The 56,021-nt window shown below is 69.4% G+C and carries 55 protein-coding genes, 2 tRNA genes and 1 riboswitch (2 of these 58 cut by a window edge); of the genes, 26 read left to right on the top strand and 31 right to left on the bottom strand.

Annotated features, from left to right (window positions below):
- Positions 1-679: the 5' portion of a carbohydrate ABC transporter permease gene (locus tag OO69_RS19965; RefSeq protein WP_033282081.1), read on the bottom strand. It extends 305 nt beyond the left edge of the window; 679 of the gene's 984 nt are visible here — the first part of the coding sequence; the start codon lies at positions 677-679; its stop codon lies beyond the left edge, outside the window.
- Positions 680-784: 105 nt separating this feature from the next.
- On the bottom strand, positions 785-2,071 hold the full coding sequence (locus tag OO69_RS19960) for an extracellular solute-binding protein (RefSeq protein ID WP_033282080.1): 1,287 nt from the start codon (positions 2,069-2,071) through the stop codon (positions 785-787).
- Between the two features lie 309 nt (positions 2,072-2,380).
- On the opposite strand from OO69_RS19960, the gene OO69_RS19955 reads away from it, so the two are divergent.
- The 10 genes from OO69_RS19955 to OO69_RS19910 all read left to right on the top strand — a co-directional run bounded on the left by OO69_RS19955 (position 2,381) and on the right by OO69_RS19910 (position 14,939).
- Positions 2,381-3,145: a GntR family transcriptional regulator gene (locus OO69_RS19955; RefSeq protein WP_033282079.1), complete on the top strand. Its 765-nt coding sequence runs from the start codon at positions 2,381-2,383 to the stop codon at positions 3,143-3,145.
- A 101-nt stretch (positions 3,146-3,246) separates the two neighbouring features.
- Positions 3,247-5,388, top strand: a complete 2,142-nt coding sequence (locus OO69_RS19950) for a carbon starvation CstA family protein (RefSeq protein WP_033282078.1) — start codon at positions 3,247-3,249, stop codon at positions 5,386-5,388.
- Entirely contained in the window at positions 5,360-5,572 is a 213-nt protein-coding gene (locus tag OO69_RS19945; RefSeq protein WP_033282077.1) for a YbdD/YjiX family protein, read from the top strand. Before OO69_RS19950 ends, OO69_RS19945 begins: the two co-directional genes overlap by 29 nt.
- 148 nt (positions 5,573-5,720) lie before the next feature.
- Complete coding sequence (locus OO69_RS19940) at positions 5,721-5,996, top strand: DUF3311 domain-containing protein (RefSeq protein WP_033282076.1); 276 nt, start codon at positions 5,721-5,723, stop codon at positions 5,994-5,996.
- On the top strand, positions 5,993-7,603 hold the full coding sequence (gene mctP, locus OO69_RS19935; RefSeq protein WP_033282075.1) for a monocarboxylate uptake permease MctP: 1,611 nt from the start codon (positions 5,993-5,995) through the stop codon (positions 7,601-7,603). The genes OO69_RS19940 and mctP overlap by 4 nt, the downstream gene beginning before the upstream one ends.
- 121 nt (positions 7,604-7,724) lie before the next feature.
- Positions 7,725-8,231, top strand: coding sequence for a GNAT family N-acetyltransferase (locus OO69_RS19930; protein ID WP_033282074.1), 507 nt, complete (start codon positions 7,725-7,727; stop codon positions 8,229-8,231).
- Positions 8,232-8,276: 45 nt separating this feature from the next.
- Positions 8,277-8,408, top strand: a riboswitch (cobalamin riboswitch).
- A gap of 124 nt (positions 8,409-8,532) precedes the next feature.
- The gene (locus tag OO69_RS19925) at positions 8,533-10,962 is read left to right on the top strand and encodes a ribonucleoside-diphosphate reductase subunit alpha (RefSeq protein ID WP_033282073.1); all 2,430 of its coding nucleotides are present in this window, start codon (positions 8,533-8,535) and stop codon (positions 10,960-10,962) included.
- Positions 10,962-11,975: a ribonucleotide-diphosphate reductase subunit beta gene (locus OO69_RS19920; protein WP_033282072.1), complete on the top strand. Its 1,014-nt coding sequence runs from the start codon at positions 10,962-10,964 to the stop codon at positions 11,973-11,975. The genes OO69_RS19925 and OO69_RS19920 overlap by 1 nt, the downstream gene beginning before the upstream one ends.
- Positions 11,976-12,271: 296 nt before the next feature.
- On the top strand, positions 12,272-14,356 hold the full coding sequence (locus OO69_RS19915) for a putative Ig domain-containing protein (RefSeq protein ID WP_033282071.1): 2,085 nt from the start codon (positions 12,272-12,274) through the stop codon (positions 14,354-14,356).
- Positions 14,357-14,483: 127 nt separating this feature from the next.
- Complete coding sequence (locus OO69_RS19910; RefSeq protein ID WP_033282070.1) at positions 14,484-14,939, top strand: hypothetical protein; 456 nt, start codon at positions 14,484-14,486, stop codon at positions 14,937-14,939.
- Here OO69_RS19910 and OO69_RS52525 read toward each other — a convergent pair.
- Positions 14,917-15,081 (bottom strand): hypothetical protein, encoded by a 165-nt coding sequence (locus OO69_RS52525; protein WP_199810990.1) that lies wholly within the window; start codon positions 15,079-15,081, stop codon positions 14,917-14,919. The genes OO69_RS19910 and OO69_RS52525 overlap by 23 nt on opposite strands.
- A gap of 87 nt (positions 15,082-15,168) precedes the next feature.
- On the opposite strand from OO69_RS52525, the gene OO69_RS19905 reads away from it, so the two are divergent.
- Positions 15,169-16,131 carry a GlxA family transcriptional regulator gene (locus OO69_RS19905; RefSeq protein WP_033282069.1) on the top strand — a complete coding sequence of 321 codons (963 nt, stop codon included), beginning with the start codon at positions 15,169-15,171 and terminating at the stop codon, positions 16,129-16,131.
- Between the two features lie 16 nt (positions 16,132-16,147).
- Here the strand turns inward: OO69_RS19905 and OO69_RS19900 are convergent, their stop codons facing one another.
- The 10 genes from OO69_RS19900 to OO69_RS19855 all read right to left on the bottom strand — a co-directional run bounded on the left by OO69_RS19900 (position 16,148) and on the right by OO69_RS19855 (position 26,217).
- The gene (locus OO69_RS19900; RefSeq protein WP_033282068.1) at positions 16,148-17,518 is read right to left on the bottom strand and encodes a cytochrome P450; all 1,371 of its coding nucleotides are present in this window, start codon (positions 17,516-17,518) and stop codon (positions 16,148-16,150) included.
- The gene (gene cyc1 / locus OO69_RS19895) at positions 17,515-18,612 is read right to left on the bottom strand and encodes an epi-isozizaene synthase (RefSeq protein WP_199810989.1); all 1,098 of its coding nucleotides are present in this window, start codon (positions 18,610-18,612) and stop codon (positions 17,515-17,517) included. Before cyc1 ends, OO69_RS19900 begins: the two co-directional genes overlap by 4 nt.
- A gap of 297 nt (positions 18,613-18,909) precedes the next feature.
- Positions 18,910-19,560: a peptide deformylase gene (gene def / locus OO69_RS19890; RefSeq protein WP_033282066.1), complete on the bottom strand. Its 651-nt coding sequence runs from the start codon at positions 19,558-19,560 to the stop codon at positions 18,910-18,912.
- Between the two features lie 162 nt (positions 19,561-19,722).
- Positions 19,723-20,703, bottom strand: coding sequence for a tetratricopeptide repeat protein (locus OO69_RS19885; RefSeq protein ID WP_033282065.1), 981 nt, complete (start codon positions 20,701-20,703; stop codon positions 19,723-19,725).
- A 104-nt stretch (positions 20,704-20,807) separates the two neighbouring features.
- Positions 20,808-22,058 carry an HD-GYP domain-containing protein gene (locus OO69_RS19880; protein WP_033282064.1) on the bottom strand — a complete coding sequence of 417 codons (1,251 nt, stop codon included), beginning with the start codon at positions 22,056-22,058 and terminating at the stop codon, positions 20,808-20,810.
- A 4-nt stretch (positions 22,059-22,062) separates the two neighbouring features.
- On the bottom strand, positions 22,063-23,370 hold the full coding sequence (locus OO69_RS19875; protein WP_033282063.1) for an HD-GYP domain-containing protein: 1,308 nt from the start codon (positions 23,368-23,370) through the stop codon (positions 22,063-22,065).
- Positions 23,371-23,506: 136 nt separating this feature from the next.
- Positions 23,507-23,809 carry a mycothiol system anti-sigma-R factor gene (gene rsrA / locus OO69_RS19870; protein ID WP_033282062.1) on the bottom strand — a complete coding sequence of 101 codons (303 nt, stop codon included), beginning with the start codon at positions 23,807-23,809 and terminating at the stop codon, positions 23,507-23,509.
- Positions 23,806-24,498 (bottom strand): RNA polymerase sigma factor SigR, encoded by a 693-nt coding sequence (sigR, locus tag OO69_RS19865; protein WP_033282150.1) that lies wholly within the window; start codon positions 24,496-24,498, stop codon positions 23,806-23,808. The genes rsrA and sigR overlap by 4 nt, the downstream gene beginning before the upstream one ends.
- Positions 24,499-24,734: 236 nt before the next feature.
- The gene (locus OO69_RS19860; protein ID WP_420707894.1) at positions 24,735-25,367 is read right to left on the bottom strand and encodes an alpha/beta family hydrolase; all 633 of its coding nucleotides are present in this window, start codon (positions 25,365-25,367) and stop codon (positions 24,735-24,737) included.
- A 10-nt stretch (positions 25,368-25,377) separates the two neighbouring features.
- Positions 25,378-26,217 carry an SOS response-associated peptidase gene (locus OO69_RS19855; protein WP_033282061.1) on the bottom strand — a complete coding sequence of 280 codons (840 nt, stop codon included), beginning with the start codon at positions 26,215-26,217 and terminating at the stop codon, positions 25,378-25,380.
- A gap of 50 nt (positions 26,218-26,267) precedes the next feature.
- On the opposite strand from OO69_RS19855, the gene OO69_RS19850 reads away from it, so the two are divergent.
- From OO69_RS19850 to OO69_RS19835, 4 genes are all read left to right on the top strand, one after another.
- A complete protein-coding gene (locus tag OO69_RS19850; RefSeq protein WP_033282060.1) occupies positions 26,268-26,990 on the top strand; it encodes a M50 family metallopeptidase in 723 nt (240 codons plus the stop codon).
- Between the two features lie 97 nt (positions 26,991-27,087).
- Entirely contained in the window at positions 27,088-28,416 is a 1,329-nt protein-coding gene (aroA, locus tag OO69_RS19845) for a 3-phosphoshikimate 1-carboxyvinyltransferase (RefSeq protein ID WP_033282059.1), read from the top strand.
- A 12-nt stretch (positions 28,417-28,428) separates the two neighbouring features.
- Complete coding sequence (gene rsgA, locus OO69_RS19840; protein WP_033282058.1) at positions 28,429-29,439, top strand: ribosome small subunit-dependent GTPase A; 1,011 nt, start codon at positions 28,429-28,431, stop codon at positions 29,437-29,439.
- 87 nt (positions 29,440-29,526) lie between these two features.
- A complete protein-coding gene (locus OO69_RS19835) occupies positions 29,527-29,850 on the top strand; it encodes a DMT family transporter (RefSeq protein WP_033282057.1) in 324 nt (107 codons plus the stop codon).
- Positions 29,851-29,859: 9 nt separating this feature from the next.
- On the opposite strand, the gene OO69_RS19830 is transcribed toward OO69_RS19835, so the two are convergent.
- Positions 29,860-30,480, bottom strand: a complete 621-nt coding sequence (locus tag OO69_RS19830; RefSeq protein WP_033282056.1) for a TetR/AcrR family transcriptional regulator — start codon at positions 30,478-30,480, stop codon at positions 29,860-29,862.
- Between the two features lie 215 nt (positions 30,481-30,695).
- On the opposite strand from OO69_RS19830, the gene hisN reads away from it, so the two are divergent.
- The 6 genes from hisN to OO69_RS19800 all read left to right on the top strand — a co-directional run bounded on the left by hisN (position 30,696) and on the right by OO69_RS19800 (position 35,585).
- Positions 30,696-31,496, top strand: coding sequence for a histidinol-phosphatase (gene hisN / locus OO69_RS19825; protein ID WP_033282055.1), 801 nt, complete (start codon positions 30,696-30,698; stop codon positions 31,494-31,496).
- A gap of 192 nt (positions 31,497-31,688) precedes the next feature.
- Entirely contained in the window at positions 31,689-32,129 is a 441-nt protein-coding gene (locus tag OO69_RS19820; protein ID WP_051801124.1) for a cyclic nucleotide-binding/CBS domain-containing protein, read from the top strand.
- Between the two features lie 118 nt (positions 32,130-32,247).
- Positions 32,248-32,664, top strand: a complete 417-nt coding sequence (locus tag OO69_RS19815; protein ID WP_033282053.1) for a Fur family transcriptional regulator — start codon at positions 32,248-32,250, stop codon at positions 32,662-32,664.
- Between the two features lie 151 nt (positions 32,665-32,815).
- Positions 32,816-33,583, top strand: coding sequence for an ABC transporter ATP-binding protein (locus tag OO69_RS19810; RefSeq protein WP_033282052.1), 768 nt, complete (start codon positions 32,816-32,818; stop codon positions 33,581-33,583).
- Positions 33,580-34,443 carry an ABC transporter permease gene (locus tag OO69_RS19805; RefSeq protein WP_033282051.1) on the top strand — a complete coding sequence of 288 codons (864 nt, stop codon included), beginning with the start codon at positions 33,580-33,582 and terminating at the stop codon, positions 34,441-34,443. The genes OO69_RS19810 and OO69_RS19805 overlap by 4 nt, the downstream gene beginning before the upstream one ends.
- A complete protein-coding gene (locus tag OO69_RS19800) occupies positions 34,440-35,585 on the top strand; it encodes an ABC transporter substrate-binding protein (RefSeq protein WP_033282050.1) in 1,146 nt (381 codons plus the stop codon). The genes OO69_RS19805 and OO69_RS19800 overlap by 4 nt, the downstream gene beginning before the upstream one ends.
- Before the next feature lie 49 nt (positions 35,586-35,634).
- Here OO69_RS19800 and OO69_RS19795 read toward each other — a convergent pair.
- The 4 genes from OO69_RS19795 to OO69_RS19780 form a co-directional block, all read right to left on the bottom strand.
- A tRNA-Met gene (locus OO69_RS19795) sits at positions 35,635-35,708 on the bottom strand.
- A gap of 176 nt (positions 35,709-35,884) precedes the next feature.
- Positions 35,885-37,753, bottom strand: a complete 1,869-nt coding sequence (locus OO69_RS19790) for a tetratricopeptide repeat protein (protein ID WP_033282049.1) — start codon at positions 37,751-37,753, stop codon at positions 35,885-35,887.
- A 205-nt stretch (positions 37,754-37,958) separates the two neighbouring features.
- Positions 37,959-38,032, bottom strand: a tRNA-Met gene (locus tag OO69_RS19785).
- 44 nt (positions 38,033-38,076) lie between these two features.
- Entirely contained in the window at positions 38,077-41,010 is a 2,934-nt protein-coding gene (locus OO69_RS19780) for a UPF0182 family protein (protein WP_234444488.1), read from the bottom strand.
- Between the two features lie 174 nt (positions 41,011-41,184).
- Here OO69_RS19780 and OO69_RS19775 point away from each other — a divergent pair, with 174 nt between their 5' ends.
- Positions 41,185-41,727 (top strand): PPA1309 family protein, encoded by a 543-nt coding sequence (locus tag OO69_RS19775; RefSeq protein WP_033282047.1) that lies wholly within the window; start codon positions 41,185-41,187, stop codon positions 41,725-41,727.
- A 139-nt stretch (positions 41,728-41,866) separates the two neighbouring features.
- Here the strand turns inward: OO69_RS19775 and OO69_RS19770 are convergent, their stop codons facing one another.
- From OO69_RS19770 to OO69_RS19755, 4 genes are all read right to left on the bottom strand, one after another.
- A complete protein-coding gene (locus tag OO69_RS19770) occupies positions 41,867-42,964 on the bottom strand; it encodes a PDZ domain-containing protein (RefSeq protein WP_033282046.1) in 1,098 nt (365 codons plus the stop codon).
- 53 nt (positions 42,965-43,017) lie between these two features.
- Positions 43,018-43,245 (bottom strand): hypothetical protein, encoded by a 228-nt coding sequence (locus tag OO69_RS19765; protein WP_033282045.1) that lies wholly within the window; start codon positions 43,243-43,245, stop codon positions 43,018-43,020.
- A 67-nt stretch (positions 43,246-43,312) separates the two neighbouring features.
- A complete protein-coding gene (locus OO69_RS19760; RefSeq protein ID WP_033282044.1) occupies positions 43,313-43,774 on the bottom strand; it encodes a molybdenum cofactor biosynthesis protein MoaE in 462 nt (153 codons plus the stop codon).
- Between the two features lie 200 nt (positions 43,775-43,974).
- Positions 43,975-45,087: an SDR family oxidoreductase gene (locus tag OO69_RS19755; RefSeq protein WP_033282043.1), complete on the bottom strand. Its 1,113-nt coding sequence runs from the start codon at positions 45,085-45,087 to the stop codon at positions 43,975-43,977.
- A 192-nt stretch (positions 45,088-45,279) separates the two neighbouring features.
- Between OO69_RS19755 and OO69_RS19750 the strand changes: the two genes are divergently transcribed.
- Both OO69_RS19750 and OO69_RS19745 read left to right on the top strand, forming a co-directional pair.
- The gene (locus OO69_RS19750) at positions 45,280-46,719 is read left to right on the top strand and encodes a zinc-dependent metalloprotease (protein WP_033282042.1); all 1,440 of its coding nucleotides are present in this window, start codon (positions 45,280-45,282) and stop codon (positions 46,717-46,719) included.
- A complete protein-coding gene (locus tag OO69_RS19745) occupies positions 46,716-47,237 on the top strand; it encodes an NUDIX hydrolase (protein WP_033282041.1) in 522 nt (173 codons plus the stop codon). Before OO69_RS19750 ends, OO69_RS19745 begins: the two co-directional genes overlap by 4 nt.
- Before the next feature lie 64 nt (positions 47,238-47,301).
- Here the strand turns inward: OO69_RS19745 and OO69_RS19740 are convergent, their stop codons facing one another.
- From OO69_RS19740 to OO69_RS19725, 4 genes are all read right to left on the bottom strand, one after another.
- Positions 47,302-48,057 carry an AIM24 family protein gene (locus OO69_RS19740; RefSeq protein ID WP_033282040.1) on the bottom strand — a complete coding sequence of 252 codons (756 nt, stop codon included), beginning with the start codon at positions 48,055-48,057 and terminating at the stop codon, positions 47,302-47,304.
- A 16-nt stretch (positions 48,058-48,073) separates the two neighbouring features.
- Complete coding sequence (locus OO69_RS19735; RefSeq protein WP_033282039.1) at positions 48,074-48,754, bottom strand: AIM24 family protein; 681 nt, start codon at positions 48,752-48,754, stop codon at positions 48,074-48,076.
- Between the two features lie 11 nt (positions 48,755-48,765).
- Entirely contained in the window at positions 48,766-50,448 is a 1,683-nt protein-coding gene (locus OO69_RS19730) for a TerD family protein (protein WP_033282038.1), read from the bottom strand.
- 113 nt (positions 50,449-50,561) lie between these two features.
- The gene (locus OO69_RS19725; RefSeq protein WP_033282037.1) at positions 50,562-51,158 is read right to left on the bottom strand and encodes a M48 family metallopeptidase; all 597 of its coding nucleotides are present in this window, start codon (positions 51,156-51,158) and stop codon (positions 50,562-50,564) included.
- A 219-nt stretch (positions 51,159-51,377) separates the two neighbouring features.
- Here OO69_RS19725 and OO69_RS19720 point away from each other — a divergent pair, with 219 nt between their 5' ends.
- Positions 51,378-52,604 carry a ThiF family adenylyltransferase gene (locus OO69_RS19720; RefSeq protein WP_033282036.1) on the top strand — a complete coding sequence of 409 codons (1,227 nt, stop codon included), beginning with the start codon at positions 51,378-51,380 and terminating at the stop codon, positions 52,602-52,604.
- Positions 52,597-53,985, top strand: a complete 1,389-nt coding sequence (locus OO69_RS19715) for an ABC1 kinase family protein (protein WP_033282035.1) — start codon at positions 52,597-52,599, stop codon at positions 53,983-53,985. The genes OO69_RS19720 and OO69_RS19715 overlap by 8 nt, the downstream gene beginning before the upstream one ends.
- 49 nt (positions 53,986-54,034) lie before the next feature.
- Here OO69_RS19715 and OO69_RS19710 read toward each other — a convergent pair whose 3' ends face one another.
- From OO69_RS19710 to OO69_RS19695, 5 genes are all read right to left on the bottom strand, one after another.
- Entirely contained in the window at positions 54,035-54,244 is a 210-nt protein-coding gene (locus tag OO69_RS19710) for a hypothetical protein (protein ID WP_033282034.1), read from the bottom strand.
- Between the two features lie 134 nt (positions 54,245-54,378).
- Positions 54,379-54,705 carry a hypothetical protein gene (locus OO69_RS19705; RefSeq protein WP_033282033.1) on the bottom strand — a complete coding sequence of 109 codons (327 nt, stop codon included), beginning with the start codon at positions 54,703-54,705 and terminating at the stop codon, positions 54,379-54,381.
- On the bottom strand, positions 54,702-55,070 hold the full coding sequence (locus OO69_RS19700) for a WhiB family transcriptional regulator (protein WP_019058340.1): 369 nt from the start codon (positions 55,068-55,070) through the stop codon (positions 54,702-54,704). Before OO69_RS19700 ends, OO69_RS19705 begins: the two co-directional genes overlap by 4 nt.
- 173 nt (positions 55,071-55,243) lie before the next feature.
- The gene (locus OO69_RS50215; protein WP_078652489.1) at positions 55,244-55,561 is read right to left on the bottom strand and encodes a hypothetical protein; all 318 of its coding nucleotides are present in this window, start codon (positions 55,559-55,561) and stop codon (positions 55,244-55,246) included.
- A 168-nt stretch (positions 55,562-55,729) separates the two neighbouring features.
- On the bottom strand, positions 55,730-56,021 hold the 3' portion of the coding sequence (locus OO69_RS19695; protein ID WP_078652488.1) for an ATP-dependent DNA helicase UvrD2. 1,907 nt of this gene lie beyond the right edge of the window; 292 of the gene's 2,199 nt are visible here — the last part of the coding sequence; the start codon falls outside the window, past its right edge — the gene reads right to left on this strand; the stop codon is at positions 55,730-55,732.

Raw genomic sequence — 56,021 nt, 5'->3', positions numbered from 1 at the left:
GGCGGGCCGCCTCCTCCAACTCCTGGGGGACCTGGGTGAGTCCGGCGCTGAGCGTGATGACCACGAAGGGCACCGCGCCCCACACCACGAGCAGCATGATGACGAGGAGGCCCTGCGGGCCGCTGGCGAACCAGTTGTGGCCGATCATGTCGACGCCGGGCAACTTGCTGAGCAGCGCGTTGAAGACGCCGTAGTCCGAGTCGAAGAGCCACTTGAAGACGGTGGTCGCGACGATGACCGGCATGCCCCAACTGGCCACCAGGACAACGTTGATGAGGGTCTTCACCCAGCCGGAGACCTTCTGCTGGAGCAGGGCGAGGGCCATGCCGGCGACCATCGTGAAGATGACCGAGCCGGCCGCGAAGACGATCGTGCGGACGACGACGCCCCAGAACTCGCCGTCGCCGAGGATGCCCGAGAAGTTGTCGAAGCCGACCCACTCGGCGGGCTTGAAGCCCCACAGCTGGGACTGGCCGAAGGACTGGAACGACAGGGTGACCAGGCGGACCAGCGGATAGCCCATGACCAGGGCGAGGATGAGCAGACAGGGCGCGAGCAGCAGCCAGGGGATCCCGGCCCCTCTCGACGGCCGCCGTCCGCGGGGTGCGTCGGAGACGCGCGGTGGGGGCGCCTGCCGCGGCGGCGGCACCTTGGCAGGGGTGGTCGTGTCGGCACTCATCGCGCGCTCCTCAGCGATCCCTCAGGTCGTACGGCCGTGCTTCGTCCGGGGCGCGGGGCCCTGCCCCGAGAACACCAAGGTGTCCAACAGGGCCCCGCACTCAGGTCACTTGGTGTTGATGACCTTGTCGATCGCGGTGTCCGCGGCCTTCGCGGCGTCCTCGACCGACTGCTTGCCGGTGCCGATGTTCTGCAGCATCGTCTGCAGGACCTGGGCCTTCTCGACCTGGCCCCAGCCCGGTGCCATCGGGACGAACCAGTTGGACTCGGCCGCGGTGGCCGGGACCGCCGTCGCGGGGTCGCTCTTCAGCGTCGCGAGGTCGGTCTTGTTGTTCGGCAGGTTGCCCTTGGCCATCAGGCCCTTCTGGCCGGACGGACCGGTGAAGGCGTTGATCCACTCGGCGGCGAGCGCCTGCGCCTTGGACTTCACCGGGATGGCGAGGTCCGAACCGCCCAGGAACACGGGCATGTTCTTGCCGGACGGGCCGGGCATCACGAAGTTGACGAGGTCGGTCTTCAGCTTGCCGCCGGTCTTGTCGTTCTTCGGGTCGGCGGCGGTCGCGCCCTCCCACGCGGCGGCGAAGATCATGGACGCCTTGCCCTGGCCGTAGACGATGTAACGGTCGGACTCGTCCTTGGTCTTGTCGCCGTGCATGTACTTGTCGATGACCGACTTCCACTCGTTGAGCCCCTTGATGGACTCGGGCGAGGAGAGGCTGGCCTTCCAGTCACTGCCGGACTGGGTGGCGATGGCGCCGCCGGCGTCGTAGACGAAGGACATGGCCGCGTACCAGTCACGGGTGGGCTGGTACCAGGCGCTGAACTTGCTGCCTTCCTTCTTCTGGATCTTGTCCAGGTCGGCGGTCAGCTCGGTGTACGTCGTCGGCGGGGCCTTGACGCCGACCGAAGCGGCGATGTCCTTGCGCCAGTTGGCGACGCGGCCACCGGCGTAGTACGGGACGCCGTAGGTCTTGCCGTCGTAGGTCACGGAGGCCTTGAGGCCGTCGAGCCAGGCGGAGGAGTTGGTGAACTTGGCCGGGTCCACGGGTGCGAAGGCGCCCTTGACCATGTAGCTCAGCATCTCGGTGTTGCCCATCTCGACCACGTCGGGGGCCTTGTCGGTGGCGAGGACCGCGTCGAGCTTGGTGTTCTTGTCCGGCCAGCCGTAGTACTCGTGCTTGATCTTGACGCCCGGGTGCGCCTTCTGCACGGCCGCGTCGGCCACCTTCACCAGCTGGGGCCAGTTGTTCTGCGCGTCGACGGTGAGCCAGACGGTCAGCTCCTTGGCGTCGGCGCCGCTGTTCGAAGAGCCCTTGTCGTCGTTGCCCCCGCACGCCGCGATGGAGACCATCATGCCCGCGATACCGATCGCGGCTATCAGCTTGCGCTTCACGCCACCCTCCTCAGGGATGCCTGCCACACCTCCCGCCCAAGAGCCGGGACCTGAACCAATGGTGTAGACCAGTACCGGGAGCTTGGACCAGACCACAGGGCCTGTCAAGAGCCCCCGAAACACCCCTGACCAGCCGTTATGCGACCTACATATGCAGGAACCTTTAAGTAAGAAGGCAGCGAAAACAACGGTGCCGGAGTACTCTCTTCCGCTAGACCACTTGGCGCTGTGGACTAGACCAAAAGAGACGGCGACGGTATACAGAGGGGATCACCAAGTGACCCTTGTCCGGAGCCGGGAAGGCGGAGCATGAGCACCGACGTCAGCAGTGCGGAGAACGAGGGTGGGGCCACCGTCCGCACCGCGCGTGTGCCGAAGTACTACCGCCTGAAGAAGCACCTCCTCGACATGACGGAGACGTTGCCGCCAGGCACCCCGGTCCCGCCCGAGCGCACGCTGGCCGCGGAGTTCGACACCTCGCGCACCACCGTCCGCCAGGCACTTCAGGAACTCGTCGTCGAGGGCCGCCTGGAGCGCATCCAGGGCAAGGGCACGTTCGTCGCCAAGCCGAAGGTCTCGCAGGCCCTCCAACTCACCTCGTACACCGAGGACATGAGGGCCCAGGGTCTCGAACCCACCTCGCAGCTCCTGGACATCGGCTACATCACCGCCGACGACACCCTCGCCGACCTGCTCGACATCACCGCCGGCGGCCGGGTCCTGCGCATCGAGCGCCTCCGCATGGCCAACGCCGAGCCGATGGCCATCGAGACGACCCATCTCAGCGCGAAGCGCTTCCCCGCCCTGCGCAGGTCACTCGTCAAGTACACGTCCCTGTACACCGCGCTGGCCGAGGTCTACGACGTCCACCTCGCCGAGGCCGAGGAGACCATCGAGACCTCGCTGGCCACCCCGCGCGAGGCCGGCCTCCTCAGCACCGACGTCGGCCTGCCCATGCTGATGCTCTCCCGCCACTCCCTCGACAAGGAGGGCAAGCCGGTGGAGTGGGTGCGGTCGGTGTACCGGGGGGACAGGTACAAGTTCGTGGCCCGCCTCAAGCGCCCGCAGGACTAGTCCGTGGCGCGACTGAAGCGCCCACAGGACCAAGGGACTTACGGAGTCACCCGGGTTGCTCTACGTTCCTCCCGTCGCCGCATGGACGGGAGGACTCCCCGGTGCGTACCGCGAACGTCCGAACCATCGTCGTCTGGACCCTCGTCGCGCTCGTCGGCGCGGCGGGCTGGTCCGTGCTCGCGCTGGCGCGGGGCGAGAACGTGTCGGCCGCCTGGATGGTCGCCGCCGCCCTCGGCTCGTACGCCATCGCCTACCGCTTCTACGCGAAGTTCATCGCGTACAAGGTCCTGAAGGTCGACGGCACCCGGGCCACCCCGGCCGAACGCCTCGACAACGGCATCGACTACCACCCCACCGACCGCCGCGTCCTGCTCGGCCACCACTTCGCCGCGATCGCCGGGGCGGGCCCGCTCGTCGGACCCGTACTCGCCGCGCAGATGGGCTACTTGCCCGGCACGGTCTGGATCATCGTGGGCGTCATCTTCGCGGGCGCGGTCCAGGACATGGTGGTGCTGTTCTTCTCAACCCGCCGCGACGGCAGGTCACTTGGCCAGATGGCCCGCGAGGAGATCGGCCCCTTCGGCGGCGCGGCGGCGCTGATCGCCACCTTCGCCATCATGATCATCCTGCTCGGCGTGCTGGCCCTGGTCGTCGTGAACGCGTTGGCCTCCTCCCCCTGGGGCACCTTCTCCATCGGCATGACCATCCCGATCGCCCTGCTGATGGGCCTCTACCTACGGGTGCTTCGCCCCGGCCGGGTCTCCGAGGTCTCCCTCATCGGCGTGGCCCTGCTGCTGCTCGCCCTCATCGCGGGCCGCTGGGTCGCCGAGTCGTCCTGGGCCGGCGCCTTCACCCTCGCGCCCTCGACACTGGTGATCTGGCTGGTGGCGTACGGCTTCGTCGCCTCGATCCTCCCCGTCTGGACCCTGCTCGCCCCGCGCGACTACCTCTCCACCTTCATGAAGATCGGCACGATCGGCCTGCTCGCGATCGGCGTCGTGGTCGCCCTGCCCGCCCTGAAGATGCCCGCCGTCACCGACTTCGCCAAGCACGGCAACGGCCCGGTCTTCGCCGGTTCGCTCTTCCCCTTCGTCTTCATCACGATCGCCTGCGGCGCCCTGTCCGGCTTCCACTCGCTCATCTCCAGCGGTACGACCCCGAAGATGATCCAGAAGGAAACCCAGATCCGCATGATCGGCTACGGCGCCATGCTGATGGAGTCGTCCGTCGCCGTGATGGCCCTGGTCGCCGCGAGCATCATCGACCCGGGTCTGTACTTCGCGATGAACACACCGTCCGGCGCGATCGGCACGACGGTGCAGAACGCCTCGCAGGTGGTGAGCAGTTGGGGCTACCACATCTCCCCCGCCGACCTCGCGCAGGCCGCGAAGAACGTCGACGAGGCGAGCCTGCTGTCCCGCACCGGCGGGGCGCCCACCCTCGCGGTCGGCGTCTCGGAGATCTTCTCCAAGGTGACCGGCGGGAGCCTGCGCGCCTTCTGGTACCACTTCGCGATCATGTTCGAGGCGCTGTTCATCCTGACCGCGCTGGACGCGGGCACGCGGGTGGGCCGGTTCATGCTCCAGGACATGCTCGGGAACGTCTACAGGCCGTTCAAGAACGTGAGTTGGCGCCCGGGCCTGGCCCTGACGAGCGCGATCGTGTGCGCACTCTGGGGCTACTTCCTCTGGGTCGGCGTCCACGAACCTCTCGGCGGGATCAACCAGCTCTTCCCGATCTTCGGCATCGCCAACCAACTCCTCGCGGCGGTCGCGCTGGCCGTCTGCACCACCCTCCTGGTGAAGTCCGGACGCCTCAAGTGGGCCTGGATCACCGGGATTCCGCTCGCCTGGGACGCGACGGTCACCCTGACCGCGAGCTGGCAGAAGGTGTTCTCCGGCGACCCGAAGGTGGGCTTCTTCAAGCAACGGTCCGTGTTCCAGGACGCGATCGACGCGGGCAAGGTCCTGCCGCCCGCCAAGTCCATGGACGACATGCACACCGTCGTCACCAACTCCACGGTGGACGGGGTGCTTTCGGCCATTCTCGCGGTACTGGTCGTGGTCGTGATCGCGGACGCCCTCCGCGTCTGTGTTCGACACATCCGCCGCCCCGCGCTCTCCACGCTGAGCGAGACGCCGTACGTCGAGTCGAACATCGTGGCACCGGCCGGGCTGATCCCGACCCGGGAGGAGAAGGAGGAGGTGGCGCGCGATGCGGTCGGCGCTGACGCGGGCGGCTAACCGGCTGGTCGGTGGAGTGCGTTGGTACGTCCGGGAGTTGATGGACGAGTCGGCGTACGACCGGTATGTCACGCACGCACGCCGGAACCACCCCGACGCGGTGGTCCCCAGCCGCCGCGACTTCGAACGGATGCGGACGGACCGGCAGGAGGCGGACCCGCGCCAGGGTTTCCGCTGCTGTTGAGCCTGCTCGGCGCGTCTTTGACACCGATGTCACGTCTTCACAGAATCGACATGCCGATATACGGATGAGGTCTTCCGCTCGCGCGACGCGGTGACCTAGATTGCCTCCGCATTACACAGGGGATCATCGAAGGTGACGGAGCCGCGATATGTCAGATGTGCCGGAAGTACCGCCCGAAGTGGCACCGCCCGTCGCGGCACCGGTCGTGACACCGGCCCGTGTCGTCATCGCGGTCTGCCTCGTCGCGCCGTTCGTGGCGCTGCTCTGGGTCGGCTCCTACACCAAGCTCGACCCGACGTTCATCGGCATCCCGTTCTTCTACTGGTACCAGATGCTCTGGGTGCTCATCTCGACGGTGCTCACGATGACGGCCTACAAGCTGTGGCAGCGCGACCAGCGGACCCGCCATGGAGGTAACCGGTGAACGACGGCGTGAACGGCGTCGCCCTCGGCGTCTTCATCTTCTTCTTCCTGGCCGTCACGGTCCTCGGCTTCATGGCCGCGCGCTGGCGCCGGGCCGACAACGAGCAGAGCCTCGACGAATGGGGCCTGGGCGGACGGTCGTTCGGCACCTGGGTCACCTGGTTCCTGCTCGGCGGCGACCTCTACACGGCGTATACGTTCGTGGCGGTCCCGGCGGCGGTCTACGCGGCGGGCGCGGCGGGCTTCTTCGCGGTGCCGTACACGATCCTCGTCTACCCGTTGATCTTCACCTTCCTCCCGCGCCTCTGGTCGGTGTCGCACAAGCACGGATACGTGACGACCTCGGACTTCGTGCGCGGCCGCTTCGGCTCGAAGGGTCTTTCGCTGGCGGTGGCGATCACCGGCATCCTCGCGACGATGCCGTACATCGCCCTCCAACTGGTCGGCATCCAGGCCGTGTTGGACGTCATGGGGGTGGGCGGCAGCGCGAACTCCAACTGGTTCGTGAAGGACCTGCCGCTGCTGATCGCGTTCGCGGTACTGGCGGCCTACACCTACTCGTCCGGCCTCCGCGCACCCGCGCTGATCGCGTTCGTGAAGGACGGCCTGATCTACATCGTCATCGCGGTGGCGATCATCTACATCCCGATCAAGCTCGGCGGGTTCGACGACATCTTCAGCGCGGCGGGCGCCAAGTTCAAGGCGGCCGGGGCGGGCGGACTCGTCCCCGCGCCGGCGGGCCAATGGACGTACGCCACACTGGCGTTGGGCTCGGCGCTGGCCCTGTTCATGTACCCCCACTCGATCACGGCGACGCTCTCCTCCAAGAGCCGCAACGTGATCCGCCGCAACACCACGATCCTGCCCCTGTATTCACTGATGCTGGGCCTGCTCGCGCTGCTCGGCTTCATGGCGATCGCGGCCGGAGTCAAGGTCACCAACGGCCAGTTGGCGATCCCGCAGCTGTTCGAGAACATGTTCCCGGACTGGTTCGCGGGCGTGGCCTTCGCGGCGATCGGCATCGGCGCCCTCGTCCCCGCGGCCATCATGTCCATCGCGGCGGCGAACCTCTTCACCCGCAACATCTACAAGGACTTCATCAAGCCCGACGCGACCCCGGCCCAGGAGACCAAGGTCTCCAAGATCGTCTCCCTCCTGGTGAAGGTGGGCGCCCTGGCCTTCGTCCTGACGATGGACAAGACAGTCGCCATCAACTTCCAGCTCCTGGGCGGCATCTGGATCCTCCAGACCTTCCCGTCCCTGGTAGGCGGCCTCTTCACCCGCTGGCCCCACCGCTGGGCCCTCCTCACCGGCTGGGCAGTCGGCATGATCTACGGCACCCTCGCCGCCTACGGCGTAGCCTCCCCGACCCAGGACCACTTCGGCGGCTCCTCCAAGAAGATCCCCGGCATCGGCGAAATCGGCTACATCGGCCTGACGGCGTTCGTGATGAACGTGGTGGTGACGGTGATCCTGACGTTCGCCTTGAGGGCGTTCAAGGCGCCGGAGGGCATCGACGAGACAAACCCCGGCGACTACACGGCGGACGCGGGCGACCCGGGCGTAGAGGTAGAACTCCCTCCGGCAACAGCAGGGGCAACTCATTAGCACCGGCTGACAGTCCCCACCTAAGGGGCGCGGGGAACTGCGCGCCCAGCCACAACGAACCCGCAGCGGGCCACCGAGAGCACCCCCCTCGGCGGCCCGCTGTTCGTACACACTGACCGACATGGACATCCTCATCCGCCGAGCAATCCCCACCGAATACGAAGACCTCGGCACCCTCACAGCAGACGCCTACCTGACCGACGGCCTCCTCGACTACGGAGAGAACGACCCCTACCTCCCCGTACTCAAGGACGTAGCAAGCCGGGCAGCCACCGCCGAGGTCCTCGTCGCAGTGGACGGCGACCACCTCCTCGGCGGCGTCACCTTCGTCCCCGGCCCCGGCCCAGCCGCAGACATCGCGCAACCCGGCGAGACAGAGATCCGCGCACTGGCAATCGCCCGCACCGCCCGAGGCAGAGGCGCAGGCGAGGCCCTCGTCCGCGCCTGCATCGACCGCGCCCGGGCAACGGAAGGCTGCACAGCCGTAGTCCTCTCGACCCAGTCAGCCATGCACGCGGCCCACCGCATCTACGAACGCCTGGGCTTCATCCGCACCCCCGACCGCGACTGGAACCCCGTGCCACACCTGGACGATCTCACTCTGCTCACCTACAAGCTGACACTCTGAAACCACCGCGACACAACATCTGGTGGTGACGTGACAGGCGAGCACAAGATGTATGCTCATGCTCGCTGTCGCCGCAGGGGAATCCGGTGCGAATCCGGAACTGTCCCGCAACGGTGTACTTACGTGCATATGCACGCATGGCCAGTCCGAGGACCTGCCGACGGCGCGCGCCCGGCCACCCGGTCAGGGCGCATGACGTCCGGGCCTCGTGGAGTGGGCCGGTGGACGCGACGCCCCGTGCGCTCGTGTACTGCCGCCTGCCCTCGGCGAGGCCTCGTGCCGAGCGAGGGAGAGCCCCACCGTGACCATCGCGCCAGCAGAGCCGGCATCAGCGACCCAGGCGAACGAGGCGAACGTAGCGACCGCGACCGGACCCGGAACCGAGCTTCCCGGAGCGGTTGTTCAGGACGCCGACGGCCCCGGTACCGCGATCCTGCGGACCCTGACCGAGCTGACCGCCGACCTCCCCGACGCCGACCCCGGCCGGGTCGCCGCCGCCACGTTGCGCGGCCGGTCCGCGCACGCGGACGTGGCGGAACTGCGCGAGCTGGCGACGGAGGCGGCCGCCGGCCTCATCTCCGAGGACCCGGTCTACTCCCGGCTCGCCGCCCGGCTGCTGACGGTCAGCATCGCCGCCGAGGCCGCCTCCCAGGGCGTCACGACGTTCACCGAGTCCGTCGCCGTGGGCCACCGCGAGGGCCTCATCGCGGACCGCACCGCCGAGTTCGCGACGCTGCACGCGGCCCGCCTGGACGCGCTGATCGACACCGAGGCCGACGACCGCTTCGGCTACTTCGGCCTGCGCACCCTGTACAGCCGTTACCTCCTGCGGCACCCGATCACCCGCAAGGTCATCGAGACCCCCCAGCACTTCATGCTCCGCGTGGCCGCCGGTCTCGCCGAGGACGACTCGACCCGCGCCCTGGACGAAGTAGCCGCGCTGTACCGCCTGATGAGCCGCCTGGACTACCTCCCCTCCTCCCCCACGCTCTTCAACTCCGGCACCCGGCACCCCCAGATGTCGTCCTGCTACCTCCTCGACTCCCCGCTGGACGAGCTGGACTCCATCTACGACCGCTACCACCAGGTCGCCCGCCTCTCGAAGCACGCCGGCGGCATCGGACTGTCGTACTCCCGCATCCGCAGCCGGGGTTCGCTGATCCGCGGCACGAACGGGCACTCGAACGGCATCGTCCCGTTCCTGAAGACGCTGGACGCCTCGGTCGCCGCGGTGAACCAGGGCGGCCGGCGCAAGGGTGCCGCCGCGGTGTACCTGGAGACCTGGCACTCCGACATCGAGGAGTTCCTGGAGCTGCGGGACAACACCGGTGAGGACGCCCGCCGTACGCACAACCTGAACCTGGCGCACTGGATCCCGGACGAGTTCATGCGCCGGGTGAACGCGGACGGCGAGTGGTCGCTGTTCTCGCCCGCCGACGTGCCCGAGCTGGTCGACCTGTGGGGCGAGGAGTTCGACGCGGCGTACCACAAGGCCGAGGCGCAGGGGCTCGCCAAGAAGACCATCCCGGCCCGTGACCTCTACGGCCGCATGATGCGCACCCTCGCCCAGACCGGCAACGGCTGGATGACCTTCAAGGACGCGGCCAACCGCACCGCCAACCAGACCGCCGAGCCGGGCCACACGGTCCACTCCTCCAACCTCTGCACGGAGATCCTGGAGGTCACGGACGACGGCGAGACGGCGGTCTGCAACCTGGGTTCGGTGAACCTGGGCGCGTTCGTCACCAATGGCGAGCTGGACTGGGAGCGCCTGGACGAGACGGTCCGCACCGCCGTCACCTTCCTCGACCGCGTGGTCGACATCAACTTCTACCCGACCGAGCAGGCGGGCCGTTCCAACGCCCGCTGGCGCCCGGTCGGCCTGGGTGCGATGGGTCTGCAGGACGTCTTCTTCAAACTCCGCGTCCCCTTCGACTCCCCCCAGGCGCAGGCCCTCTCCACCCGGATCGCCGAGCGCATCATGCTCGCCGCGTACGAGGCCTCCGCCGACCTCGCCGAGCGCAACGGCCCGCTCCCGGCCTGGGAGAAGACCCGCACCGCCCGGGGCATCCTGCACCCCGACCACTACGACGTGGAACTGACCTGGCCCGAGCGCTGGGCCTCGCTGCGGGAACGTATCGCCCAAACCGGCATGCGCAACAGCCTGTTGCTGGCGATCGCCCCCACGGCCACCATCGCGTCCATCGCCGGCGTCTACGAGTGCATCGAGCCCCAGGTCTCGAACCTCTTCAAGCGCGAGACGCTGTCCGGCGAGTTCCTCCAGGTCAACTCCTACCTGGTCGACGAGTTGAAGCAGCTCGGCGTGTGGGACGCCCGCACCCGCGAGGCCCTGCGCGAGGCCAACGGCTCGGTACAGGCGTTCAGTTGGATCCCGGAGGACGTGCGCGCCCTGTACCGCACGGCCTGGGAGATCCCCCAGCGCGGCCTGATCGACATGGCCGCCGCCCGCACCCCGTTCCTGGACCAGTCCCAGTCCCTGAACCTGTTCCTGGAGACGCCGACGATCGGCAAGCTCTCCTCGATGTACGCGTACGCCTGGAAGCAGGGCCTGAAGACGACGTACTACCTGCGCTCCCGCCCGGCGACCCGCATCGCCCGCGCAGCCCAGGCGCAAGCCCAAACCCCCATCCCGGTGCAGCAGTTGACCCCCGACGAAGACGCGGTCGCCTGCTCCCTTGAGAACCCCGAGTCCTGCGAGGCCTGCCAGTAATGACCACCGAAGCCAAGAACCTTCTCGACCCGGGCTTCGAGCTGACCCTCCGCCCCATGCGCTACCCGGACTTCTACGAGCGCTACCGGGACGCGATCAAGAACACCTGGACCGTCGAGGAGGTCGACCTCCACTCCGACGTCGCCGACCTGGCGAAGCTGACCCCGGGCGAGCAGCACATGATCGGCCGGCTGGTCGCGTTCTTCGCGACGGGCGACTCGATCGTGGCCAACAACCTCGTCCTCACCCTGTACAAGCACATCAACTCCCCCGAGGCACGGCTCTACTTGAGCCGCCAGCTCTTCGAGGAGGCCGTCCACGTCCAGTTCTACCTGACCCTGCTGGACACCTACCTCCCCGACCCGGAGGACAGGGCGGCCGCGTTCGACGCGGTGGAGAACATCCCCTCCATCCGCGAGAAGGCCGAGTTCTGCTTCAAGTGGATCAACGAGGTCGAGAAGCTGGACAGCCTCCAGACCCAGGCCGACCGCCGCCGCTTCCTCCTCAACCTGATCTGCTTCGCCGCGTGCATCGAGGGCCTGTTCTTCTACGGCGCGTTCGCCTACGTCTACTGGTTCCGCAGCCGGGGTCTCCTGCACGGCCTCGCCACCGGCACCAACTGGGTGTTCCGCGACGAGACCATGCACATGAGCTTCGCCTTCGAGGTGGTCGACACCGTCCGCAAGGAGGAGCCGGAGCTCTTCGACGACCAGCTCCAGCAGGAGGTGACCGACATGCTGCGCGAAGCCGTCGACGCGGAGCTGCAGTTCGGGCGCGACCTGTGCGGTGAGGGTCTGCCGGGCATGAACACCGACTCGATGCGCCAGTACCTGGAGTGCGTCGCCGACCAGCGCCTCCAGCGGCTGGGCTTCGCCCCGGTCTACGGCTCCGAAAACCCCTTCTCCTTCATGGAGTTGCAGGGTGTGCAGGAGCTGACGAACTTCTTCGAGCGCCGCCCGTCGGCGTACCAGGTCGCGGTGGAGGGCACGGTCGACCTGGACGAGGACTTCTAGCCCCACGCGGCCGACCCCGGCCGCCCTTTATCTGCCTCTTACTTCGCGGACGGCCCATGGAGCTTCCATGGGCCGTCCATGGAGTTTCTATGGAGCGGCAAAGTTCATGGGGTGCGTCTGTTCGCGGTCTCGTCGCCCCGGCTACGTTCCACCCGTCCTGTTCATGTCATTCACCAGTGGCCCCACAGGACGCTCAAAGTGTCATGCCCATGACGACGTCATCTGCCGCCGCTACGCGCGTCACAGGCCTGCCACCACGCCGAGGAACCCCACTCCCACGATGGAGGCAGTACCCCATGCGTGAAAAGCCCCGACGGAGTCTGCGAAGACTGCTGACCGCCGCCGTACCCGTCCTCACCCTCAGCGTCTTCGGGCTCGTGGCGGCCTCCCCCGCCGACGCGCAGCCCGCCCCACAGGCCGCCGTCCAGTCCGCCCAGGTCTCCAAGGTCACCCAGAACTCCATGGCCCTGACCGCCCCCGCGGCCCAGGCCGTCCACTCGACCGGCAAGGCCGGGCAGAAGGTGCCGACCGAGCGCCTCTGCGCGACCGCGGCCCCCGGCTCGGCGTCCTGTTTCGCCCAGCGGCGCACCGACATCAAGCAGCAACTGGCCTCCGCCGTGCACGCGGACGCCGCCGCCGCGGTGTCCGGGCTGAGCCCGGCCAACCTGCACAGCGCGTACGCGCTTCCCTCGACCGGCGGCTCCGGCCTGACGGTCGCCGTGGTCGACGCGTACAACGACCCCAACGCGGCCTCGGACCTGGCCACTTACCGCTCCAACTTCGGCCTGTCGGCCTGCACGGTGGCCAGCGGCTGCTTCAAGCAGGTCAGCCAGACCGGCTCGACCACGTCCCTGCCGACGAACGACACCGGCTGGGCGGGCGAGGAAGCGCTCGACATCGACATGGTCAGCGCGGTCTGCCCGAACTGCAACATCATCCTGGTGGAGGCCACTTCGGCCACCGACGCCAACCTCGGCGCCGCCGAGAACGAGGCCGTCGCCCTGGGCGCGAAGTTCGTCTCCAACAGCTGGGGCGGCTCCGAGTCCTCCTCGCAGACCAGCGAGGACACCTCGTACTTCAAGCACCCGGGCGTCGCGATCACCGTCTCCTCCGGTGACGAGGCCTACGGCGCCGAGTACCCGGCAACGTCCCAGTACGTGACGGCAGTTGGCGGCACCGCCCTGTCGACGTCGTCCAACTCCCGCGGCTGGACCGAGTCCGTGTGGAAGACCAGCAGCACCGAGGGCGGCGGCTCCGGCTGCTCCGCCTACGACGCGAAGCCGACCTGGCAGACCGACACGGGCTGCACCAAGCGCATGGAGGCCGACGTCTCCGCCGTGGCCGACCCCGCCACCGGCGTGGCCGTCTACGACACCTACGGCGGCTCCGGCTGGGCGGTCTACGGCGGCACCAGCGCCTCGTCCCCGATCATCGCGGGCGTCTACGCGCTGGCCGGTACCCCGGGCTCCAGCGACTACCCGGCGAAGTACCCCTACTCCCACACCAGCAACCTGTACGACGTCACGAGCGGCAACAACGGCTCCTGCACGACGAGTTACTTCTGCACCGCGGGCACCGGCTACGACGGCCCGACCGGCTGGGGCACCCCGGACGGCACCGCCGCCTTCACCTCCGGCACCACCACGGGCAACACGGTGACCGTCACCAACCCGGGCAGCCAGTCCACGGTGACCGGCTCCACGGCCAGCCTGCAGATCTCGGCCTCGGACAGCGCGAGCGCGACCCTCACGTACAGCGCGAGCGGGCTGCCGACCGGCCTGTCGATCAGCAGCTCGACCGGGCTGATCTCCGGCACCGCGTCCACCGCCGGCACCTACGCCGTCACGGTGACCGCGACCGACTCCACCGGCGCCTCCGGCTCGGCCTCCTTCACCTGGACGGTCAGCACCTCCGGCGGCGGCAGCTGCACCTCGACCCAGCTCCTGGGCAACGCGGGCTTCGAGTCCGGCAACACCACCTGGACCGCGAGCAGCGGTGTCATCACCAACGACACCGGCGAGGCGGCCCGCACCGGTTCGTACAAGGCCTGGCTCGACGGCTACGGCTCGACCCACACCGACACGCTGTCCCAGTCGGTGACGATCCCGAGCGGCTGCACCGGTACGACGTTCACCTTCTACCTGCACGTCGACACCGCGGAGACCTCGACCAGCACGGCTTACGACAAGCTGACGGTCACCGCCGGATCGACCACCCTGGCCACCTACTCCAACCTCAACGCGGCCACCGGGTACGTCGCGAAGTCCTTCAGCCTGTCCTCCTTCGCCGGCTCGACCGTCACGCTGAAGTTCAGCGGCGTCGAGGACTCCTCCCTCCAGACCAGCTTCGTCCTCGACGACACCGCCGTGACGACCAGCTGACCCTGCCATGAGCTGGACCCCGGCCGTCTCGCAGCGGCCGGGGTTCTGTCATGTCCACGAATATTTCACTGCTCACAAGGGATCCGGATGCGTCCGTGACACGTCAAAGGGGCAAAGGAGGCCCCCCATGCGCCGATCGATTCTTGGTCCGTCCCTCGCCGTCGCCACCCTGGCGCTCGCCCTCGCGGGCTGCGGCACGAAGTCCGACACCGGCAGCGGCACCGTGTCGCCGTCGTCCTCCCCCACGCCGAGCAAGAGCGGGGCGGCCTGTACGGCGAAGGAGACCCTCGCCGCGACCGACACGAACGGCACGTTCTGTCTGACGACCGGCAACACCGTCCGCATCCTGCTGGACGGGACGACCAGCCGCCCGTGGGCGCCGGTCAAGACGGTGGGCAGCGGTCTGAAGGCCACCAACAGCGGGATCCTGATCCGCCCCGGCGACGCGAGCAACGCGTACGAGGCGGTGTCGGCCGGGACCGTGAAGCTCACGTCGTCCCGGCCGCTGTGCGCGACCGCCCCGCACAAGATCTCGTGCAAGGGCATTCAGGAATGGTCGGTCACCGTCGTGGTGTCGAAGTGATGATCCGGTGGGCGGTCCGGATCTGACGGTCGATGCGCCGGTCGTGCGCGATGCCGAGCAGCGACGGGAAGGTCACGGCCACGAGGATGCCGACGACGGTGAGGAGGGCGATGAGGTTGTCCATGGCTGTGTTCATGGACATGAGTCTCGTCCTTTTGACTCCTTACCGTGAGTGGCAGGACTGCCGTACACCCTCGATTTACTGCCAGTCGAGGCGCACACTGGCAGCATGCTGAAAAACGTGGCCGTGGTCCTGCTCGACGGAGTCGCCCCCTTCGAACTCGGCGTCGTCTGCGAGGTGTTCGGCCTCGACCGCAGCGACGAGGGGCTGCCGGTCTACGACTTCGCGGTCGCCTCGGCCGAGGGGCCGACCCTCACCACCCACGCGGGCTTCTCCCTGACCGTCGACCACGGCCTGGAGCGCCTGGAGACCGCGGACCTCATCGCCGTACCGGCGGGCGCGACCTACGCGGAGCGGGAGTACCCGGAGGAACTGCTCGATGCCCTACGACGGGGCGTGGACCGGGGTGCCCGGGTGCTCAGCGTCTGCTCGGGCGTCTTCGTGCTGGCCGCCGCCGGGCTGCTGGACGGGCGGCGGTGCGCGGTGCACTGGCACCACGCGGAGCTGCTCGCCCGGCGGTATCCGAAGGTCGTCGTGGAGCCGGATGTGCTGTACGTCGACGAGGACCCGGTGATCACGTCCGCCGGCACCGCGGCCGGGATCGACGCCTGTCTGCACCTGGTGCGCAAGGAGCAGGGGCCGGAGGTCGCCAACGCCATCGCGCGGCGGATGGTCGTACCCCCGCACCGCGACGGCGGCCAGGCCCAGTACATCGAGCGGCCGCTGCCGCGCTCGCAGTGCGACACGGTGGGCGAGGTGCTGGTGTGGATGGCGGAGCACCTCGACCAGGAGGTCACCGTCGAACAGCTCGCCGCCCGTGCCCTCATGTCACCGCGCACCTTCGCCCGCCGCTTCCAGCAGGAGACCGGGACCACGCCGTACCGCTGGATCCTGCGTCAACGGGTGCTGCTGGCGCAGCAGTTGCTGGAGGGGACGGACGAGACGATGGACGCGATCGCCTGGCGGGCGGGCTTCGGCACCGCACCCGCCCTGCGCCACCAGTTCGTCCGGGCGCTGGGCACCACCCCGAACGCCTACCGACGCACGTTCAGGGGCCCGGAAGCCGCCTGAACGTACGCCGGTCACCTCACCTCGGCAGCGGCCTGAGCAGCAGCCGGCGCGGGTGGAGGGTGATGCCGATGCGGGTGGCGTCGTCGGAGCCGGACACCTGCTCGAAGCGGTACCTCGTCGCCACCGCCGCCGTGATCAGGCTCAGTTGGGCCATCGAGAAGTGGTCGCTGGGACACTTCCGGTTGCCGTTGCTGAACGGGCTCATGGCGAACTTCGGTACGTCCTTGGAGCGTTCCGGAAGCCAGCGGTCGGGGTCGAAGTCCTCGTTTCGGTCATACGAACGCGGGTCGCGCTGGATGGCGTAGGGGCTGTAGATGATGTCGGCCCCGGCCGGAATCCGATAGCCGCCCAGTTCGGTGTCGGCGACCGCCCGCCGCGTCAATATCCATACGGCGGGAAGCAGCCGCAGCGTCTCGACGACGACATTGTTCGTGTACGTGAGCTTGCGGACGTCGTCGAATGCCACCGGGCGGCCGCCCGTTACGGATTCAACCTCTTCGCGTATCTTGTCGGCGTGCTCCGGGTGTTCGCTGAGGACCTGGAGCAGCGACATGATCGTGGACGCGATTGTTTCGCTTCCTGGGGTGAGGATCGCGACGACCTGGTCGTGGATCTCCTGTTCCCCGATCGGGTCGCCATTGTCGTCCGTCGCCTCCAGCAATGCGGTCAGCAAATCGTCCGGCTTTTGACCGGACTCGCGCCGCTCGGTGACGATCTCGTCGACCAGGAGATGCAAATCGGCCAATGCCCGGTTGAATTGGCGGTTGGCCGGGAGGGGCAGCCGGTAGAGCGGTCCGGCCGGTACCACCATCCGCCGGTACATGCCCCGGAAGACGGTGGCGAGCGCGACGCACAGCCGCTCGGCGCGCTCGTCCATGAAGTCGCCGCGCAGCAGACAGCGGGCCGCGATCCGCACGGCGACCCGGAAGGACTCGGAGGTGCAGTCGATCGCCTCGCCGGACTTCCACCGCTCGGTGAGCGCGTGCGCCTCCTCCTCCATGATCGGTCCGTAGCCGGGGATCGCGTCGAGCCGGAACGCGGGCTGGATGATGCGCCGTTGGCGCCGGTGCAGGGACCCGTTGGCCGTGGCCACGCCCTCCTTGCCGAGCAGTCCCTCCAGGGACTCCCACAGGGGGCCCGCGATGATGAACTCGGGGTTCAGCGCCAGGGCGCCGGTGAGGGCGGGCGCGGTGACGGCGTAGACCGTCTTGGGGCCGAGGCGGAGCCTCACGACGTCGCCGTGGTCGCGGAGTTGGGCCATGAAGGCCAGCGGGTCGCGGACCAGCTTCCAGCCATGGCCGAGCAGCGGGACCCGGCCGCCCGCGACGGGCGGTTCCAGCAGCTCCGGTACCTCGGATGCCGCGGGCTTGACGGACTCGACGGTCATTTCTCACCTGCCGCTTCGTTGTTGACGTACGGGGGTGTGGACCGGTCGTCCCAGCTGTCGACCATGTAACGGCCGGACTCGTGGTGGAACCAGTAGACGGTGCTGAACCAGTTCCGCATATTGCCGAGGCAGGTCCGTACCGCGGCACTCAATTCCATTCCGCGCACGGTGCCGTCGTCGAGCCGGTCGGCGAGACGTAAGGTGTCCTGTTCCGCGACGAGGAATTCGGCGATGCATTCCTCGACCCGGCGCCTCACTTCGGCGACCGTCTCCTCAAGAGTCAGCCCCTCGTGCGTGATGAGGCTGATTCCGAGATTGTGGACCTCGTCGCCCGCGAGTTCCTTGGGCAGCGAGCAGAGGTCGTTGTACCAGGCGGCGAATTCCTGACTGAGCAGTGCCGCCCGCCGATATCCCGGGTGTTTCCTTACGTTGTCCGGGAGTTCGAGTCCCGCACTCGCCTCCAGCAGATCCGTCCAGATCCAGTGCGCGAAGGTGAGCCGGCGCAGTGCGAGGTATTCCTCGACCGTGGGGACGGTCCCCTCGGTGCGATTGCGGAATTCACGGTCGTAGGCCTCGATGACCGCGTGGAAGTGCCGGGCGAACCGCGCGTTCCAGGTGTCGGGCAGGAACGAGTAGATCCGCGTCACGCTGTCCGCGAACCCCGCGACCAGCGGATCCGGGTGGAGCAGATGGTGCCGTGGTGAATCCAGTGCCGCGTGCAACCGGAACCTCAACCGCCGCCAGGCGTCGGGGCGTTGGTGCACGATGTCCCGGTCGTGGCGGTCGTCCCAGACGAAGAACCACGCGCTGTAGTCCGCTATCGCCTGGAGCACCTCGTCCGGTGCGCCCAGGTAATACCCGGCCATCAGGTCCGTATAGCAAAGACCGTCGGCATATTCCCTTACCTTGTCCCCCGACATGAGGCGCTTTTCCAGCAGCCAGACACGTGTCTTCTCCTGGAGCCTCGGCCAATACGGATGCAGTTGCCGGGGAAACGCCGTCTCGATCACCGGGAGAGAGAGCGACGGTGGAACCGCGATCGCCGTCGTTACCGTTGCCGTTGCCGATGTGGTGCTGTGTGAGAAAGCAGGCACGAACAAACCCCTCTCAGCCGCCAGTTGCGCACGCCCCTCCCGCTGTGCCGGGCGTGCGCCGTTGCGTATCCCCGCACTTCCTATTCAGCACCACAACTGACCGTTCTGGGAACGGATTTGCTCCCTTCACTACCCCCAAGTGCCGAGAATCCCCCCTTGTGTGACCGATTCTGGATCACTACCCGAGCGAAAACGATCGAATGTGCGAGGGACAGACGAACGGCGCCTGGTCAGGGAGGTACACCTGAACAGACGCCGTACGTAAGGGAGATGTGTCGACCGCTGGGGTCGGCCGGATCAGTCGTTGGCGACCACGGGGTAGCGGGGCTCGTTCTCGGCCATCTGCCGCAGCGCGTCCTTGCGGTCACGCTTGGAGAGCCGGTCGATGTAGAGGTAGCCGTAGAGGTGATCGGTCTCGTGCTGCAAACACCGAGCGAAGTAGCCGGTGCCGCGGACCTTGATCGGGTTGCCCTTCTCGTCCTGCCCGGTCACCTCGGCGTAGTCGGGCCGCGCGAGCGGCGCGTACGCGGTGGGCACGGACAGACAGCCCTCATTGCTCTCGTCCAAGTGCCGCTTGTCGGCAGGCAGATCGACCAGCTTCGGATTGCAGACGACACCGACGTGCCGTTTGCCCTCGTCGTCCATGCAGTCGTAGACGAAGACCTTCAGGTCGACGCCGACCTGGTTGGCGGCGAGCCCGACGCCCTCCGCGGTCCGCTGCGAGGCGAACATGTCGGCCACCAGCGTCTCCAGCTCCGCGCCGAAGTCGGTGACGTCCCTGCACTCCTTGTGCAGCACCGGATTCCCGACGACCGTGATCGCCCGTGAGACCCCCCGCTCCCGCCAGGCCGCCTCACGCTCCTCGGTCCCCTCGGTGTCGACGACAAACCCCTCGTCATCCACGGGGAGCACGCCCACGTGCTGCTGATCGGTGTCCTGCTGCGCCATGCCGACGAACGCCTTCCTAAAGCCAAGAGGGGGGAGAAGTTGCTGATACAGGGTACGTGGAGTTCTTCGGGAGACGCGGGGCTGTGCTGATACACGGGCGGTCTTTAGGGGCGCGGGGAACTGCGCGACCAGCCACGACGGACCCGCGGCCGAACGAAGTCCTCAGCAGACCTCTTCCAAGTCCCGCCAGTCCCGGGAGTCAGGGCTGTCGGCAACCCACCCGTCCAACAACCCCCGAACCAGCGACGCCGGAGCCGCAAGCCCACACTCCCGCTCCGGCACCCACAACTGCCCATCCGTCCGATGCCCCAGCGGCCCAGGATGCCCAGGCTCACTGTGATCATGCGGATCAAGATGCTCCCCGTCACCCTCATCGGACGGCATCCGGGACTCGGAACACATCCGGCACAACAACCGCACGGAAGAAGACCAGTCCTCCGCCGCGAACCCCGCATCCGCCGCCAACTGCTCCAGCGCGTCCCGATCAGCCTCGGCAGCTGCCTCCAGCAGCACAACCCACGTAGGCACAGGAGACGGCGCCCACAACTCGATCTCGTCGAACACGGGATACGAGTGCCCGGCGGCAGTGGTCCGCTCCCCGTGCGGCACCCCGTCATGGAGCACGACCTCACCCCACCGCCGCCCGGACGAGGGAAGCGGAATGGACAGCACCTCAATACGGGCGGGATCCAGCCGCCGCCCCCACACGACCTCGGCCTCCCCCTCAGGAGACAGCCGTACAGCCGCGCTGCCGAGATCCATCCCGGCCGGCTCACCCGCCCCGGTGACCCCACCCGGCACCCGCAGCCCGTACGCCTGCCAGGCCCGCCGGGCCAGCGGCCAGTCCTGGAGCGCGGTGGCCGCGATGCCGACGTTCCACCAGTCAGGCGCCCCGGCCTCCCGGTCGAGCAGCGCGACGGCCCGCAGCCCGGCCGCCCGCGCCTGCTCCCAGTCGTGCCGGAACTTGTGGAGCAGGGCGAGATTGAACCAGGACTCGGACAGCCAGGGCTCCAGATCGGCGGCCCGCGTCAGCAGCGCGCCCGCGTCCTCGTACCGACCGTCGCCGATCAGCGTGAACGCGCGGTCTGTGGCCTGCCGCCAGGAGGCGGAGGGCCGGTGCCGTCCCTTGCCGAAGATCCTCACGATTCCCGCCTGCCAGTTCCGTTCAGTGGGCTGGCTCTGCCCCCGGACACCCTCTTCTTCGCATCCAACCACGTACGGCTGGGAGGGCGCTCATTACCCATGGGTTACCCAGCCGAAGGCAAGGTCAGACAGTCCCGGGACAGTACCCGGGCCAGTGCTTCCACGACCTCGGGAGCGTAGTCCCCGGCGGTCCCGAGGCGCAGCTCCTCCAGCGCCCGCAGCGGCCCGCCGGGGCCGCCTGCCCGGGTTTTCTCCTCGTACGCGTTCACGGCCCGGACGATCCGCGCGGACAGCGGCTGCTCCCGGCACGGGTCGGCCTGCCGCTCCACGACGGCCGCCACCTGAGGACTCACCCCGGTCTGCCGTACGACGGCGCCGCCGAGCAGGGCTATCCGCCGCTGCTCCTCCGCGGGGAGTACGGCGGTGGCGCCGGCCGGTACCGGGTCGACGAGGCTGAGCTGGCCGATGTCGTGCATCAGGGCGGCGTACTCCAGGACGGTGAGGTCGGGCTCGGACAGCCCCAGGTCCCGCCCGACCGCCTGGCACAGCGCGGCGACCCGGCGGGCGTGCCCGGCAGGCGTGTAACCGGCTATCTCGGTGGACCGAGCGAGGGAGGCGATGGTCTGGCGATAGGTGTCCCGTACGGCCGCGTACCGCCGGAAGGACAGCTGGGTCAGCAGCAGCGGCAGCGAGAACACGGGCAGCGCCCACAGCCCCACGACGGCGACCGCGAGCGCCATCACCGCACCGGTCGCGCACACGGCCGACCCGATGCCGAGCACCCCGCGCAGCTCGTCCCGCAGCAGCGGCCCGAACGGCCACCCGGTCCGCGAGTGCGCGAGCGCGGCGGCGAGCACGGCGTCGCACAGGGCGGTGAGGGAGAGCAGCGCGAGGAGCAGCAGGGCGTAGGCGGGGCCGCCCCAGTGCCCGAACACCCCCTGGTTGTACAGGGGTTGGAAGCAGACCGCCGCGAAACCGACCGTCAGGACGCGGCGGGCCATGTGGTCGGGGGTGCGGCTGTGGCCGCGGGCGATGTGCGGGACACAGCCGACGAGGGTGGCGGCGACGACCACGGCGACGGTCTGGAAGACGCCGTGGTGGGTGGGGTGGCCTGCGTCCGCTCCGAGGAGGGCGTAGGAGAGGGCGCCGGCCGCGCCGAGCGGGGCGGTTTCCCTGAGACCGGTCGTGCCGTTCCAGCGGCTCAACTCGCCTACGGCTACGAGGATTCCGAAGGCGAGGGCGACGGGGGGTTCTTCGAGGCCGGTCCAGAGGGTGAGGGTCAGGGAGGTGGTGGCGAGGAGGGCGGCGGAGGTGTGGATGAGGGGGAGGGTGAGAGGGGGGCGGGAAAGGGGCATTTCGTCACCCTCTCAACACACTGGAAACGGGCGGGCTGGGTGGGAAAACGATGGACGACTGGACCTCGTCAGCCGTTACCGAGGGATGCCACCCACACCGCCCGAGCGCCCGCACCAACGCCGTGACCATCAACGGGTCGAACTGCGTACCGGCACAGCGCGACAGTTCCTCCAGCGCGGCAGACACCGGCCGAGCGCGACGGTAGGACCGAGTCGACGTCATCGCGTCGAAGGCATCGGCGACGGCAACCACCCTTGCGGACTCCGGGATCTGACTCCCCAACAGCCCGTACGGATACCCACTCCCGTCCAACCGTTCATGGTGGTGCAGGACAGCCGCACGGGCCTCACCCAGGAAACCAATGCCGCGCACCATCTCGTGGCCGTACTCCGGATGCAGTTCGATCACCCGCCGCTCCTCGGGAGTCAACGGCCCGTCCTTGCGCAGCAAGCGCGTGGGGACGCCGAGCTTTCCGACGTCGTGCAGGATCCCGGCGAAGCGGAGCACTTCGACCCGTGAGTCGTCCATGCCGAGTTCCCGCGCGATCATCATCGACGCCTGGCCAACCCGTTCACTGTGCCCGCGGGTGTACCCGTCCTTGATGTCGACGGCCTGGACGAGAGCGCGGATGGTGGCCTGATGCGCGGCGCGTTCCTGGTGGTACTGGGCGAACACCCACCAGGAGACCCCCATCGGCAACAGCACGAGCAGCGCGGCGACGGGACCGTAGGGGCTGCGCCACAGGACGGCCATCATCAGCCCGGCGAGTCCGTGCACGCCGATCGGCGCCAGGGACCGTAGGAACAGACCGTGCCAGGCCCGCCGTACCGGCACCCGCTCGGCCAGCGCCAGAATCCCGCCATCGAGCACGGTGAGGACCAGGCAGAAGGCGAGGACGGCGGCCAGGGCGGGCACCAGCGCGTACGGGAAGTCGGAGGCGACGACGGCGTTCCGCCCGCCCAGCGCCCAATGCACCCGTGCCGCCGCCCACACGCCCAGCGCGAGCTGCGCGGCCCGCCAGCTCCGCCGCAGCCAGGGCGAGCCCTGCTCGACGCGGGAGAACAGCGCCCCCGGCAACGGCACGAGCGCGGCGGCGGGGGGCGGGAGGAGGAAGGCCGCGGCTAGCAGCACCGGGTAGAAGGTGCCGGCGAAGCGGCGGCGGGCGACCTGCTCGCAGCCGGCGTAGAGCGCGGCCAGCAGTGCGACCGCCCACCAGGGTGTGTGGACGGCCGGCAGCGGCAGCAGGCACCACAGGGCGCCGACGGCGACACAGACGACGTACGCACGTGCCCGTGCCGGTGTCGCCTCCATGGCTGACGCCCTTCCCCCGACCATGCCTGTCCAGGCCGAGGAGCCTAGGGCGGCCGGGGGCGGCCCGCGGGCGTATCACCCGTGGATTAGCACGTTCGAGTGACGCTCGCCCGTTCAGGAAACGACCGGGAAACGGTCAGGACTCCTGAGGGGCGGCCGTCAGGTCATGCTCGGGCACGGCCTGCCCGGAACGGATCAGATCGAGCCGTCCCAGAACCTTGGCCCGCAGGTCGGTCGGCACGTCGTCCTGCCCGCAGCACCGCTTGACCAGCTTCTTCACGGCCTCTTCGAGCCCGTACTTCTCCAGGCACGGCGAGCACTCCGTGAAGTGCTGCTTGAACTTGGCGCGGTCGACGTCCGGCATCTCGCTGTCGAGGAACTCGTAGAGATGGTCGAGGACCTCACTGCAGTCCGTTTCGTGCGGCTCTCCGCAGCTCATGAGCCCGAGCCTTTCGCTTCGTTCGACTCTCCGGCGCCGGCCGGGACCAGTCCGCGGTCACGCGCGTAGTCCTCGAGCATGCCGCGCAGTTGACGACGGCCGCGGTGCAGCCGGGACATCACCGTTCCGATGGGTGTCCCCATGATGTCCGCGATCTCCTTGTACGCAAAGCCCTCGACGTCCGCGAGATAGACGGCGATGCGGAATTCCTCGGGGATCGCCTGGAGCGCTTCCTTGACGTCCGAGTCGGGCAGGTGGTCGAGCGCCTGCGACTCGGCGGAGCGCAGACCGGTCGACATGTGCGACTCGGCGCGCGCGAGCTGCCAGTCCTCGATCTCCTCGGCCGCGGAGCGCTGGGGTTCACGCTGCTTCTTGCGGTACGAGTTGATGAACGTGTTGGTGAGAATCCGGTACAGCCACGCCTTGAGGTTGGTGCCCTCGCGGAACTGGTGGAAGGACGCGTACGCCTTCGCGTACGTCTCCTGCACCAGGTCCTCGGCGTCGGCCGGGTTTCGCGTCATGCGCAGCGCGGCCGAGTACATCTGGTCGAGGAATTCGAGCGCGTCCCGCTCGAAGCGCGCACTGCGCTCCGAGGTCGATTCCGCTGTGACCTCGCTCGTGCCCTGGCCCTCGGGCTGCTCCGCCTGGCCGTGTTCGGTCCCTGCGTCGGTACCGGGAACCGGACCCACCTCCTCAAGATTCCGGGTGGCCTCGAAGCCGATGCCACCAGAATCGGAGGATAGACGACGATCCGGTCCGCCCGCCGCCCCAATGGGGGTGGCCTTGGTCGCGTGCAGCACCGACCAGTCCAGGTCGGAGCGGCTGCTACGGGCCGGGCAGAAGGTCGAACCCATGCGGCGGACTTCCTTTCTACGACTCTCTATGTCCGCCACAACAGTGGTAGCGGCCCCGGCATTCCCGCCCCTCACCCGAGTGTTCGAGTCCACTCCACCACGCGCCCCGTGATGATCTCCAGCGCCTCGTCCTGCCCGATCTCCGCCCGCTTCGGCACCGCGAACCCATGATCGCCGTACGGCACCTCGACCAGCCCGAAGTCCCCCTCCGGGAACTCAGCCGGATTCCCGAACGGGTCGTTCCCGCCCTGCACGACGAGCGTGGGCACCCCGGCCCCGAGCAGTTCACCGGCCCGCGACTTCTCGGGCTTGCCCGGCGGATGCAGCGGGAAGCTCAGGGCGAGGACGGCGGCGGCCCCCAGCTCCGTAGCCGTACGACAGGCCACGCGGGCTCCGGCGCTACGGCCCCCGGAGATCACCGGCAGGCCGGGCTTCGCGACGGCCGCCCAGATCCCCCGCCACCCCACGTCGAGCGTCTTCGGCGCCGGCGCCACCTTCTTCCCGGCGACCCGCCACGGCTGCTCGACCAGCGCGACGGTGACGCGGTGCTCAGGGAGCACGGCAGCGAGGGCCCGCAGATCCCGCGCCTCGATGCCACCCCCGGCACCGTGACTGACGGCAAGGACGAGCCGCGCCTTCTCGGCCGGGTGCCAGGTGATGCGGGCGGTCCCCGCGTCGGTCTCGACGGTCTCGCTGGAAATGATCTCGCTCACGCTAGAAGAGTGTGCCCTCCTCGGGCCCCTCCAGCTCCTTCAGCAGCTCCGGCCCGTTGTTGCGGACGTTGCTGACCGCCGTGGACACCGGGTACGCGCGCATCAGCCCGGCGGGCGGCGGGGCGAGCAGCTCGCGCAGGTCGTCCGGGTCGGTGCGGGCGGGGTCGAGCCAGGAGTCCCAGCGGTCCGGGGTGAGCATCAGCGGCATCCGGGGGTGGATGTCGGCCAGCGCGTGCGGCCCCTCGGCCGGGGGCACCGCCAGCGGGGTCGTCTCCGCCTCGGTGGTGATCACCGAGCAGGTGACCCACCAGGCCAGCGGATGGTCGTCGGGCAGGGTCCGGTCCCGCCAGAACTCGTACAGCCCGGCCATCGCGAAGACCGAACCGTCGGCGGGCAGCACGAAGTACGGCTGCTTGCGCTGCCGCTTCTTCTTGCCCTCGACCTCCAGCTCCCGCTCGTCCTTGGCGGTGACCCACTCGTAGTAGCCGTCGGCGGGGATGATGCAGCGCCGGGTCGAGAAGGCGCGACGGTACGAAGGCTTCTCGTGCACGGTCTCGCCGCGGGCGTTGATCATCCGCGCCCCGCCCTCCGGGGTCTTCGACCAGCTCGGCACGAGCCCCCACTTGAGCTTGCGCAGCTGGCGAACCGGCTTCCCCGTGACGGAGGAACTAGTAGATGCAGCGTCCGCGTCTTTAAGTGGACGGTCGAGGACTGCATAGACCTCTTTGGTCGGGGCCACGTTGTAGTCGGGGGCCAGAACCTCTTCCGGCTCCCATTTCTCGATCTCAAAGACTCCTGCGAGATCCTCGGGCCCACGACTCGCTGCATACCGTCCGCACATACGTGCCAGACTGCCAGATTCGACGAGACCTACGGGAGCCTCCGCCACCCATGGACAGCACCGCAATCCCCTCGATCACCGCCCTGTGGGACGAGGTCTTCGGCAGCCAGCCGGACCCCGACCTGTGGGTGGTGATCGCCACCATGGTCGCCGCCCTGGCCGTGGTGGTCCCGCACCGCCTGTGGCGCCTCTCCCGCAATGCCATCACCATCGCCCACGAGGGCGGCCACGGCCTGGTGGCCCTCCTCACCGGCCGCACCCTCACCGGCATCCGCCTCCACTCCGACACCAGCGGCCTCACGGTCAGCCGAGGCAAGCCGCACGGCCTGGGCATGATCCTCACGGCGGCCGCCGGCTACACGGCTCCCCCACTCCTGGGCCTAGGCGGCGCGGCCCTCTTGGGCGCAGGCCACATCACCCTCCTCCTCTGGCTCTCAACCCTGCTCCTGATAGCCATGCTGGTAATGATCCGCAACGCCTACGGCGCCCTCACGGTCATCCTCAGCGGAGCAGCCTTCCTCCTCGTCTCCTGGCTGACGGGCCCTCAGGTACAGGCGGCTTTCGCGTACGCGGTGGTCTGGTTCCTGTTGCTGGGCGGAGTCCGCCCGGCTTTCGAGCTCCAGGCAAAGAGGGCAAGGGGCGGCGCAGGCGACTCCGACGCAGACCAACTGGCCCGCCTGACCCACGTACCGGCAGCCTTGTGGTTCTTCCTGTTCCACCTGGTGTCCCTCTGCTCGCTAATAGGCGGCGGCAGGTGGCTGCTGGAGCTATGAAGCGCCCCGAAGGGGCAAGCTTCAGGGGCGCGGGGAACTGCGCGACCAGCCCCAACGGCGCGGCACCCGAAAGACGGCCTACTTATACAGTGGGGCCATGGCCCCGAACGACTCACAACCCGCCCTCTGGCCCGCCCCCACCGCCGCCGGAGCCGTCGACGCGACGGTCCACGTCCCGGGGTCCAAGTCCGTCACTAACCGCGCCCTAGTCCTCGCCTCCCTCGCCAGCGAACCGGGCTGGCTGCGCCGCCCCCTCCGCTCCCGAGACACCCTCCTCATGGCAGCCGCCCTCCGAGCAATGGGCGTAGGCATCGAGGAGGGCGTAGGCACGGAGAAGGGCTCCGGAGAGTTCTGGCGAGTCATCCCCTCAGGCCTCCACGGCCCGGCCACGGTCGACGTAGGCAACGCAGGCACAGTGATGCGCTTCCTGCCCCCCGTCGCCGCCCTGGCCAACGGCCCCATCCGCTTCGACGGCGACCCCCGCTCCTACGAACGCCCCCTCCACGGCGTGATCGACGCCCTCCGCGTCCTCGGCGCCCGCATCGACGACGACGGCCGGGGCGCGCTGCCCCTGACGGTGCACGGCGGCGGCGCGCTGGACGGCGGCCCGGTGGAGATCGACGCGTCCTCGTCGTCTCAGTTCGTGAGCGCCCTGCTCCTCTCGGGCCCCCGCTTCAACCAGGGCGTGGAGGTCCGCCACACCGGCTCCTCCCTCCCCTCGATGCCGCACATCCGGATGACGGTCGACATGCTCCGCGCGGTCGGCGCCCAGGTCGACACCCCGGAGTCGGGCGGCGAGCCCAACGTCTGGCGGGTGACCCCGGGCGCGCTGCTCGGCCGGGACCTGACCGTGGAGCCGGATCTGTCGAACGCCCAGCCGTTCCTTGCGGCCGCGCTCGTCGCCGGCGGCAAGGTCGTCGTACCGGACTGGCCGGCGCGGACGACCCAGCCCGGTGACCGGCTGCGGGAGATCTTCACCGAGATGGGTGGTTCCTGCGAACTCACCGAGTACGGGCTGGAGTTCACCGGTTCGGGTGCGATCCACGGCATCGACGTGGACCTGAGTGAGGTCGGCGAACTGACCCCCGGCATCGCGGCCGTGGCCGCCCTCGCGGACACCCCGTCGACCCTGCGGGGCGTCTCGCACCTCCGCCTGCACGAGACCGACCGGCTCGCCGCGCTCACCAAGGAGATCAACGAACTGGGCGGTGACGTGACCGAGACCGCCGACGGTCTGCACATCCGCCCGCGCCGCCTGCACGGCGGGATCTTCCACACGTACGAGGACCACCGCATGGCCACCGCGGGCGCGATCATCGGCCTCGCGGTCGAGGGCGTGCAGATCGAGAACGTGGCGACGACCGCGAAAACCCTCCCGGACTTCCCCGACCTGTGGACCGGGATGCTCGGGAGCGACGGGGCGTAGGGGACACACGCCATGCGTCGCTACGGCAAGAACACCGACGAGGACGACATCCGCCAGCGCCCGAACCGCAAGGGCAACCGGCCGCGCACCAACATCCGCCCCAAGCACGAGGAAGCGGTCGAGGGCATGGTCGTCACCGTCGACCGGGGCCGCCTGACCTGTCTGGTCGAGGACCGGGTCGTGATGGCCGTCAAGGCCCGCGAACTGGGCCGGAAGGCGGCCGTGGTCGGTGACCGGGTCGGCATCATCGGCGACCTGTCCGGCGACAAGGACACCCTCGCCCGCATCATCCGCATCGAGCCGCGCACCTCCGTGCTGCGCCGCACGGCCGACGACGACGACCCGTACGAGCGCGTGGTCGTGGCCAACGCCGACCAGCTCGCCATCGTCACCGCCCTCGCCGACCCCGAGCCGCGCCCCCGCCTCATCGACCGCTGCCTGGTAGCGGCCTACGACGGCGGCCTGGACCCACTCCTCGTCCTGACCAAGTCGGACCTCGCGTCACCGGACGAACTCCTGGAGATGTACGGCGCGTTGGGCGTCCCCTACGTCGTCACGAGCCGCGAGGAGCTGGAGAACGGCACCGCGGTGGAGCGGGTCCGCAAGCAACTCGACGGCAAGATCACCGCGTTCGTCGGCCACTCCGGCGTCGGCAAGACGACCCTCGTGAACGCGCTGGTCTCGCTGGAGCGACGGCGCAGCACCGGCATCGTCAACGCCGTCACCGGCCGCGGCCGGCACACCACGACCTCGGCGCGCATGATCCCGCTGCCCGACGACTCCGGCTGGGTCGTCGACACCCCGGGCGTCCGTTCCTTCGGCCTGCACCACGTGGACCCGTCCCGGGTCATCAAGGCGTTCCCCGACCTGGAGCCGGGCACGGCCGACTGCCCGCGCGCGTGCAGCCACGACGAGCCGGACTGCGCCCTGGACCAGTGGGTGGCCGACGGCCACGCGGACCCGCAGCGGCTGTATTCGCTACGGCGGCTGCTGGCCACCCGGGAGCGGACGGAGGGCGACTGATCACCGGCTGACCACCGCGTGTTTGTGGGGACTCAAGTTCGGTAAGTGCATAATCGCACCGAGCCGGACAAACGGGAGGACAGCACAATGGCGTGGCTGCTGGTTGTCGTGGCCGGAATTCTGGAGACCGGGTTCGCCGTGTGCCTGAAGCTGTCCCACGGCTTCACGCGCCTGTGGCCGACGGTCGCCTTCTGCTCCTTCGCGCTGGGCAGCTTCGGCCTGCTCACCCTCTCCCTGAAGAAACTCGACGTGGGCCCCGCCTACGCCGTGTGGACCGGCATCGGCGCGGCCGGCACCGCGATCTACGGCATGGTCTTCCTCGGCGACCTGGTGTCGACCCTGAAGATCGTGTCGATCAGCTTCGTCATCATCGGGGTCATCGGCCTCCAACTGTCGGGCTCCGCGCACTAGGCAGGTCCCTCAGACCCCCAGGATCCGATGCGTCGGCGTCAGCGCGCCGCGCACCAGCTCACCGACCCCGCCCTCCCCCGGCGGCGCCGCCACACAGGACAGCGCCAGCCGTACGACGAGTTCGCAGGACCGAGCCAGGTCGGCGGTGTCCGGCTTGGCAGCCCCGGGTCCGGCCAGCGCCGCCACGGCACGGTCGCGGACGACGGCCACGAAGTCACCGGGTGAGGGCAGCGGCCCGTCGGCCCGGCGCTGTGCCGGTACGGCGGAGGAGGACGGCACCGCGGACAGGGTCGGCGAGGGCAGCCGCTCGCTCCAGCAGCCGGTGAGCATCGCCCGTACCAGCGCGTTCTCGCGGGCCGCCGACGTGGTCCACTCGGCGGTCGCGGTCAGCCGCTCGCGGGCGTCGCTGTGACTCCCGAGCGCCCGCTCGACACCGACGAGATACCCGTCGGCCTCCCTTCTGACCAGCGCCCGCGCGAGCCCCTCCTTGCTCCCGAACTCGTTGTACAGCGTCTGCCGGGACACTCCGGCGGCGGCGGCCACGTCCACCATCCGTACGGTGGACCACGACCGGCGCGCCAGCGCCGTATAGGCGGCGTCCAGCAGGGATTCCCGCGCTGCAGGCATCATTCGCCTCCCGGGGGCGAGCGGCTCTGCGCCCAGATTTGACGCGCACGGGAGCACTGTCAAGGGTTCGCGGCGGTGCCGGGGGGCGCACTTCGGCCATTGCGCGCGGGAGTTGACGGAGGAGTGCCGCTCGGGGAGGGAGGCGATGGTCCCCCACCTCCCGTTTCGCCCACCGGACCCTGTAGCCCCGGCGCGACCCCTGAAGATACGGTTCACGCATGGCCGACTATCACGATGACCTGCGCCTCGCCCACGTCCTCGCGGACGCCGCCGACGCCGCGACGACCGCACGGTTCAAGGCGCTCGATCTCAAGGTCGAGACCAAGCCGGACATGACTCCGGTCACCGAGGCGGACAAGGCGGCCGAGGAAGTCATCCGCGGTCATCTGCAGCGCGCACGCCCGCGCGACGCGGTCATCGGCGAGGAGTACGGCAGCGAGGGCACCGGCCCGCGCCGCTGGGTGATCGACCCGATCGACGGCACCAAGAACTACGTACGCGGCGTCCCGGTCTGGGCCACGCTGATCTCCCTGATGGAGGCGGCGGAGGGGGGCTTCCAGCCGGTCGTCGGCCTGGTCTCCGCGCCCGCGCTCGGCCGCCGCTGGTGGGCCGCGAAGGGCCACGGCGCCTACACCGGCCGCAGCCTCTCCTCCGCGTCCCGGCTGCGCGTCTCCCAGGTCTCGAAGCTGACGGACGCCTCCTTCGCGTACTCCTCGCTCACCGGCTGGGAGGACCAGGGCCGCCTGGGCGGCTTCCTGGACCTGACCCGCGAGGTGTGGCGCACGCGCGCGTACGGCGACTTCTGGCCCTACATGATGGTCGCCGAGGGCGCGGTCGACATCTGCGCCGAACCCGAACTCAACCTCTGGGACATGGCGGCCACCGCGATCATCGTCACCGAGGCGGGCGGCACCTTCACCGGCCTCGACGGCCGCCCGGGCCCGCACAGCGGCAACGCGGCCGCGTCGAACGGCATCCTGCACGACGAGTTCCTGGGGTATCTCAACCAGCGCTACTGAGCACCACGCGACGCCTGCGCACGCCCCCAACCGGCCGCGCGCGCCCTCTTGTTGACCCGTGCTTTACCTGCAACTCTGAGAGTCCCCCCACTTGTGAACTTGTGAATCCGGTAACTAACGGACCTGGACCGGCAAGCAACAGGCCCGGGTTCCGCGAACCAAGCGGATTCCACTAGGAGGTGGCCTCACCCCATGCTGCATCCAACGCCGCAACCCACACCGCCATCGACTCCGCAGTCCACGCTGGTCCGCGACGCCATGAGCACGGTGGTCCTCACCATCGGCCCCGCCCACACCCTCCGCCAGGCAGCCGCCCTGATGGCCTCGCGCCACGTCGGCGCGGCCGTGGTCCTCGACCCGGACGCCGGCGGCATCGGCATCCTCACCGAACGCGACATCCTCAACTCCCTGGGCCGGGGCCAGAACCCGGACACCGAGCGCGCCCACGCCCACACCACCACCGACGTCGTCTTCGCCACCCCGGCCTGGACCCTGGAGGACGCGGCGAGCGCGATGGCCCACGGCGGTTTCCGCCACCTCATCGTCCTCGACCGCAGCGAACCCGCCGGCATCGTCTCGGTCCGCGACATCATCCGCTGCTGGGCACCGGCGCGGCAGCAGGTACCGGCCTGACGGCCGACACGGGTGATCCGACCGACCGCTCCGATCGGTTGGACCAAGTCCAAATCAAGCCCCCTTCCAAAGTCACACCTATTCGGGAACTGGTCAGTCTGCTGTTAAGCTGGCCTGCATGAGTGACCTTCTGGAGCGGCTGCGCGGACGCGGATGGCGGATGACCGCACAGCGACGCGTCGTGGCCGAAGTGCTCGACGGCGACCACGTCCACCTGACCGCCGACGAGGTCCACTCCCGCGCCGTGACCAAGCTCCCCGAGATCTCCCGGGCGACGGTCTACAACACGCTGGGCGAGCTGGTCTCGCTCGGCGAGGTCCTCGAAGTCTCCACCGACAAGCGAGCCAAGCGCTACGACCCGAACGCGCACCGCCCGCACCACCACCTGGTCTGCGCCCAGTGCGGCCAGATCCGCGACGTCCACCCGGACGGCAACCCGCTGGCCGACCTCCCCGACTCGGAGCGCTTCGGCTTCACGGTCTCGGACGTTGAGGTGACGTACCGCGGGCTGTGCCCGAACTGCGCGAGCGCGTAGCAACTCCCTTCACAGGCCCCGGTATCCGTTCGCCACGGACGCCGGGGCTTTGTGCCGCGTACGGGCTTCCCGAATCTGACGGTCCGTCATATCGTCGTGCGGCACCCCCCACCCGTACCGACAGACGCACCGCCCTCCGCAAGGAGCAACCGTGGGAGACCCGCACCCAAAACTCCACGCCACCCAACTGACCCGCACCTTCGGCCGCACCCCCCACCAGGTGCAGGCCCTGGGCCCCCTCGAACTCACCGTCGCCCCCGGCGAGTTCGTCTGCCTGGTGGGCCCCTCCGGCTGCGGCAAGTCCACCCTCCTCCGCATAGCCGCAGGCCTGCTGCGCCCCACCACAGGCACCCTGGAGATCCGCACACAGTCCCCCCGCCCGGCGGCCATGATCTTCCAGGACTACGGCATCTACGACTGGAAGTCGGTCAGGGCGAACGTCCGCTTCGGCCTGGACATCCAGCGCGTCCCGCGCCGCGAGGCGAACGCCCGCGCCACCGAGTGGCTGACCCGCCTGGGCCTCGCCGACTTCGCGCACGCCTACCCCGCGACCCTCTCGGGCGGCATGCGCCAGCGGGTGGCCATCGCCCGCGCACTGGCCGTAGAACCCGAACTCCTGCTGATGGACGAGCCGTTCGCAGCCCTGGACGCGCAACTCCGCACGATCCTCCAGGACGAACTCCTCGGCCTCACCCAGACGTTGCGCACCACCACCCTCTTCATCACGCACAGCCTGGAGGAGGCGCTGGTGCTCGGTGACCGTGTCCTGGTGATGTCGGCGCGCCCCGGCAGGATCATCGCCGAGCACCGCCCGCCGTTCCCCCGGCCGCGCACCGGCGACATCCGCGACACCCCCGAATTCACCGCCCTGAAAAGCGAGTTGTGGGAGCTGCTGCGGAAGGAGGCGGTCCCGGCATGACCACCGTCGCCCCCGACCGCCAGGAGTCGGTCCTGGTCCGCCGCCCCGGCCCCCACGAACTCCACCCCGTACGCACCCACCGCCGCCGCCGCGCCCTGGAACTCACCCTCGCGGTGACAGTCCCCCTGGCCCTGATCCTCTGGTGGCAACTGGCCGCCACCCAGGGCTGGATAGACCCCCGCGTCTACCCCTCCCCGTCCACGATCCTCTCCGACGGCTGGTCCAGGGCGGCGGCGGGCAACCTCTGGCCGGACGTCTGGGCCACCACCAGACGCGTCCTGGGCGGCTACGCGATCGGCACGGCGACGGGCTACGCCCTGGGCCTGCTGATGGGCTCCCTGCCCCTGATCCGGGCGGCACTGGAACCCCTGCTGGACGCCCTGTACGTGGTACCGAAACTGGCCCTGCTCCCCATCTTCCTGAACATGTTCGGCCTGGGAGAAGGCCCACAAATAGCCCTGGTGGCCACCACGGTCTTCTTCTTCGTCTGGATCTCGACGATGTCGGCGGTGGTGGCGATCCCCTCCGGCCACCGGGACGCGGGCCAGGTCTTCGGCGCCACGCCCTGGCAGATGTTCCGCCACGTCCTCCTCCCGGCCTCCCTCCCCGCGGTCCTGGTGGGCGCGCGGATCGCAGCAGGCGTAGCGGTCCTGGTGATCGTCGCCTCGGAACAGATCGCGGCGACGAACGGCCTGGGCCACCTGATCTTCGACTCCCGCGCGCTGTTCGAGAACGACGTGATGTTCGTGGGCATCGTGTGCGTGGCGGTCCTGGGGGTCGTCTTCTCCGAACTGGTGCGTGTGGCAGGCCGGTTGCTCACACCGTGGGCACCGAGGGACCGAGGACGGGGCCAGTCATGAGAAGGCGTGCGTACGGTACGGCGGTTGTCATGGCGGCCCTGCTGGCGTCGGCGGGCTGCTCGTCCAAGTACGCGGGCGACAGCGGCACTTCGGGCACGACCGCCGCGGGCCACCGCACGGTCACACCGGTGGACGGCTGCGGCAAGTCCTCCTGGACGGACCCGGCGGACCTCTCCCCCACCCGCGTCCCGGCCCGCTGCGAGCCTCTCGCCCCTTCCGCCCAACCCCTCCCCAAGACGCGGAAGTTGACGATCGCGACAGGCACCCTGAGCGCCGAATACGTCGCCCCGCTCAAAGTCGCCGTCGACAAGGGCGAGTTCAAGAAGGAGGGCCTGGACGTCACGCTCAAGGTCCTCCCGACCCCCGACGCGCTGCCACTCCTGGCCAAGGGAGACATAGACGCGATGTGGGCGGCCCCGGAGGCGGCCGTCATGAACGGCGTCAAGGGCGGCTTCGACATCAAGTGGGTCGCCGGCAACTTCTCACCCGACCCCAAGTCGAAGAGCGGCCTGTGGGTGAAGCTGAAGAAGGGCGAGGCGGCGGCGGACGTCCGGATGGCGGGCCGCAGGATGGGCACGATGATCGGCAAGGGCTCGGTGATCGCGTACCCCATGGAAAAGGCCCTGGCGACCCACGGCGGCGGCCTCGACAAGATCCAGTACCAGCAACTCGGCTCGGCCGACGTCCTCACCGCCCTCCAGAACGGCGGCGTCGACTCGGCCTGGCTCCTGGACCCGGTCTGGCGCAAGGTCGACGACAACCCCCAGTACGCCTTCCTCGGCGGCCAACCGCTGGGCGAACCCCTGGGCGGCATGCTCTACGGCCCCAGCCTCCTGAACGACGACGTGGACGCCGGCGTGGCCCTCCTCCGCGCGTACATCCGCACGGTGAACACGTACTTCGCCGGCGACTACAAGGCGGACCCGTCCTTCGTCGCCTACCTCGCCAACCTCCTGAAGACGGACGAGACGGTCCTCAAGTCGACCCCGTCGCTCACGATGGACTGGGAGATCCGCGCGGGGACGACGACCCGACTCCAGTCGGCGTACAAGGCGGCGGGCGTCTCAAAGGGCGCCCCACTCCCGGAGTCCCGAACGGTCGACCGCTCCCTCTACGAGGAGGCGGTGGGCCACCAGCCGTAGAAACGCCGAGGGCCGGAACCCATTTCTGGATTCCGGCCCTCGGCCTGAGTAGCGGGGACAGGATTTGAACCTGCGACCTCTGGGTTATGAGCCCAGCGAGCTACCGAGCTGCTCCACCCCGCGCCGTTGTGATTGCAACGCTACGTCAGACGACCGGACAGAAGCAAATCGCTTATCAACCCAGGTCAGCTCCACTCAGCCCGTCCGGCGTTTGAGGACGAGGCCGTCCAGGCCGAAGCGGGGGTCTGGGGGCGGCAGCCCCCAGGGATGGGACGGGTAGGGGCGGCGGGGGCGAAAAACTACGCCGTCAGCTCCTGCCGCAACGCATCCCGCAACCGAGCCGCCCGCTCAGAAACCTCCCGAGGCCCCAGCGTCACCGCCCGATCAGCCCACCGCTGCCCCTCCGCCAACTCCCCCCGCCGCGCGTACACCAGAGCCAACCGCAACGCAGCCCGCCCATGCCCCGCATCAGCGGCCCGAGCCCACCACACAGCAGCCTCAGGCTCACTCCCCTCCCGAGCAAGCAACAGCCCAAGATTGAAAGCCCCGTTACGAGACCCGGCCTCGGCAGCCTCCCGATACCACCGAGCCGCCTCGACGACATCGCCCCGCGCAGCGGCCAGCATCCCGACCCGAACCTGCGCACGCCGATGCCCCTGAGAAGCCGCCCGCTCGTACCACTCCTCGCACTCGGTCTTCTCATGCACCTGCTCACCCAGCTCATGCGCGGGCGCAGGCGGCCGCCGAGCATCAAGCACAGAGGCCAGCCGATAAGCAGCCTCCGCACTCCCCCCACCCGCCGCACACCGCAGATGCCGCTCAGCCTCCCGCTCGTCCCCGTCCCGAAGCCGAGCGATCCCGACCTGCAACGCCGCTTCCGTATGCCCGGCAGCAGCGGCCCGCTCGTACCAGGGCAGCGCAACACCTTCCTCGCCCCGCCCGGCGAAGAGAATCCCGAGGTTGAACGCGGCGTCCACGCTCCCGGCCTCGGCGGCCTTGGAGAACCACGGCTCGGCCCCCGTAGCATCACCGCCCTGAAGCAGCAGCACGGCCAGCGCGTTGGCGGCCTCCCGGTGCCCGGCGTACGCAGCCCGCCGATACCACTGCTCGGCCTGCGCGTTACGAGCCTGCTCCGCGCACAGCAGCCCGAGGTTGTACGCGCCGTTCACATCCCCCGCGTCCATCGCGGCCCGGTACCACCGCTCGGCGGTCTGCGTCTCACCGCGCTCGGCATGCAGCGCGCCCAGCGCGTTGGCCGCGTTGCCGTCACCGTCCTGGGCGGCCCGGAGCCACCACACGGCGGCGCTCTCGGTGTCGCCGGCGTCCCGCAGCAGGAACCCGAGCGCGCAGGCGGCCCGCGCCTCCCCGTCCTTCGCGGACGTCAGATACCAGCGCCCGGCCTCCTTGAGCTCGCCCCGCTTCTCCAGGATCGCCCCGAGCTGCAGCGCGGCCCGCTGATGCCCACGCGCGGCGGCCTGCCGGTACCACTGCTCGGCCTCGTTCTCCGGGGACCCCGAGGCGCCGGAGGTTCCTGGGGCCGATGCGACACCGTTGTCACCCCCAGCCGCACGCCCGCCCCCGCCGTCGTACTCCCGCTCGTCCTCGTGCGGCGCCTGCCGGTCAAGCGCCCGCGCCAGCCGGTACGCGGCCTCACGGTGCCCGCGCTCCGCGGCGGACCGCATCCACCGCTCGGCCGCGGCGTCCCCGCGATGCTCCAGCAGATCGGCGAGCGCGTAGGCACCCAGCGCATGCCCCTGCTCGGCGGACTGCCGCAGCCAGTACTCGGCGGCCGGCTCGTCACCGCGCTCGCGGTGGTACCGGCCGAGCGCGTGCGCGGCGGCCGCGGACCCGGCCACGGCGGCGATCCGCCACCACCCGGCGGCGTCATCGGTGTATCCGCGCTGGTGCAGCAGGACGCCGAGGTTGTTGGCCGCGGCCCGGTCGCCCTCGGCGGTGGCGGCACGCAGCAGGGGCTCGGCTCCGTCGAGATCACCGCGGCGCAGCAGCATCGCTCCGAGGACACTCGTCGCCTCGACGTCGCCGGCCTGTGCGGCGAGCCGTGTGCGTGCCTCGTCGACAGCCTCCCCGTCACCGGACTCGTCCCGGTCGGAAGGCTGCACAAAACGCCCTGTATCCAACAGAGTTGCCTTGTCCCCCATAACGTCCATCGTCGCACCACCTGCAACCTGGGTACACCTGGTATACCGCAGCCAGTGAGGTCTCTACAGCGTTTTGTCGACATGCCCACAGAGAGACAACACAAACACGGTTTCACCAACTCGCCCCGGCGGCACGGCCGTCACCCTCGTCGGCACATGCGTTCGCACAGCGCGAAGGCCCGGATCCTTAGAGGATCCGGGCCTTCGCGATCAGTAGCGGGGACAGGATTTGAACCTGCGACCTCTGGGTTATGAGCCCAGCGAGCTACCGAGCTGCTCCACCCCGCGCCGTTGTGTTGCAACCGTACCACGGCGTGAGGTGGGCTTTTTCCCTATCCGCTGCTGGGACTACTGCTCGTACTGGGACTCGGACTACTGCTGCTCTTGCCGCTGCTGCCGCTGCCGCTCTTGCTCTTGTCGGCCGCGGCCTGCGCGTCCTCGGCCCGCTGCAGCGCGGACTGGAGATCCTTCTGCGCCTGCCCGTACGCCTCCCAGTCGCCCTTCTTCAACGCCTGTTGCCCGGCGTCGAATGCCTTCTGGGCGTCGGTCAACGCGGCCTGGACCGTGGGGTTGCTGGACGTCGGTGGAGTGGTGGTCTCGTCCGGTGGCGGAGTCGTGGTGCTCTCCGCGCCGAAGACCTTGTTCAACCCCTCGTCCAGGGTGTCCTCGAAGGCGGTCTTGTTCCCGTAGGCCACCAACACCTTGCGCAGGAGCGGGTACTTGAGCCCGCCACCGCGTACGTAGACGGGCTCCACGTACAGCAGTCCCCCGTCGAGCGGCACCGTCAGCAGGTTGCCGTACTCGATGTCGGAGTCGCCGCCCTTGAGCAGCTTGATCGATTCGGCGATGTCCTGTTGGGAGTTGAAGGCGCTCTGCACCTGTTTAGGTCCGCCGACGGTCGTACTGGTCGGCAGCTTCAGGATTCTGATCTTGCCGTAGTCCGGGGTACCCGCCTCGGAGTCGACGGCCATGAAGGCGCTGAGGTTGTCTCTGCCGTTCGGTGTGAACGTCGTCGTCAACGAGAAGGCCTGCGCGGACTGGTCCGGCATCTTCATGCTCAAGTAGTACGGCGGCACCGCACTGTTGGACTGGTTCGTCGGGTCGTTCGGGACCTGCCACACCTCGCTGCCGCTGAGGAACGTCTGCGCGTCCGTCACGTGGTAGCGGGTGAGGAGTTCGCGCTGGACCTTGAACAGGTCCTGCGGGTACCGGAGATGGGCCATCAGCGAGGACGAGATGTCCTTCTTGGGCTCGACCGTGTTCGGGAACGCCTTCATCCAGGTCTTCAGGACCGGGTCCTCGGTGTCCCACTGGTAGAGCTTGACAGCACCGGTGTACGCGTCGACGGTCGCCTTCACCGAGTTGCGGATGTAGTTGACCTGGTTCTGCTGGGCCACCACCGCGCGGTTGTTGTTCGTCGCCGTCAGCGAGTCCGCCGTGGTGTCCCCGAGGGTCGTACGTGAGGCGTACGGGTATCCGTTGCTCGTCGTGTACGCGTCGACGATCCACTGGATACGGCCGTCCACGACCGCCGGATAGGCGTCACCGTCGATGGTCAGCCAGGGCGCCACCGCCTCGACGCGCTCCTTGGGCGTGCGGTTGTACAGGATCCGCGACCCCTCGCCGATCGCACCGGAGTACAGGATCTGCGGCTCGTTGAACGCCACCGCGTACGCGGCCCGGTTGAGCGGGTTGGAGAGGTTGACCCCGCTCTTGCCGGTGTAACTGGTGGTCTTCTCGCCGCTGTCGTCGGAGTAGTCGATCTCCTTCTGGGGACCGCCGACGATCGAGTACGTGGTGGTCTTCTCGCCGTAGTAGATCTGCTGCTTGTACGTCCCGAGGTCACCCGTGGAGGGCAGATCGGACTCGGTGAAGACCGGCCGGCCCTCGGAGTCGACCTCGGTGCCCTTGGCGGCGACCACTCCGTAGCCGTGCGTGTAACGGAAGTGGTCGTTGATCCAGTTGTTCTTCGGGATGCCGTTGAGGTTCAGCTCACGCAGGCCGATGACCGTGTCCTGGTCCTTGCCGTCCTCGCTGTAGCGGTCGACATCCAGGTTGGTCGGGAACGCGTAGTAGTTCCTGATCTGCTGGAGCTGCTGGAACGTGGGCGACACGACGTTCGGGTCGACGATGCGGATGCTCGCCGTGGAGTCGACGTCGGAGCGCAGCTTGGTCTTGTCCTTGGTGGTGCTCGTCCCCGAGTACTCCGTGACCTTGGTGTCGTCGATGCCGTAGGCCTCGCGCGTCGCCTTCAGGTTCTTCTGGACGTACGGGGCTTCCTTGGCCTGCTCGTTCGGCTGGACCGTGAACTTCTGGACGATCGCCGGGTACAGGCCGCCGATGAGGATCGCGGAGAGCACCATCAGGCCGAAGCCGATGACCGGCAGCTGCCAGGTGCGCCGCCACAGGGTGGCGAAGAACAGCAGCGCGCAGATGACGGCGATGCAGAACAGGATCGTCTTGGCCGGCAGATACGCGTTCGCGTCGACGTACCTCAGGCCCGTCCAGTCACCGGTCGCCTTGAAGTCGCTTGATTTGACCGCGAGTCCGTACCGGTCGAGCCAGTAGGCCACCGCCTTGAGCGCGACGAAGATGCCGAGCAGCACCGACAGATGTCCGGTGGCCGCGGCCGTGGCGCGCGCGCCCGGGCTGGTGATGCGCAGGCCGCCGTACAGGTAGTGCGTCAGCGCGGCGGCGAGCAGCGAGAGGATCGCGGCGGCGAAGCCGAAGCCGAGCAGGAAGCGGTACCAGGGCAGGTCGAACGCGTAGAAGGACACGTCGAGGTGGAACTGCGGGTCCTTCTGGTGGAAGGGCACGCCGTTGACCCACATCAGCCAGACCCGCCACTGACTGGACGCCGAGGCGCCCGCGATCAGCCCCACGAGGGCGGTGATCGCCAGAAGCAGCCACTTCTTGTACGGCGCGATGCCCATCCGGTAGCGGTCGAGGCTCTGCTGCTCCATCGACATCGCGCTGAGCGGCGGGCGCAGGCGGTGCGCCAGCCAGATGTTCACGCCGACCGCGGCCGCCATCAGGAGGCCGAAAACGAAGAAGAGCCCGATCTTCGTCGAGAGGGTGGTGGTGAACACGGACGAGTAATGCACCGACCGGTACCAGAGCCAGTCCGTCCAGAAGCCCGCGAACATCGTGAACGCCATGCCGAGTACGGCAAGGACGCCCAGTGTCATGAGCAAAGTCCGGACGCGCCGGGACGGGCGGCCCACTCTGATCCGCGGCCCTGTCGGGCCTCCGCCGCGGTCCGGCATCTGGAAAGCCAAGGTGCGCACCTCGAAGTTCGCTGTTGGTCGCTGTCGTTGCGTCAGGTCCCCGGTGTCGGGGGCCCTCCGTAGCCCCGCGTGATCGCGGGCCCACACCTATGCAACTTACTCACCGTTTACTCGGTTCCCGATTCCGGCCATGAACGAGGCAGGATTGTGACCATGTCCAACACTCCCATGGCAGCGAACCCCCTCACCCGGGCCGTACTCGAGATCGACGAGTACGCCTCCGGGCTCGGCTGGGACCAGCCCGCTCGCCTCTTCGCCCTGGTAGACACCGCGCGGCTGCGGGCCCAGGAACCCGGCCTCGCGGCCCAACTCGGCCTGCGGGAAGAGCCCGAGACCACTGGTCTCACCCCGATCGAGCAGGAGGAGATTCCGGCCGGAAAGCCGCTGGACGAGTTCCTCGGCACGATCGCCTGGCCCGACGCGGTGGCCGGCTGCGCGCTCACCGTCGAGCGCCTGATGCTGCCGCCGTCCGCCGAGGCCTCCGTCCCGGAGGGCCTGAGCGGGAAGAAGCTCACCCAGTGGGTCGCCCAGCACCCGGACCGCCAGGAGGTCCGCATGACGGTCGCGGTCCTGCGCGACGGCACCCGCGACTCGGCCCTCCGCCTGCGCGAGAAGGACTCCCCCACGGAGGTCCTCACGGGCGGCGCCCTGGTCCCCGGCCTCGCGGAGGCCCTGTCGGCGACCTTCGAGGACTGACGCCGTCCGCTACGACTCCGGTTCCTCGGGTACGACTCCGGGGGCGCCCTCTGCTTGAGGGCGCCCCCGGAGTCGTAGCGAGGTCTTCTGAGCCGTACGCGAGGTCTTCTTTAAGAAGAGGCCTTGTTCAGCTCTTGGTTCAGCTCTTGGTGCTGCACTTCGGCAGGTCGTCGGTCTTGCCGCTGTTGATCAGCTTGAGGTCGCTGATCGCGTCCTTGATGGTGTTGACCTTGACGAGCCTGAGGCCACTGGGGGTGTCCTTGGCGGCTTCGGCGCAGTTGTCGGCGGGCGTCAGGAAGTACTGGGCGCCCTTGCTGCGCGCGCCGACCGTCTTCATCGAGATGCCGCCGATCGGGCCGACCTTGCCGGTGTCGTCGATCGTGCCGGTGCCGGCGATGAACTTGCCTCCGGTGAGGTCGCCCGGGGTGAGCTTGTCGTAGATGCCGAGCGCGAACATCAGGCCCGCGCTGGGGCCGCCGACGTCGGCGAGCTTGATGTCGATGGTGAACGGGAACGTGTGGTCGGTTCCGGCGGAGATACCGACGATGGCTCGCTTCGTGCCGGTGTCGTCGGAGGTCGCGGTGGTGATCGTGATGTTCTTCGTCGCGGTCGCCGTCTTGTTCGCCTTCACCGCGGCGGCCTGCTCCTTGGCGGGCACGATCGTGAACACGACGTTCTCGCCCGGCTTGTGCTTGGTGACCAGCTTCGCGACGTCGTCGGGCTGCTTCACCGCCGTACCGTCGACTGCCTTGATGACGTCACCGGCGTGCAGCTTGCCCTCGGCCGGGGTGCCCTTGACGACCGTCGAGACGATCACCCAGGACTTCACCGGGACGCCCAGCTGCTCCAGGGCGGCGACCTTGGCGCTCTCCTGGGACTGGCTGAACTCCTCGGCGTTCTCCTGGGTGGACTGCTGCTCCGTCTTGCCGTCCGGGTACAGCGTGTCGTGCGGGACGATCTTGTCGTCGTGGGCGAGCCAGCCGTACACGGCCTCGATGAGGTTCATGTTGTAGTCGGCGCTGGTGACCCGGACCGTCGTCATGTTCAGGTGACCGGTCGTCGGGTAGGTCTTGCGCCCGTTGATCTGCAGTACCGGCTCGCCGTCGTGGTCCCCGAGCGTGTTCACCGTCGGGCCCGGCGACATCTCCGCGTACGGGACGTTGATGAGGACTCCCGCGCACAGGAGCGCGATCAGCATCAGGGTGGAGGCGAGCATCGTCGCGGTGCGGCGTGGCATGGCACGACAGTACGGGACGCGTCTGTCAGCGCACCGTCAGGGCCGCCTTCCGATCATGTGCCGGAGTGGGACTTCTCCATGGCCTCGCGGAAGCGGGCGTAGCCGTCCAGTTCCGGGCCGTCGCTGCGCATCTTGCGGGTCCGGTTGGCCCAGCTTCCCCAGACGCCGGCACCTATCGCAGCCGCCAACGGAATCAACAACCAGGCGAGTGCCGCCATGCCGACCTCCCAACCCCGGATGAGTGAACTCAACTGACTGATCAGCAGATTAGCCAGCCCCACTGACAACGCTCATGCCCGGGGGGCGGTTACGCAACCGGAGGGCGGACGACGGGTGCGTGATCGTGCGTCAACAGGCGCCGACCCACTCCTCGGTGCCGTCCGAGAACTTCTGGTGCTTCCAGATCGGCACCTCGTGCTTGAGGTCGTCGATCAGCTTCCGGCAGGCCTCGAAGGCCTCACCCCGGTGCGGACACGACACGCCGACGACGACCGCGAGGTCCCCGATGCCGAGATCCCCCACACGGTGGACGGCGGCCAGCGCGCGTACCGGGTACTCCGCGACGACCTTCTCGGCGACGCGCCGCATCTCGTCCTCGGCACTGGGGTGGGCCGAGTACCCCAGCTCGTCGACGTCGGCTCCGCCGTCGTGGTTGCGCACGGTCCCTACGAAGAGGGCCATCCCACCGGCAGCGTCGTCCCCGACGGCCCGGAAGACCTCGTCCACGGAGAGCGGCGTCTCCCGGATCCCGATCAGCTTGATGGGATCCTGCGCGGCCTGCTCACCGGGATGGTCGATCGTGGGTGCCATACCTCCATCGTGCCGCACCTCGCCGACAGCGAGGAATAGCACTTTCACCAGGCACGCGCGTGTGGGGACTTGGAGCCTTCTACAGGGGCGCGATTTACGGGAGCGGGGTCGGGCTTCACGGGAGCGGGGTCTGGGCGTCCCGGATGTGCGGGGGTGCGTTTTACGGCAGCAAGGGCGGGCCTCCCGGACGTGCCCGCCCGTCAGATCCGCCGCCGCGCCTTCCGTGCCCGTCGTACGACCGCCGCCGCGCCCAGCAGTGCGACCGTCGCGCCCGCCGCACCGGCCGCCGTCGCGTCCTTGCGGCCGAGCCGTCGTCCGACGACCGTGTGCCGCCCGGAGACCTCCTCCAGCAGCTCCGCGAGCACTTCCTCGTTGGTCCACTGCGGCCGCCATCCCGCGTCGTGCAGCCGGCTGCCGCTCACCACCCAGGGGTACATCGTGTAGGCGAGGTCGCCGGCCGGGGACGGGGTGAGCCCGATGCGGTGCAGCCGGGCCGCCGCGCCGAGCGCGACCGCGGAGGGCAGCTCCATGCGGCGGATCCCGCTGAGCTCCTCGACCTCCTCCTGCTCCAGCCACCCGTCGCAGCCGACGGCCAGCTCGCCCTCGACCTTCTCCAGGACGGCGTACTCCAGGGCGCTGCACAGGTCCTCGACGTGGCAGAACTGCCAGGCGGGCCGCGACCCGGCCACCACCAGCAGCCGGGGCGACTCGAAGTACCTGGTCAGCGCGGTGTCGGTGCCGCCGACGAGCACTCCGGGGCGGACGACGGTGACGTTGAGCCCGGGATGAGCCCGGGGCGCGCGCCGTGCGAGGCGCTCGACCTCCAGGAGGTCGCCGACGCCGGTGGCCTCGGCGGTGGCGCGCAGTTCGGCGTCCTCCGAGAGCGGCAGTTCGTTGTCGGGCAGCGCTCCGTAGACCATCGCCGAGGTGCACAGCACGACCCGGTGGACCCCGGCCGCGGCGGCCGCGGTGAGCACGGTCTGCGTCCCCCGGACGTTGTACGCCGAACGGGCGGCCGGGTCGGTCTCCAGGTCGAGATCGAGCGCCAGATGGACGACGACGTCCGCGCCGCGCAGCTTCTCCGCGATGGCCGGATCCCGTACGTCGAGGATGTGCCACTGCGCCGCCGCGCACTCGCCGCGCCGCTCGTCGATGGCGATGACCTGCTTGATCTCCTCGGAGGCGGCGAGCCGCTCGGTCAGCAGCGCCCCGACCCCGGACGCGGCGCCGGTGACCGCGACGACGGGCCCGCGCACGGCGGGACTGGTTGAGTGGTTTCGCGCTGCGCGAACCTGCGGATCTGGGGAACTCACCGGGCGTCTCCAGCGGTTGTCTTCAGTACGGATGCGCGTGACGCGTCCGGACCAGGTGGCATCCATCCTGCCGCAGGCCGGGTCTCGGCGAAGCACTGAGGCCCGATCGGCCCGCGGTGTCTACGCTGGGTGGTGTTGAAGGGCAGTCGTGCCGTCGGAGAGAACCGGCGGCCTTAACAGCCGAGGAATCCCGTGAGTGACACCCCATTCGGATTCGGCCTTCCGCCGGAGGAGCCGGACGACGGCGACGAGGGCAAGAAGAAGGACCAGGAGAGCGGTGGTGGTCAGGGACCGGCCAACCCGTTCGGATTTGGCGGCCTGCCAGGTGCCGGGGGCTTTGGCGGCCCCGGCGCGGACAATCCGCTCGCAGCCATGTTCGGCTCGCTGAACCCCAACGACCTGGGCGCCGCGTTCCAGCAGCTGGGCCAGATGCTCTCGTACGAGGGCGGCCCGGTGAACTGGGACATGGCCAAGCAGATCGCCCGCCAGACGGTCTCCCAGGGCACGCAGGACGGCGTCAAGGACGCAAGCATCGGCCCCGCCGACCGCAGCGCGGTCGAGGAGGCCGTGCGGCTGGCGGACCTGTGGCTGGACGACGCGACCTCGCTGCCGTCCGGTGCCGGCACCGCCGTGGCGTGGTCCCGCGCGGAGTGGGTCGAGGCGACCCTTCCGGCCTGGAAGGAGCTCGTGGACCCGGTCGCCGAGCGCGTCGGCGCGGCCATGGGCGACGTCCTGCCGGAGGAGATGCAGGCCATGGCGGGCCCGCTGATCGGCATGATGCGCTCCATGGGCGGCGCCATGTTCGGCACGCAGATCGGGCAGGCCGTGGGCGTGCTCGCGGGCGAGGTCGTCGGCTCGACCGACATCGGCCTGCCGCTCGGCCCGGTCGGCAAGGCCGCGCTGCTGCCGCTGAACATCCAGGCGTTCGGCAAGGACCTGGGCGTCCCGCAGGAGGAGGTGCGGCTCTACCTCGCCCTGCGCGAGGCGGCCCACCAGCGTCTCTTCGCGCACGTGCCGTGGCTGCGCTCGCACCTGTACGGCGCGGTCGACGGGTACGCGCGCGGGATCAAGGTCGACACCGCCAAGCTGGAGGACGTGGTCGGCCAGTTCGACCCGGCGAATCCGGAGCAGCTGCAGGACGCCCTCCAGCAGGGCATGTTCCAGCCGGAGGACACCCCGGAGCAGAAGGCCGCCCTGGCCCGTCTGGAGACGGCTCTGGCGCTCGTCGAGGGCTGGGTCGACGCGGTGGTCCACGCGGCCGCGAAGCCGCGCCTGACGTCCGCCGACGCGCTCCGCGAGACCCTGCGCCGCCGCCGCGCGACGGGTGGTCCCGCCGAGCAGACGTTCGCCACGCTGATCGGCCTGGAGCTGCGCCCGCGCCGCCTGCGCGACGCTTCCCGCCTGTGGGCCTCGCTCACGGACGCGCGCGGTGTCGACGGCCGGGACGGCCTGTGGGCCCACCCGGACATGCTGCCGACGGCCTCCGACCTGGACGACCCGGACGGCTTCGTGCACCGCGAGCAGATGGACTTCTCCGAGCTGGACAAGATGCTCGGCGAGGCGGCGAGCGGCACCGCGGAGAAGCCGAACCTGACGAAGGACGAGGACTCCAAGGACGACGACACCGAGTGAGCCTGTACGACGACGCGGTCCTCGTACTGAAGAGCTACGAGGACCAGACGGACCTGCGCCAGGCCTACCTGGACCACCTGGCCGGCCACCCGGACGGCATGTGGAAGTCCTGCCACGCCGGGCATGTGACGGCGAGCGCCCTGGTGATCGACCCCGAGCAGGGGCGCGTGCTGCTCACCCTGCACAAGAAGCTGCGGATGTGGCTCCAGATGGGCGGCCACTGCGAGCCGGAGGACACCTCCCTGGAGGCGGCGGCCCTGCGCGAGGCCACGGAGGAGTCCGGCATCACCGGCCTGACTCTCCTGCCGGGCGGCCCGGTCCGCCTGGACCGCCACGCGATCCCCGCGCCGTGCCACTTCCACTACGACGTGCAGTACGCGGTGCTGGCACCCCCCGGCGCCGTCCAGGAGATCAGCGACGAGTCCCTCGACCTGCGCTGGTTCCCCTACGACGAGGTGGCGGCCGTAGCGGACGAGTCGGTGTTGCGGCTGCTGGAGGCGACGCGCGCCAGGTTGTGAAGGCCGGGCACGTGTAAGGGGCGCTCGCGATGGCGGGCGCCCCTTACGTTGGTTTTCCGGACGGTCAGCTCCAGGCGTTGCCCTGGTTCTGGGCGTGCACGCCCTGCTGGCCCATGCCGAACTGGGCGGCGAGGCCCTGGCCGATCGCGGCGTTCTGCGGCGGGAGCAGTTCGCTGGGCTGGACGAGGGCGTAACCGCTGCCCATGAAGCTCAGCTCCCAGCCCTCGCCGGTGTTGCCGCGGCGCCGCCACACCCCGGAGGAGTGCGTCTGGGCCTGCATCTGGACACGCAGACCGGTGGACCAGGCGACGATCGCGTCGGCGTCGCAGTTGACGTACTTGTCGGGCGTGACCTGCATCATCAGGGGCGCGCCCGAGGTCATCAGGGCGACCTTTCCGCGGCCGGTGATGTTGAGCTGGTACTTCCCCGAGCCGGAGATGCCGTACTGGCTGTCCACGGCGATGACCTCGTGGTGCAGCGAGGAGTCCATCGCGAGGACGTAGCTGCTGTCGACGGTCAGGCCGTCCTGTTCCACATCCACTACGTGGATGTGCTGGGCGAGGTTGGCGAGGAAGACCGTGCCCTGCCCGTGGCAGCGCATCAGGCTGAGTCCCTCGCCGGTGGCCGCGCGGGCGTAGGCCTGCTGGGTGTTCTGGTACTCGGCGTCGAACTCGACGAGCCCCTGGTAGGCGACCATCGTGCCCTTGCGGGCGAGGATGTCGTCGTGGCCCTCCAGGACGATGCGCAGCATCTGCTTGTTCTGCAGGCTGTAGCGGTCCTGGGACTGCGAGTCGTTGAACGCGAAAAGCGGGCTCTGCATGGTGTCCTGTTCCCCCTCAGCCCCGGAACCGGAGACGGTCGGTGCTGTCCTCGCTGGGCTGGACGACGACGATGCCCGTCCCGGAGAAGGCCATCTGGTAGGCCTCGCCGCTGCCCCGGCCGATGAGCGACTGCGCCTTGAAGCTGCGCTTGCCCTTCACCTTGAGGTTCGGGGACCAAGCGACGAGCGCGTCCGGGTCGACGTACGTCTCGTCCTCGCCACCGCCGCAGTCGACGACGATCGGCGTACCGCGGGAGGTCAGCGCGACCCACCCCTGGCCGCTGATCTTCGTGTTCCACAGGCCCTGTCCGGCGAACTTCGCGAGCCCCTTGACCCGCTCCACGCCCCAGGTGAGGTGGGCGTCGAAGGCGAGCAGGTTGGTGGCGTTGACGGAGATGCCATCGTCGTTGAGGTTGATCACGACGACGTCCGCGCCGTAGTCGGCGAGGTAGAGCAGTCCGTCACCGGAGCACTTCATCAGGGGCGCGCCCTCCCCGGTCATCCAGTCGCGCGCGATCTGGCGCACGGCCGGCGGGTTGGGCTCGTACTGGATGAAGCCCTCGTAGGCGATCATCGAGCCCACGCGCGCGAAGAGGTCGCTGCCGGTCTGCATGGCGACCTTCAGCATGTTGTTGCCGTGGTTCTCCATGCGGGCGGAGACGGGTGCGGGGGCGTAGCCCGCGAGCGGCTGGTTCATGACGGGCTCCCTCAGACCTCGTACGGCTGGACGACGATGAAGTTGCCGGGGGCTGCCCGGAACTGCAGGTTGACGCTCTCCCCGGTGTCGCCCGGATAGGCGTTGCGGCGCATCCGGACCTGGCTGGAGACGATCACCTGGGCGGCCGCGGACCAGGCGACGACCGCGTTGCAGTCGGCGAACGTGGTCGGCGTGACCGGCAGCACGACGGGCGAGCCGTGGGTCTTCACGACGATGGTGCCGGTCCCCTGGAACTGCATCGTGAACAGCGCGCCCCCGGGGATGCCATGTCCCTCGATGCGTCTGACCTCGTACTGGAGGCTCTCGTCGAAGGCGAGGACGTTCTCCGCGGAGACGCAGATCGCGTCCCCCTGGAGCTCGACGGGGTGCAGGTGGGTGGAGTTCTCGGCGAGGAACACCTGGCCCTGGCCGGTGCAGCGCATCAGCTGCATCTCCTGGCCGGTCGCGTTGCCGACGAGCCGTCCGGCGAACCCGGCGCCCTTGTAGCCGAAGTCGACCTTGCCCTGGTAGAGCACCATGCTGCCCTGGCGGGCCAGTACGGGCTGGCCGCCGATGCCGAGGTCGACGCGGATCAGCTTCTTGTTCTGCTGCGTCCAGCGCTGCCCGGTGGGCGTCTCCTTGAACTTCTCCAGCGCGGCCGACACACCGGCGCCCTGGGGAGAACCCTGGGGCACTCCGTAGCCGGCGGCCTGGGCCGGGACCTGCCCGTATCCGGGAGGCGCGGGAGGCTGCTGGCCATATCCAGGAGGCGCGGGCGGCTGGCCGTAGCCAGGGGGCGGAGTCGGCTGGCCGTAGCCGGGCGGCGGGCCCGGCGCGTGCGGGGCCTGGGGCTGCGCGTAGCCGGGCGGCGGAGGCGGGGTCTGGCCGGGGGCCTGCTGTCCGTACGGCGCCTGCGGCTGGCCGTAGGGCGCGGGCACGGGACCCGGGGGCGGCACGGTGCCCGCCCCGGGCGGGGTCATGGGCGCGATGATGGTCGGGGCGGCATGCACGGAGGGCGCGGGCGCCGGCGGGGGTGTGTACCCCTGCGGGACGGGCTGGGGGGCGGGGGCCGGAGCGGCGGGGGCGCCGAACGCGGGCGGGGCGAAGCCTGGGGCGGCACCCGACTGCGGCGGCGCGGGCTGCGTCTGCTGCGGCTCGGGGGCCTCCTCCGCGACCTCGCCGCCGAAGTTCTTCAGCAGCGCTTCGAGGCCGCCGTCGAAGCCCTGGCCGACGGCGGCGAACCGCCAGACGTCCTTCAGGTAGAAGTCCCCCAGCATCACGGCCCGCTCGGTGGTGAACTCCGAACCGTTGAACGAGTAGCGGGCCACCTCCTCGCCGCCCGCGACGATACGGACGTACCCGGGGGCGATCTGCGACATCTGCCCGGCGCCGTCGAGCGTCGCCGTGAACGCCAGCTTGTGGATCTGCGGCGGGATCTTGTCGAGCGTGACCCGGAAGGACTCCGAGTCGCCCGCCTGGGGACCCAGGAGCTGGATGGACTCCTCGGGGGACTTCGGCTGGTTGAAGAACACGAAGTACCGGTCGTCCGAGAGCCGTTCCTCGGCGTCGAGGCCGAAGCAGCTGATGTCGAACGTCAGCCCGGGGCCGGTGATCTGCACACCTACGTACAGATCCGTGCCCGCGGTGAGGTCACTGATCTTGGCCTTGTGGCCGCGTTGGAATTCCCTGGCCATGCGTAACGACCGTCCCCCATCCCGATGCAAGTGAGTCGCGCCAGGCTAACGGCAATCACTGACACCGGAGGAAGTCGGTACAGACCCGGTACACAATCCCCCACAAGAGGGCCTCACTCGTCGCGGGCACCCGGCGGATGGGGCAGCCGCTCGGCCGCGACCACGCCTTCGAGGTAACCCTTGGCCCGCTCGGTGCGCGGATACGCCTCCAGGAGCCGCCAGAACCGCGGCCCGTGTCCGGGCACCAGGAGATGCGCCAGTTCGTGCAGCAGCACGTAGTCGACGACGTACTCGGGCATGCCCTGCAGCCGGTGGGAGAGGCGGATGCTGCCCTCGGAGGGAGTGCAGGAGCCCCAGCGCGTGTTCTGGTTGGTCACCCAGCGCACGGAGGTGGGCCGGGCGCGGCCGTCGAAGTACTGGGCCGACAGTCGCTCGGCGCGCTCGGACAGCTCGGCGTCGCCCAGCACGCGTTTGCTTTCCTGGGCGGCCAGCTTGTCGAGCATGACGGTGACCCAGCGCTTCTCCTCCGCCTCGGACATGCGGGCGGGGATGAGCACGACGGTGCGATCGCCCTCGCGGTACGCGGAGACCGTTCTGCGCCGACGCGCACTCCTGCGGACCTCGATCGCGCTCGCCCCCGAGCCGCCTGGCGGCTGGCTCGTCGTACTGCGCTGTGGTTTTCCGGCGCTGTGCAGTGGGTCGGCGGGCACGCCACGACGTTACCCTCTGCACACGCGGGAAGTCCCGACTCCGGGGCGGTTTCGGTATCGATCCGCCACCAAGCGTTTGATTTGTACGACGAATCCCACAGCCTGTGGACAACTTTCTGCACCCGACGCCCGGGCCGGGCAGGCTGGCATCGCAGGCGGAGCACCGAACGGTTCCGCCGGCACACGGGACGTACTTCCTAAGGGCTACGGGGGCCTGTCATGCATCCGATGGTGAAGCCCGCGCTGCGGCGCGGCTGGCGCGATCTCCACACCGTGCAGTTCGGGATGACACCGGCGCACGCGCTGACTTTGGGCCCGATGGACACGGCGACGGGCAATTTCCTGGACCTGCTGAACGGCACGCGCGGGCTGCCCCTCCTGCGCGAGGAGGGCCGGCGGATGGATCTGCCCGAGGGCCAGGTGGACCAGCTGGTGGAGAGGCTGACGCACACGGGACTGCTCGACGACGCGAGGGGCGGCGGGCCCGCGGCCGATGCCCTCCGCGCGAAGAAGGACGTCCTCGACCGGCTGCGCCCGGACCTCGCGTCGCTCTCCCTGATCACCGGTGAGCCGGGCGAGTCGATGGGCCGTCTGGCGGCGCGCCGCGAACTGCGGGTACAGGTGAGAGGCGCGGGCCGGGTGGGCGCGGTGCTGGCCGCGCTGTTGTCGGGCGCGGGCGTCGGCGAGGTCGACGTGCGCGACGGCGGTCACACCGAGCCCTGGGACGTCGCTCCGGGCGGACTGCCCGCGGAGGCGGTCGGCGAGCGCCGGGACGAGGCGGCGCGCCGCGCGGTACGCCGGGCGGCACCGGACCGTCCGCCCCGCCGGACCTCGCGGGCCGCGTCGGAGGAGAGCGACCCCGGTTTCTCGCTGGTGATCCTCGCCCCTCGTGACGACGTCGCCGTGTACGCGCCGGACCCGGCCGCCGCCACCGGCCTGATCGTCTCGGGGACCCCTCATCTGTATGCCGGTGTGGTGGAGGCCACGGGAGTCGTGGGCCCGCTGGTCCTGCCCGGCGAGACGTCCTGCGCGGGCTGCCTGCACCACGCGCGCACCGACCGCGATCCGACCTGGCCGCGTCTGGTCGCGCAGTGGCGCTCCGGCAGACAGCCGCAGGTACGGCCGTGCGACCTGACGCTGGCCACGACCGTCGCCGGGCTCGCGGCCGCGCACGCGCTCGCCTTCCTGGACGGGCGGTCGCCGTCGAGCGCGGGCGCGCGGTGGGAGGTCTCGCTCCCCGGTCTGCACTGGCACGCGCGACCGGTCTGGGCGCATTCCGGCTGCCCGTGCGGAGCCGCGGAGAAGGGTGCGAAGAAAGGTAAGGAGGGACACACCTCTACGGACGAGGATCGACACGCGACAATGGGAGAGGACCGGCCGTCGAGGGATGTGCGCCGTAAGGCAGACTCGGCCCGGCCGGCCGGGACTTGGAGGGCGCATGTCTGATCTTCCCCGCAAGGCGGTCACCCGCACCGCCAAGCTCGCCGCGCTCCCGCTCGGCTTCGCCGGGAGAGCGACGTGGGGGCTCGGGAAACGGATCGTGGGCGAGTCCGCGGAGATCGTCGGCCGCGAGCTGCAACAGCGCACGGCGGAGCAGCTGTTCAAGGTGCTCGGCGAGCTCAAGGGCGGTGCGATGAAGTTCGGGCAGGCGCTGTCCGTCTTCGAGTCGGCGCTGCCCGAGGAGGTCGCCGGTCCCTACCGCGCCGCGCTGACCAAGCTCCAGGAGGCGGCGCCGCCGATGCCGACGCGCACAGTGCACGGTGTGCTGGCGGAGCGGCTCGGCGAGGACTGGCGGGAGCTGTTCCTGGAGTTCGAGGACAAGCCCGCGGCGGCCGCGTCGATCGGCCAGGTGCACCGGGCGGTGTGGCACGACGGCCGTGAGGTCGCGGTCAAGGTGCAGTACCCGGGCGCCGGCGAGGCCCTCCTGTCCGACCTGACCCAACTGAGCCGATTCGCCCGCCTGTTGGGCCCGCTCATCCCCGGGATGGACATCAAGCCCCTCATCGCCGAGCTCCGTGACCGGGTCTCCGAGGAACTGGACTACGGCTTGGAGGCGCAGGCCCAGCAGGCGCACGCGGAGGAGTTCGAGGGCGACCCGGACGTCGTGGTGCCCGCCGTGGTCCACCAGTGCGACCAGGTCCTGGTCACGGAGTGGATCGACGGGATCCCGCTGTCGGAGGTGATCGCCGACGGCACCGAGGAGCAGCGTGACCGGGCAGGCCAGCTCCTGGCCCGCTTCCTCTTCTCCGGTCCGGCCCGTACGGGTCTTCTCCACGCGGACCCGCATCCGGGCAACTTCCGTCTGCTGCCCGCCGATCCGGACGGCAAGGGCGACTGGCGTCTTGGCGTCCTGGACTTCGGCACGGTCGACCGCCTCCCCGGCGGTCTGCCGACGCCCATCGGCGACTCTCTGCGCATGACCCTCGACGGCGACGCCGAGGCGGTCTACGAACTGCTGCGCACGGAGGGCTTCGTCAAGGAGTCGATAGAGCTGGACCCCGACGCCGTCCTCGACTACCTCGTGCCGATCATCGAGCCGGCCCAGGTCGACGCGTTCACCTTCAGCCGCGGCTGGATGCGCAGCCAGGCCGCCCGGATCGCCGACCCCCGCTCCCCCGCCCACCAGTTGGGCAAGCAGCTCAACCTGCCTCCGGCGTATCTCCTGATACACCGGGTGACATTGAGCACAATCGGCGTGCTGTGCCAGTTGGGTGCGACGGTGCGGCTGCGCGATGAGCTGGAGGAGTGGCTGCCGGGGTTCGTACCGGAGGACCCGGACGAGTACGAGGAGTTCCTGGACGAGGAGGATCCCGCGGCGGAGGCGTGAGCCGAGCCGCGGGTGGCGCGCGCCGACCAGCTGACGGCGCGCGTACGGCCTACCACCAGGCCGAGTCCAGCCGTCCCTCGATCGCCCTGAGGTTCTCTCTGGCGCAGGTGTCGCAGAAGTAGTGCCGGGTTCCGTTCTCCACGGAGCAGGTCCAGGTGGGCTGTGGGTCTTCGGACCTGGTGCCGCAGCGGGCGCACACGAGGGACCGCGGTTCCGTGGTGAAGGCGCTGGTGTCACTGCCTCCGGGAAGACTCGTCACGCGGCGACGATATCTCCGTAGCCGGGGATCGGCGGCCGGAACGCACCGCGGGGCCGGTCCGTTCGGACGGACCGGCCCCGCGGGGGAGTTTTCGCCTCCCGGGGTCGGGAGGCCACCGCTTCAGGTGGGAGCGGTTACTGCATGACGGCCATGGCGAGCGCACGGCGGGCGCGCATCGAGGCGCGCTCGGCCCGGCGCTGCATCCGGCGAGCGGTCACCAGGCGCATGGCCCGGCGTTCCCGCTCGGCCTCGTGCAGGCGGTCGTGCATATGCGCACGAGCCAGGGCTTCTGGAATGAGTTGCATCTCTCGGGTCCTGTTCTGGCGCGACTCGGTCGCACCCGGGGTGGTGAAGTCTGGGATCGCGGAGCCCGCGGGCTCGCTGGGAGTGGACGGCTTCATCGGGGCCTGCTTCTTGGGGTCGTGCGTGAGGGGGCGGTCGATCGTTCCGAAGATGTTCATGCCGTGACCGGGTTCTTGCGCGGACGGCCACGCGGCCGCTTGCGGGCCACGACGACACCCTGGACGAAGAGCTCGCCACCCCAGACGCCCCAGGGCTCGCGCCGCTCCTTGGCGCCGGCGAGGCAGGCCTCGATCAGCGGGCAGGTGCGGCAGAGGGACTTGGCGTACTCGACGTCTGCCGGCGACTCGGCGAAGAAGACCTCCGGGTCGTAGGAACGGCAGGGGACGGGCACGCCCAGGTTCTCGATGGCGTCGTCGAGCGCGGTGAGCGTAGTGAGCGGAGTCAAGGTGGAGTCCTCCGTGAGGCCGGGCGGGGGGATCGTTTCGGAAGGCGGTACGGACGGGGCGTGCGCTTCGAGTTGCACGGTTGTTCTTCCTCGTCTGGTCGGTCCGGCCCTGTTGGGCCGGTTGTCGGCTGGGTACCGGGTTCTTTTCTTGTCCCGAGGCCCCTTCGCTCCGTCGTCCCCGTTTGGGGAAAACAGAAGGGCCGCGGATCCCGGGTGGGGTTCCGCGGCCCTGAAGGCGCCGGCCTGATCGATCAGGCTGGATCACTCCAGGGTTCTGGCCCACGGAAGGCCCACATCTGGTGGTGCTGCGTCGTCTGCTTCCGGCTTCCGGCACCGGGTGCAAAGGCATAGGCCTGCGCCTGTGCCCCTACTGCTTCCAGTGCCTTGGTCGGTCGCTCATTGCGCTCACGGACGGGAAGGACCGCGAGAGACAGGGCGGACGCCGGACGGGCGGCAGAAATGCCGGACAGACCGGTGTCCAGGTTCGAAACGCCGAGGATGCACAGGGAGACGACCGAGGGATCGGTCATTTTCACGGTGCTGCTGGAGCGGGTGTTGATGCTGATCACTGGAATCGCCTCCTCTCGGCGTCTCGGGGGACCGGGGGTGAGACCGGTCCTTCGGATATGCAAGTACAGCACGGAATCAGGGCCTTCGAGAAGGCCCCCTGTTCCCGTGTCTAAGAACCTATGGGGATTGCTGGGGCATGCGCAAACTATTTTCTCGACGAGTTTGAATCAGTCCTCCGCGACACCCTCCGCAGGCTCCTGACCGCCGCAGATGGCCAGGACGTCGGCCCCGTAGCGGTTGAGCTTGCGGACGCCGACGCCGGGGATCCGCGCGAGTTCGCCGTCGTCGTCGGGGACGGTCTCGGCGATGGCCATCAGGGTCTTGTCGGTGAAGACGCAGAAGGCGGGCTGACCGCTGCGCTGCGCCTGGACCTCCCGCCACTCGCGCAACCGCTCGTAGAGGCCCTCGTCCATGTCCGAAGGGCAGTCCTCGCAGCGCATCAGCTTCATCTCACCGGCC

The organism is Streptomyces sp. NRRL F-525 (assembly GCF_000716605.1).
Lineage (GTDB): Bacteria > Actinomycetota > Actinomycetes > Streptomycetales > Streptomycetaceae > Streptomyces.
The sequence above is the reverse complement of the archived record's forward strand: the minus strand, read 5'-3'. Positions and strand labels throughout refer to the sequence as shown.

What these genes read in the sequence shown, in the direction of transcription:
- OO69_RS19955 (WP_033282079.1), top strand. Translation starts at nt 2,381, where the DNA reads ATGAGCACCGACGTCAGCAGTGCGGAGAACGAGGGTGGGGCCACCGTC.
- OO69_RS19945 (WP_033282077.1), top strand. Translation starts at nt 5,360, where the DNA reads ATGCGGTCGGCGCTGACGCGGGCGGCTAACCGGCTGGTCGGTGGAGTG.
- OO69_RS19940 (WP_033282076.1), top strand. Translation starts at nt 5,721, where the DNA reads ATGTCAGATGTGCCGGAAGTACCGCCCGAAGTGGCACCGCCCGTCGCG.
- OO69_RS19930 (WP_033282074.1), top strand. Translation starts at nt 7,725, where the DNA reads ATGGACATCCTCATCCGCCGAGCAATCCCCACCGAATACGAAGACCTC.
- OO69_RS19920 (WP_033282072.1), top strand. Translation starts at nt 10,962, where the DNA reads ATGACCACCGAAGCCAAGAACCTTCTCGACCCGGGCTTCGAGCTGACC.
- OO69_RS19915 (WP_033282071.1), top strand. Translation starts at nt 12,272, where the DNA reads ATGCGTGAAAAGCCCCGACGGAGTCTGCGAAGACTGCTGACCGCCGCC.
- OO69_RS19910 (WP_033282070.1), top strand. Translation starts at nt 14,484, where the DNA reads ATGCGCCGATCGATTCTTGGTCCGTCCCTCGCCGTCGCCACCCTGGCG.
- OO69_RS52525 (WP_199810990.1), bottom strand. Translation starts at nt 15,081, where the DNA reads ATGTCCATGAACACAGCCATGGACAACCTCATCGCCCTCCTCACCGTC.
- OO69_RS19905 (WP_033282069.1), top strand. Translation starts at nt 15,169, where the DNA reads ATGCTGAAAAACGTGGCCGTGGTCCTGCTCGACGGAGTCGCCCCCTTC.
- OO69_RS19900 (WP_033282068.1), bottom strand. Translation starts at nt 17,518, where the DNA reads ATGACCGTCGAGTCCGTCAAGCCCGCGGCATCCGAGGTACCGGAGCTG.
- def (WP_033282066.1), bottom strand. Translation starts at nt 19,560, where the DNA reads ATGGCGCAGCAGGACACCGATCAGCAGCACGTGGGCGTGCTCCCCGTG.
- OO69_RS19880 (WP_033282064.1), bottom strand. Translation starts at nt 22,058, where the DNA reads ATGCCCCTTTCCCGCCCCCCTCTCACCCTCCCCCTCATCCACACCTCC.
- OO69_RS19875 (WP_033282063.1), bottom strand. Translation starts at nt 23,370, where the DNA reads ATGGAGGCGACACCGGCACGGGCACGTGCGTACGTCGTCTGTGTCGCC.
- rsrA (WP_033282062.1), bottom strand. Translation starts at nt 23,809, where the DNA reads ATGAGCTGCGGAGAGCCGCACGAAACGGACTGCAGTGAGGTCCTCGAC.
- OO69_RS19855 (WP_033282061.1), bottom strand. Translation starts at nt 26,217, where the DNA reads ATGTGCGGACGGTATGCAGCGAGTCGTGGGCCCGAGGATCTCGCAGGA.
- OO69_RS19850 (WP_033282060.1), top strand. Translation starts at nt 26,268, where the DNA reads ATGGACAGCACCGCAATCCCCTCGATCACCGCCCTGTGGGACGAGGTC.
- aroA (WP_033282059.1), top strand. Translation starts at nt 27,088, where the DNA reads ATGGCCCCGAACGACTCACAACCCGCCCTCTGGCCCGCCCCCACCGCC.
- rsgA (WP_033282058.1), top strand. Translation starts at nt 28,429, where the DNA reads ATGCGTCGCTACGGCAAGAACACCGACGAGGACGACATCCGCCAGCGC.
- OO69_RS19835 (WP_033282057.1), top strand. Translation starts at nt 29,527, where the DNA reads ATGGCGTGGCTGCTGGTTGTCGTGGCCGGAATTCTGGAGACCGGGTTC.
- OO69_RS19830 (WP_033282056.1), bottom strand. Translation starts at nt 30,480, where the DNA reads ATGATGCCTGCAGCGCGGGAATCCCTGCTGGACGCCGCCTATACGGCG.
- hisN (WP_033282055.1), top strand. Translation starts at nt 30,696, where the DNA reads ATGGCCGACTATCACGATGACCTGCGCCTCGCCCACGTCCTCGCGGAC.
- OO69_RS19820 (WP_051801124.1), top strand. Translation starts at nt 31,689, where the DNA reads ATGCTGCATCCAACGCCGCAACCCACACCGCCATCGACTCCGCAGTCC.
- OO69_RS19815 (WP_033282053.1), top strand. Translation starts at nt 32,248, where the DNA reads ATGAGTGACCTTCTGGAGCGGCTGCGCGGACGCGGATGGCGGATGACC.
- OO69_RS19805 (WP_033282051.1), top strand. Translation starts at nt 33,580, where the DNA reads ATGACCACCGTCGCCCCCGACCGCCAGGAGTCGGTCCTGGTCCGCCGC.
- OO69_RS19800 (WP_033282050.1), top strand. Translation starts at nt 34,440, where the DNA reads ATGAGAAGGCGTGCGTACGGTACGGCGGTTGTCATGGCGGCCCTGCTG.
- OO69_RS19790 (WP_033282049.1), bottom strand. Translation starts at nt 37,753, where the DNA reads ATGGACGTTATGGGGGACAAGGCAACTCTGTTGGATACAGGGCGTTTT.
- OO69_RS19780 (WP_234444488.1), bottom strand. Translation starts at nt 41,010, where the DNA reads ATGCCGGACCGCGGCGGAGGCCCGACAGGGCCGCGGATCAGAGTGGGC.
- OO69_RS19775 (WP_033282047.1), top strand. Translation starts at nt 41,185, where the DNA reads ATGTCCAACACTCCCATGGCAGCGAACCCCCTCACCCGGGCCGTACTC.
- OO69_RS19770 (WP_033282046.1), bottom strand. Translation starts at nt 42,964, where the DNA reads ATGCCACGCCGCACCGCGACGATGCTCGCCTCCACCCTGATGCTGATC.
- OO69_RS19760 (WP_033282044.1), bottom strand. Translation starts at nt 43,774, where the DNA reads ATGGCACCCACGATCGACCATCCCGGTGAGCAGGCCGCGCAGGATCCC.
- OO69_RS19740 (WP_033282040.1), bottom strand. Translation starts at nt 48,057, where the DNA reads ATGCAGAGCCCGCTTTTCGCGTTCAACGACTCGCAGTCCCAGGACCGC.
- OO69_RS19735 (WP_033282039.1), bottom strand. Translation starts at nt 48,754, where the DNA reads ATGAACCAGCCGCTCGCGGGCTACGCCCCCGCACCCGTCTCCGCCCGC.
- OO69_RS19730 (WP_033282038.1), bottom strand. Translation starts at nt 50,448, where the DNA reads ATGGCCAGGGAATTCCAACGCGGCCACAAGGCCAAGATCAGTGACCTC.
- OO69_RS19720 (WP_033282036.1), top strand. Translation starts at nt 51,378, where the DNA reads ATGCATCCGATGGTGAAGCCCGCGCTGCGGCGCGGCTGGCGCGATCTC.
- OO69_RS19715 (WP_033282035.1), top strand. Translation starts at nt 52,597, where the DNA reads ATGTCTGATCTTCCCCGCAAGGCGGTCACCCGCACCGCCAAGCTCGCC.
- OO69_RS19705 (WP_033282033.1), bottom strand. Translation starts at nt 54,705, where the DNA reads ATGAACATCTTCGGAACGATCGACCGCCCCCTCACGCACGACCCCAAG.